The sequence below is a fragment of the Phaeobacter sp. JH204B genome (genome assembly GCF_048055755.1).
Classification (GTDB): Bacteria; Pseudomonadota; Alphaproteobacteria; order Rhodobacterales; family Rhodobacteraceae; genus Phaeobacter; species Phaeobacter bryozoorum.
Map to the genome: position 1 here is coordinate 1 of NZ_JAYMXF010000008.1, position 57150 is coordinate 57150.

Here is a 57150-nt window from a genome sequence, read left to right on the forward strand (position 1 = left end):
AGGTCGGGATTCGAAACCTTAAACCTGTACCCGTTACAATTCGGGCGATGCCCTTAGTGGGCGAGACCGGCGGTGCCCCAGACGTAGACCGCCACGAAGAGGAACAGCCAGACCACGTCAACGAAGTGCCAGTACCAGGCGGCGGCTTCAAAACCCACGTGCTGCTCGGGGGTGAAATCCCCCTTCATCGCGCGGATGAGGCAGACGGTCAGGAAGATGGTGCCGATGATCACGTGGAAACCGTGGAAACCGGTCGCCATAAAGAAGTTCGAGTAGAACTCATCGCCGCCGAACTGCCAGCCTTCGTGCAGCAGGTGAGCATATTCATAGCCCTGCAGGAAGGTGAAGAAGATGCCCAGAACGATGCCGATGGCCAGACCCTGGATCAGCGCCTTGCGGTCGTTGTTGTGAACCAGCGCGTGGTGCGCCCAGGTCACCGCACAGCCCGACAGCAGCAGCACCAGCGTGTTGATCAGCGGCAGGTGGAAAGCATCGACCGGGTAGATCTCGGGCGCTGCATAGGCGGTGCCGACATAGGTCTCCATCGGGTAGATCGCATGTTTGAAGAACGACCAGAACCAGGCGAAGAAGAACATCACTTCGGACATCACAAAGAGGATGAAGCCATAGCGCAGGCCGATCCGCACCACTGGGGTGTGATCCCCCTGGCGCGCCTCGGCGACAACCTCTGCCCACCAGGCATAGGCGCTGTAGACCACCATGACAAAGCCGCCCCAGAACGCATAGGCGGTGATCCCGTGCATCCACAGAACCGCACCGAACAGCATGATGAACGTGCCAAGCGAGCTGAGCAGAGGCCAGATCGACGGCGGAAGAATATGATAGTCGTGATTTTTAGCGTGCGCCATTTAAGTGTCCCTCACCAAAGCGGCCTAGTTCGTGTTTGTGCCTGCCCCGGCTGTATCACCGGTTTCAAGGGCGGCATACCCTTCTGGCAGATCGATTTCATAGAATGTGTACGACAGCGTGATCGTATGCACGTATTTTCCGTCACGATCCTCGACAATTTCGGGATCGACAAAGAAGGTCACGGGCATTTCGACCCGCTCCCCCGGTTGCAACACCTGCTCCTCAAAGCAGAAGCAGGCAATTTTCTCAAAGAAGGCACCAGCCGAATAAGGCGTCACATTATAGGATGCCTGACCCGCGACCGGGCGGTCGGTGGGGTTGTAGGCCTCGTAGAAAGCCAGCCCTGTCTCGCCGATCTTGATCTTCATCTCACGCTCAACCGGGGTGAATTCCCACGGCATGTTGCGTTCCTTGGAGGCGTCAAAGCGTACGGTGATGGTCTGATCCAGAACGGTATCCGACCCCTTCTCGGCAACGCCCGTCACACCGCCAAAGCCGGTCACCCGGCAAAACCAGTCATAGAACGGCACCGATGCCCAGGCGAGGCCGCCCATCAGGACAACAACACCAACCAGCTGTACGACGGTTTTCTGTGGTCCCTGCAATGCCATCAGCCCTGCCCCTCACTCTGCTCTGCGGCGGAGGTGTTCGGGAATTTGAACCCCGCCGATGTGACCTTGACGATGGTCAGCGCCAGCACCAGCACCACAAAAGACCCCAGCAGAACGCCGACACCGATATTGCGTCCCTTACGTCTCTGGTGCAGCTCATGTTCTTTGCGCAGGCTCATATTACCAGCCTCCCAATCCGTAGGGTTTCAGAACCGCCTCGGCCAGGATCGCGCCAAAATGCAGGAACAGGTAGAGCAGCGACAGCTTGAAGAAACTGCGCTCCACCTTGAAGTTGTCGGCCTCGCTGTCGTCTTCATCGCGGCGCGAGATTTTCCAAGCGCCATGCAGGAACAGTGCGTTCAGCACCAGCGCCACCACCAGATAGATCGGGCCACCAACGCCGGAGAAGGCGGTGCCAACAGCCAGCAGGGCCAGCAGGGCGGTGTAGATCAGAATATGTTTGCGGGTCGACCGGCGGCCATGGGTCACGGTCAGCATCGGCACGCCCGCATCGTCATAATCCGAGCGCATGAACAGCGCCAGCGCCCAGAAATGCGGCGGCGTCCACATGAAGGTCAGAGCAAACATCAGCCAGGGTTCAACGGCCATGCTGCCGGTCGCCGCAATCCAGCCGATCACCGGCGGGAAGGCCCCCGCGGCACCGCCGATGACGATATTCTGCGGCGTCGCCCGTTTCAGCCACATGGTGTAGATCACCACATAGAAGAAGATGGTGAATGCGAGGAACGCCCCGGCAAACACGTTGGTCGCCAGCGCCAGCATGATCACCGACAGGCCCGACAGCGCCAGCCCCAGCGCCAGTGCCTCGCCCGGTTCGACCTTGCCTGCGGGGATCGGACGGCTCTTGGTGCGTTTCATCACCTGGTCGATATCGGCGTCCCACCACATGTTCAGCGCGCCGGAGGCACCGCCACCGATGGCGATGAACAGGATGGCGCTGAAACCAATAACAGGGTGCACCCCGACCGGCGCGGCCAGCAGACCCACCAGCGCCGTGAACACCACCAGAGACATGACACGCGGTTTGAGCAGGGCAAAATAATCCCCGAACTCCGCGTCCCCCTGCTGGACGGTGCTGGCGTTGATGCTTGCGTCAGTCATGGTGCTCTCTTTTGATCGTGAACAATCTTTGCCAAAGCGGGCGCGCGACGTGGCGCGGCCCGATCCGATTTCACGTGATAGCTAGGCGGCGCCCGCCCGACGGCAAGCGCCTGTCGTGTCGCTCAGTTGGAGGCGACCTGATAGGACTGGGGCAGACCGGCGTATTCTTCGATCGCGCCTTCCAGCCAGGCGTCATAAGCCTCCTGGCTCACCACTTTCACGGTGATCGGCATATAGGCGTGGTCCTTGCCGCAGAGTTCGGAGCACTGACCAAAGTAGATGCCTTCCTTGTCAGCCTTGAACCACAGTTCGGCCAGACGACCCGGAACCGCATCCTGCTTCACACCAAAGGCCGGGATGGTCCAGGAGTGGATCACGTCCGCGCCGGTCACCTGCATCACGACGGTCTTGCCAACGGGAACAACAAGGGCGGTGTCGGTGGCCAGCAGATACTCGTCTTCGGCATAGCCGTTGGCAGCCAGATCTTCCTTGGCCAGCATGAAGCTTTCAAAGCCGAACTCGTGGTCGACATATTCATAGCCCCAGTACCACTGGTAGCCGGTCACCTTGATGGTGATGTCACCCTCGGGGATTTCCTGCTGGCGGAACAGTTCCGGCAGCGAGAAGGACCCGATGAAGACGAGGATCAGGATCGGCACAACGGTCCAGGCGATTTCAATCGGGGTGTTATGGGTGAACTGTGACGCATTCGGGTTGGCGCGACGGTTAAAGCGCAAGATCGCATAGAGCAGCAGCCCGCCGACGAATACACAAACAGCGGTGATGATCACCAGAATCATGTAATCCAGAGAATGGATGCCTTCGGCAAGCTCGGTCGCCGCGGGCTGGAAGCCGAGGCCGCCGTCAACCGGCTTGCCAATGGTTTCCAGACCGTCTTGCGCGATAGCTGGAAGGCTCGAGAGGCCCGAAAAAAGGCCTGAAAGCATCAAAGCGTTCTTCATGTCATGTCCTGATCAGTTGATCGGTTGATCGAGTTATTCCTGCGCCGACGTCCTATGTCGGAAGTTTGATTCCACAAAACGCGCCGGACCCGTTGTCTTTGACGCTGCTAAAAATCATATTCCATCGTGCAGTTAAAGAGGAATGCTCGCGTCAAAGCGTCGCTTTCTTGATTTAGATCAAAAAAACCGAGGTCAAACCATGGATACCGCAGCCTTCCGCCCGTTTGAAACCACCCTGCCCGAGGACGAGGCCCTGGGGGTGCTGCGTCAGGCACTCGCGGGGGCCGATGATGGCGAGATTTTCGTCGAACGGCGCAAGTCGGAGGCGCTGGTGTTCGACGATGGGCGGCTGCGCAACGCCAGCTATGACGCTGCCGAGGGGTTCGGACTGCGCGCCGTCAATGGCGAGGTGGCCGGTTATGCCCATTCCACCGATGTCTCGATCTCCGGTCTGAAGCGCGCGGCCGAGACCGCGCGGCTCGCCGTGGGCGATGGCGGCGGCACCATGGCCCCGCCGCCGGTGCGCACCAACACCAGACTTTATACTGAGGATGATCCGATTGGCGCTATGCCCTTTGCCGTAAAGGTAGAGACGCTGCGCGAGATCGACGCCTTTGCCCGCGATCAGGACTCGCGCGTGGTGCAGGTCTCTGCCGCGCTGGCGGCTTCGCTTCAGGAGGTGGAGATCCTGCGCGCCGATGGCACCCGGGTGCGGGACGTGCGCCCAATGACCCGGCTCAATGTCTCGGTGATCGTGGAACAGGACGGTCGACGCGAAAGCGGCTCCGCCGGTGGCGGTGGCCGCGTCGGGCTGGATGGTCTGGTCGCGCCCGCAGACTGGCAGGCCAAGGTCCGCGAGGCGCTGCGTATTGCCTGCGTGAACCTTGAGGCGGTGCCCGCCCCGGCCGGGGAAATGGATGTGGTGCTTGGCCCCGGCTGGCCCGGTATTCTCCTGCATGAGGCCATCGGCCATGGGCTGGAAGGCGATTTCAACCGCAAGGGCTCTTCGGCCTTCGCAGGTCTGATGGGCCAGCAGATCGCGGCAAAGGGTGTGACCGTGCTGGATGACGGCACCATCCCGGACCGACGCGGCTCCATCACCATTGATGACGAAGGCACCCCCAGCCAGAAAACCACCCTGATCGAGGACGGCAAGCTGGTCGGCTTTATGCAGGACCGACAGAACGCCCGGCTGATGGGGGTGGAGAGCACCGGCAACGGGCGCCGTCAGAGCTATGCCCATGCGCCGATGCCACGGATGACCAACACCTATATGCTGGGCGGCGATGCCAACCCGGACGATCTGGTGGCCTCCATCAAGGATGGCATCTGGGCAGTCGGCTTTGGCGGCGGTCAGGTGGACATCACCAATGGCAAATTCGTCTTCTCCTGCACCGAGGCCTACCGGGTGAAGGACGGCAAGGTCGGCGCACCGGTGAAGGGGGCAACCCTGATCGGCGATGGCGCCACGGCCCTGAACAAGATCCGCGCGCTTGGCAATGACATGGCGCTGGACCCCGGCATGGGCAATTGCGGCAAGCAGGGGCAATGGGTGCCGGTCGGCGTGGGGCAACCCACGGTCCTGATGGGCGGGCTGACCGTTGGCGGTTCCGCCACCTGACCTCATCCCCCCATACGCATCAGACCTAAGATCAGAATCGCCGCCGTGTCGCTAACCAACCGACTCGGCGGCATTTTTCGTTGATTTTACGATTTGCAGCGGTCTCACAGCGGCCCTGCAAGGCCCCCCGCAGCACGGTCAAACGCCCAAAGGTTGCGAAATTTTACTTGCAGTAGAACGTGTTAGAATTGAGTTTTTTAAAAATATTGCCTTTAATTCTCTATGTTCATCACCTGTTAACCACTCAAGAGCTAATCATAGTCTTGCAACAAGGCGGAGCGCAGGATGACCGAAGAAGCACATTCTTCCACTCACCCCCCACTCCCACCCACCACGGAAGATATTCGGATTTCCTGGCTCCGCCTGTTGCGCTCAAGACGTGTTGGCGCGGTGACGTTTCACCGTCTCCTCGCGAAATATGGGTCAGCGCAGAACGCGCTATCCGCGTTGCCTGAAATGGCACGCGCCGCTGGCATTAAAGGGTATGAAACATGCTCTGTCGATGCGGCACTCGCCGAAATCAAGGCCGCAGAAGCCGCCAATGCGCGGCTTTTGTGCTTTGGTGAGGCCGATTATCCCTCACATCTGGCCGCGCTGCGCGACGCCCCGCCACTGCTCTGGGCTGTTGGCGATCCGGCCCTGCTGCACCAACCCACCATCGCCATCGTCGGCGCCCGCAACGCCTCCTCCCTGGGGGTACGCATGGCCCGCGCGCTGGCACGGGACCTGGGCGAAGCGGGCTATTGCATCATCTCCGGGCTGGCCCGCGGGATCGACACCGCCGCGCATATGGCGGCCCTGCGCACCGGCACCTGCGCGGTGATGGCAGGTGGTGTTGATGTCATCTACCCGACCGAAAACACCCGCCTCGCCGGGGATATTGCCGAACAGGGGCTGATGATCTCCGAACACCCGCCGGGCATGTCACCGAAAGCCCGGCATTTTCCGGCCCGCAACCGCATTATCGCGGGGGCGGCACAGGCCGTGGTGGTTGTCGAGGGGGCCGCCAAATCCGGCTCTTTGATCACCGCGCGCGATGCGCTGGATCTGGGCCGTGACGTGCTGGCCGTGCCCGGCCATCCGTTTGATGCCCGCGCGGCTGGCTGCAACATGCTGATCCGCGACGGCGCCCAGCTGGTGCGCAACGCGCAGGACGTGATCGAGGCGCTGCCGCCAATGGATCTGTCGCACCGTGTGGTGGCGGAACTGTCGGATCGCCCGGTGCCACCGCCGGAGGCTGCCGCCAGTGCCCGCCTCACCGAACTGCCGCCACCACCGAAGGAGCGGCGCAATCTGCGCGACACCGCAGCGCTGCACCAACAGATCCTCGACCGGCTCGGCCCCGCCCCGACGGCGGAGGATCAACTGGTCCGCGATCTGGCGATCCCCTCGCGTGATTTGGCACCGGCGCTCACCGATCTGGAGCTGTCCGGCGCCGTGGCCCGCGCGGCGGGCGGAATGCTGGTTCGCAGTGATTTCGATGCGACGTCAGACAGCACGGCCACGCCCAAGCCCCAGCGCTGATTGACGCATCAGCCCCCGGTCATTCGATGCCGGATTGACAATCTCCCCTTGCACCCCACATGTTGCCCCGCCATAGAGCGCCCGCAGCCCGTCCCATAGAGGTTTTCGAATTTATGCCCGTTGTTGTTGTAGAATCCCCAGCTAAAGCCAAGACAATCAACAAGTATCTTGGCTCAGACTACACGGTTCTGGCCTCCTACGGACATGTGCGCGACCTGCCTGCAAAGAATGGATCGGTCGAACCGGACGATGATTTTGCGATGACCTGGGAGGTTGGCGCCGACAGCCGCAAACACATCAAGGCCATCGCCGACGCGCTGAAAGACGACAATGCCTTGATCCTCGCGACCGACCCCGATCGCGAAGGCGAGGCGATCAGCTGGCACCTGCAGGAAGCGCTGACCAAGCGCCGCTCGATCAAGAAGGACACCGCCGTCAGCCGCGTCACCTTCAATGCGATCACCAAGGAAGCCGTCGCCGAGGCGATGAAGAACCCCCGTCAGGTGGATATGCCGCTGGTCGAGGCCTATCTGGCGCGGCGCGCGCTGGACTATCTTGTCGGCTTCAACCTGTCGCCGGTGCTATGGCGCAAGCTGCCCGGTGCCCGCTCTGCCGGGCGCGTGCAGTCGGTCTGCCTGCGCCTGATCGTTGAGCGCGAGCTGGAAATCGAAGCCTTCAACCCGCAGGAATACTGGTCGGTAAAGGCGAGCCTTGCAACGCCGCGCGGCCAGGAATTCGAAGCCCGTCTGACGGTTCTGGGCGGCGACAAGCTGGACAAATACAGCCTGGCCAATTCCACCGCCGCCGAACTCGCCGTTCAGGCAGTTGCCACCCGCGACATGGTGGTGCAGTCGGTCGAGGCTAAACCCGCCTCCCGCAACCCCTCCGCGCCTTTCATGACCTCGACCCTGCAACAGGAAGCCAGCCGCAAATTCGGCATGGGCGCCAAGCAGTGCATGAATGCAGCACAGCGCCTCTATGAGGCAGGCTACATTACATATATGCGAACCGACGGCATCGACATGGCGCCCGAGGCCGTGCAGGAGGCCCGCGCCGAAATCGCCAAACGCTACGGCGCCGAATATGTGCCGTCATCGCCGCGCATCTACAAGAACAAGGCCAAGAACGCGCAGGAAGCGCATGAATGTATCCGCCCCACCGAGATGGGCCGCGATGCCAAGAGCCTGAAGGTCTCCGAAGATGATCAGCGCAAGCTTTATGACCTGATCTGGAAGCGGACCCTCGCCTGCCAGATGGAAGGCGCACGTCTCGAACGGACCACGGTTGATATCGGCTCCAAGGACGCGCAGGTGGTGCTGCGTGCCACCGGTCAGGTGATGCTGTTTGACGGGTTCCTGCGGGTCTATGAAGAGGGCCGCGACGATGTCGTGGACGAAGACGACAAGCGCCTGCCCCAGATCATGCAGGGCGAGGCGCTGAAGTTCGCGCCCACGCTGGGGCCACAGGCGGAAAAGGCCGATACCGGTGCCGCCATCCTCTCCGACAGCAAATCCGTGCTGGGCCTGCAACACCACACCCAGCCACCGCCGCGCTTCACCGAGGCGACATTGGTCAAACGCATGGAAGAGCTGGGGATCGGGCGCCCCTCCACCTATGCGTCTGTCATCACCACGATTCAGGACCGCGAATATGTCCGCAAGGACAAGAACCGCCTGTTCCCCGAAGACAAGGGCCGGATTGTCACCATCTTCCTGCTGAATTTCTTCCGCACCTATGTCGGCTATGAATTCACCGCCAATCTGGAAGGCGAGCTGGATTACGTCAGCGCCGGCCAGCGCGATTACAAGGATATTCTGGGCAAGTTCTGGCGCGATTTCTCGGCAGCCATTGCCGAAACCTCAGATCTGCGCATCACCGAGGTGCTGGATGTGCTGGACGCAGCACTTGCGCCGCAGCTTTATCCCCCGCGTGAGGATGGCGGCGATCCGCGTATCTGCCCCAAATGCGGCGCGGGCCAGCTGCACCTCAAGACCTCGCGCACCGGCGGCTTTGTCGGCTGCGGCAATTATCCCGAATGCAACTACACCCGCCCGATCTCCGGCGAGGGTGCCGAAGGCTATGAGCGGATCCTGGGCGAAGACAACGGTGATGAGATCCACCTGAAATCCGGCCGCTTCGGGCCTTATGTGCAGCGCGGCGAGGCGACGCCCGAGAACAAGAAGCCGCCGCGTTCGTCGCTGCCCAAACAGGGGCGCGACTTCCTGCCCGGCTGGGGCCCGAATGAGATTGGGCTGGAACAGGCGGTGACCCTGCTGACCCTGCCCCGCGAGGTTGGCCAACATCCCGAAGGCGGCGTGATTCAGGCCAATCTGGGCCGCTTTGGCCCCTATATCGCGCATCAGAAACCGGATGAGGACAAGCCGGTCTATGTCAATCTCAAGGAGACACTCGATGTGTTTGAGATCGGCATGAACCGCGCGGTTGAAATGCTGGCGGAAAAGCGCGCCAACCCCGGTCGCGGCCGTCGCGCCGCAGCCAAGGCGCTGAAGGAGCTTGGCGAGCACCCGGAAAGCGGCGGCGCCATCAGCATCATGGACGGGCGCTACGGGCCATATATCAAATGGGAGAAGGTCAATGCGACCCTCCCGAAGGATGTCGAGCCCAAGGATGTGATGGTCGAGATGGCGTTGCAGCTGATCAGCGAGAAGGCCGGCAAATCCGGTGCCAAGAAAAAGGCTCCGGCCAAGAAAGCGGCGGCAAAGAAGACCACCGCGAAGAAAACCACGACCCAAAAGACCACCAAGAAGAAAGCCGCCGAAGCCAGCAGCGACAAAGGCTGATCCTTTCCGCCGGTGCCGGGATCCTGTGGCAGCCGCCCGACCATTGTTGCGGCGGCCATCAGCGCCCCCGGTCGGCCCGGTCTGGCGCCGAGGCCCGATCGCAGCTGCTCCCGCCCGGTCAGCCCCGTCTGACGACGGACCTCGACCCGTTGGGCATAGCGCCGCTGGCGCGGCGCCCGGGGTTATATAGCCGCAGGCGTCGGCAGCGCCGGGCGGCCCGTGGCGCGGGCCGCTCCGTAGAAATACCTGTCTTTCTCCGTATCGTTGACTCTGCCTGCGGCGGAGGTCAGAACTTTGCCAACCTGGCTGATGATCAAGGGAGATGGATATGAAGAAGGTTTATTCCAACGCTGCCGAAGCGCTGGACGGTGTTCTGCACGATGGCATGTTCATCGCCGCAGGCGGGTTCGGGCTCTGCGGTATTCCGGAACTGCTGTTGCAGGCGATCAAGGATGCGGGCACCAAGGATCTGACCTTTGCCTCCAACAACGCCGGCGTCGATGATTTCGGCATTGGCATCCTGTTGCAGACCCGACAGGTGAAAAAGATGATCTCCTCCTACGTGGGGGAAAACGCCGAATTCATGCGCCAGTATCTCAGCGGCGAGCTGGAGCTGGAGTTCAACCCGCAAGGCACGCTGGCCGAACGTATGCGCGCCGGCGGCGCGGGCATCCCCGGTTTCTTCACCAAGACCGGCGTCGGCACCGTGATTGCCGAGGGCAAGCTGGAAAAGCAGTTCCCCACCGGCCCCGATGGCGCGATGGAGGATTACATCATGGAGGAAGGCATCTTTGCCGACCTCGCCATCGTCAAGGCCTGGAAAGCGGACGAGACCGGCAATCTGGTGTTCCGCAAGACCGCCCGCAACTTCAACGCGCCCGCCGCCACCTGCGGCAAGATCTGCGTGGCCGAGGTTGAGGAAATCGTCCCCACCGGCAGCCTAGACCCGGATTCGATCCACCTGCCCGGCATCTATGTGCACCGCATCATTCAGGGCGATCACGAGAAACGCATCGAACAGCGCACCACGCGCCCGGCAGCAAAGTAAGGAGACCGCGACATGGCATGGGACCGCAATCAAATGGCCGCCCGCGCGGCACAGGAGCTGCAGGACGGCTGGTATGTGAACCTCGGCATCGGCATTCCGACGCTGGTCAGCAACCACATCCCCGAAGGCGTCAACGTGACGCTGCAATCGGAAAACGGCATGTTGGGCATGGGCCCCTTCCCGGTTGAGGGCGAGGAGGACGCCGACCTGATCAACGCCGGCAAGCAGACCATCACCGAACTGCCGCAGACCGCCTATTTCGACTCGGCACAGAGCTTTGCGATGATCCGTGGCGGCAAAATCGCCATGGCGATCCTTGGTGCGATGGAAGTGGCCGAAAACGGCGATCTGGCGAACTGGATGATCCCCGGCAAGCTGGTGAAAGGCATGGGCGGCGCGATGGATCTGGTCGCAGGCGTCGGCCGTGTGGTGGTGGTGATGGACCACACCAACAAACATGGCGACAGCAAGGTTCTGAAAGCATGTACCCTGCCGCTGACCGGCAAGGGCGTGGTCGACCGCATCATCACCAATCTCGGCGTGCTGGATGTGGTCGAGGGCGGTCTGAAGATCGTCGAGACCGCCGAGGGCGTCAGCGAGGAAGAGCTGCGCGCCGCCACCGAGGCGACCATCGTCAACTGATCGCCGCAAGGCTGGTTCCAAAGCATATAGAATGAGACGGCCCGTCAGTTCCGCTGGCGGGCCGTCTGCTTTCAGACGCCGGCTGGCGCTTCTGTGGTGCCCGCCTCCGGGCGTTCGCGCGGCCGCAGCGACGACCACAGCGGCAGCTCCACAGGGTTCAGCAGCTCATACATATGAACTCGCGTGTCATGCCAGTTGACGCTCATCTCGCGGCCATCTTCAAACACCATGACACAATAGGCCTCCCCCTGCGGATCGCAGCTGTCCCGCCCCAGCAGGGTGACGGTGACCGGATCGACCAGATGACGTTTGAACAGGACCTGCGCCTTGACGGTCTTGCCCGACAGATGCAGCGCCCCGGCAAGTAGTGCCACTGCCACCAGAATATGCCCAAAGCCGGACAGATGTCCGAGCGGATTGGCCTGCGCCAACCCCGGACCAAAGGCGACAAAGACCAGCCGCCCGAAAAAACCGACAAATGCGATGGTGCCGAACATCATGATATTACCCGTCACCACATGCGAGCCCGCGGCCAAAGCCGTCGGATCAATCCCTAAATCCAATGCCTGTCTCCGAAATAACTCAAGGTAGAATACGGGCGCGATAAATCAGCCAATTCGGGCAGAATAATGATCCCATCGGCAAAGCGCGAATATTTTTCGATAAATTGATCCTGACCTGCGCAGAGTTTGGCGGGATCGGATCCGGCTAGTTCATCCGGCGAAAGACACAGCCGTCGGTGATCAGCTCCGGCGGCGTCATGCAAAGCCCCCGCGCCACCTGAAAGGCCGCCAGCACCTTGGGCACGTAATCGCGCGTCTCGGCATAGGGCGGCACCCCGGCATGGCTGCGCACAGCGCCCTCGCCCGCGTTATATCCCGCCAGAACCAGAATTGGATCGCGGTTGAATTCGCCCATCAGCCAGTTCAGGTATTTCACTCCGCCCGCGATATTCTCTGCGCTGTCCAGCGCGTCGCCAACGCCGAAACGTGCGGCGGTGTCCGGCATCAGCTGCATCAGCCCCTGCGCGCCGGCGCGGCTGACCGCGTCGGACCGGCCTGCCGATTCCACCGCGATCACCGCCAGGACCAGCGCGGGCGACACATCCGTGCCGACACTGGCCGTCAGGATCTGCACTCCCCGCGCGCTGGCAATGTCCTGCATCAACTGCAACCGGGGGGCGGCAACCGGGGTGTCGCCATCCAGCGCCCGTAGCGCCTTGGCCAGCCGCCCCGGCCCGCTGTCCTCCAGCTTGTCTGAGATGTCCTGCCAGAAACCGGTGTAGCGCCCGTTGTCCGCAGCAGCAGCCGGAACCGCGCCGCCACTGGCAGGCGCCGCAATCGGTGCGGCAGGCGGATCAATCTGGATGGTAATCCGCTGCTTGGTTCCCGGTTTCGGCGGGCGCACGCGTTTGGCCTCAAACTCAGGAAAGGGCGCCGGGGTCACCTTGCCCGACTCCTGCGACCGGGCAGGCGTCGCGCTGCCAGCCCAGAGCACCGCCAGAATCACCAGCGCCGCTACATTGCCACAGATGACTGCGCTGCCCGCGACTGGCAGGCCCGACAACTGGCTCACGCCCTGCCGCTTAGCCGCAATAAGACGGACCAGACGGCGGCGAATGGACTGAAGAAGACTCATGGGGCTGCTCTGCCTCTCCTTTTTCGCAGATGAGACTCGCCGAAGCCCCGGCAAAAATCCAGTTTCGCGCCTCAGATTCTGGCAGTTTTGCCATATTTACCAAGATCTGCCGCCTCGAAGCCACGGGTATTGACAAGGGGTAAAATTAATAAGCGTGAAAATTCAATGTCTTACCCGAATACTCGGCAAAAAGTTAAAGTAGGGCAAATGAGTCCGCGTTTCAGCCCAAATCCTGCCACGCTCCGCTGGCTATATAGCTTCACACCAAGTCGAACAGAGCCGAGCAGGAGAGAGCAGGCTCACAACGGACGGCAAGGTCGAAACACACTTTTAGATCCTTTGGAGGGACGTACCATGATCAAATTCATCAAAAACTTCCGTAAAGACGACTCTGGCGCCGTGACCGTTGACTGGGTTGTTCTGACCGCCGCGGTGGCCGCTCTGGCAGGTGTTGTTTACACCTCGATCGAAAACGGCGCGTCGAACCTGACCTCGGCAACCGGCTCCTACCTGGGCACCAAAGGTCCGTCCGACTCCTAAGTCGCTTATGACCTGACGAGTTCGAGGGCCGCGCCTTTTGCCTAAGGCGCGGCCCTTTGCCCAAGGAACCTTCGGCTTACGAGGTCCATTATGAACAGGTTCAAGCATTTCATTGCCAAAGACGACGGCGCAGTCACCGTTGACTGGGTGGTTCTGACCGCTGCGATTGTCGGATTGGTCGTTCTGATCGCCGCCTCCATGGAGGATGGCGCATTGGGGCTGGCCGATCTGCTGGCCGCCTATATGACCAACTGGTCGTTCAGCTGATCCGGTAGTGGCCGAGGCAGCTCGGCAGCCAGACAGAGATTTAAGGTGCGCCAGGCGCGCAACAGGACAGAACGTCCGCCTTAGGCAACGGTTTGACCGACCCAGGCGCCGGTATTGCGTCTGCAATGCCGGCCGCAACTGATGAGAGGTACCACCATGCGTGCAGTATTCGGACTTGTCCTCATTGTCGGAGTCGCCCTCGCCGGGGGGGCTGTGATGATGGCCAAGAACTATATCAGCGCTTACCAGAACGAACTCGCCCGTGAGCGCGCCTCGCGGGGGGAAAACATCCCATTGGTCGATATCTTTGTCGCCAATGACCAGCTGAAATACGGCGAGCGACTGACCAAGGAACATATCCGCTCCGTTCGCTGGCCCGAAAACGCGATTCCCGAAGGCGCCTTCCTGACCATGGATGCGCTGTTCCCGCCGCAATACCCCGATGATCATCGCGTGGTGCTGCGCCGCATGGAAAAGGACGAGGCGATTCTGGCCGTCAAAGTCACCAAACCCGGTGAGGACGCAGGCATCACCTCGCGCCTGTCCAAAGGGATGCGCGCCTTTGCCATCCGCGTCGATGTCTCCTCCGGCGTGTCCGGCTTCCTGCGTCCCGGTGACCGTGTCGATGTCTACTGGACCGGATCGCTCAATGATCAGGCCGGTGGCCGCAATGGTGAATTCACCCGTCTGATCCAGACCAATATCGAACTGATTGCCGTGGATCAGACTGCAGGTGGCGATCTGGATGGTGCCGTGATTGCCCGCACCGTCACAGCCGCTGTCCGCCCCGAGCAGGTTGCGGCCCTCGCCCAGGCCCAGTCCACCGGCCGTCTGTCGCTCTCCCTTGTGGGGGCTGGTGACGACACGGTTGCATCGGTGATCGAGGTTGATCAGCGCAGCCTGCTGGGGCTCAGCGCCATCGAAGCGCCGCAGCAGGCCGAGCAGGAAAAAGTCTGCACCATCCGCACCCGTCGCGGCGCCGAGGTGGTAGAGATCCCGATTCCCTGCACCAACTGATCAGCACCGCGCCTTTCCTGCAAAGGTTTCAGATAGATAACAGATCGAACGTCGCCCCCTCCGGGGCGGCGTTTTTATGTGATTGTTGCTGTCACCCCACAGGTCAGCCACGGTCGCTGCATCCCGGAAGCCTTTGATTCTTGCAAAAATTCGCCGATACGCGCAGAGTGTCCCAAACACTGGGCAATAAGACCCTGTATTGAGGCGTGATCGGAAAGGCAGGTCACATGGCTTTTAGACGGTATGTAGCGGCGGCCCTCACCGGGCTCGCGCTGGTGTGTTTCCCGGTTGCGGATGCGGCCTGGGGCAATGGCCTGCGCGTGGTCAAAAAGGGCACGGCGGCCAATCTTGAGGTGCCGATGAACCGGGCGGTCGTGGTCGAAAGCGATGTGCCCTTCTCCGAGCTCAGCATCGCCAATCCCAGCATCGCCGATATCTCCTCGCTTTCGGATCGCACAATCTACGTGCTGGGCAAGGCGCCGGGTCTAACCACGCTGACCCTGCTCGATGCCTCCGGTCGTCTGATCACCAATGTCGACGTCCGCGTTGCCGCGGATGTCAGCGAATTCAAGGAGCGGCTGCGGCAGATCCTGCCCGGCGAGCGGATCGAGGTCCGTACCGCCAATGACGGTATTGTCCTGTCCGGCGTTGTCTCCAGCTCGTCGCGATTGCAGCGGGCGCTTGATCTGGCCGAACGCTACGCCCCGGAACGGGTCAGCAACCTGATGTCGGTGGGCGGTGTCCAGCAGGTCATGCTGAAGGTCCGTTTTGCCGAGATGCAGCGCACCGTCTCGAAGTCGCTCAGCGCCTCGCTTGGCGTGAAGGGCGGCAACAGCGTCGGCGTCAACGGCGGCACCAGCACACTCAACACCCAGGGCGCGCTGACCAACAGCCTGTCCGGCAATATCCCTGCGGGCAACGACAACACCGGTGCCTTTGTCTTTGGCTTCAACGCCGGGGCCTTTCAGGTGAACCTGCTGCTGGAGGCGCTGGAACAGAAAGGTGTCGTGCGCACCCTGGCTGAGCCGAACCTGTCGGCCCTGTCCGGGCAGGAAGCCAAATTCCTCGCCGGGGGGGAATACCCCATTCCCGTCGCACAGGAAGACGGCATTATTACGATTGAATTCAAACCCTTCGGGATCGAGCTGAACTTCGTTCCTCGGGTGGTGGACGCCGATGTCATCAACCTTGAAATGAAGGCCGCCGTCTCCGCTATTGATCCCACCAACTCGATTGAGCTGAACGGGCTGAATATTGCCGCCTTCTCGCGGCGCGAAACCTCCACCACGGTGGAGCTGCGCGACGGCGAGAGCTTTGCGATTGCCGGCCTGATCCGTGATGAGTTCCGCGACAACTCTTCGCAGCTGCCATGGATTGGCGACGTGCCGGTCCTCGGCTCGCTGTTCCGCAGCGCCAACTACCAGCGCGCGCAGACTGAACTGGTGATCATTGTCAGCGCCCATCTGGTTACGCCGACACGGGGCGAGGCGCTGAGCCTGCCCACCGATCGGATCCGCCCACCCAGCGAAAGCGAGCTGTTCCTGATGGGCCGCGTGGCCAAGGGACAAAAAGGCCCCGCCAGCGAGGTCGCCAAGCAGGACTTCAACGGCTCTTACGGCTATGTGATGGATTGAGCAGAGGAACATGGGGCAGATGATCAGATATGCAGCACTCCTTGGCCTGTCCCTGACAGTGGCCGCCTGCGGATATGAAGCGGGCGAACCGCTGGACCGCTCGGTCTTTGGCAATGCGACCAATTCCAACGCCGCCGTGATGGCCGGAGAGCGGGACTTTGCGATCCAGCTCGCCACCAGGTTTGCCGAGGAGGTGCCAAATACGATCACCTTTGCCTTTGACAGCGCGCAGCTGGATGGCAACGCCCGCGCCGTGCTGGATCAGCAGGCCCATTGGATCAGACAGTTCCCGGAGGTGCGATTCCGTGTCTTCGGCCATACCGACGCCGTCGGCTCTGCCAGCTACAACAAGGCCCTGGGCCTGCGCCGCGCCCGTGCCGCCGTCGCCTATCTCGTCTCGCGGGGCATCAGCCGCAGCCGCTTGGAGGCAGTTGTGTCCTTTGGCGAAACGCAGCCTCTGATCCCCACCTCCGACCGCGAACGCCGCAACCGTCGCACCGTGACCGAGGTCAGCGGTTTCCTGAAGCGCCATCCCACTGTTCTGGATGGAAAATATGCGCAGATCATCTACCGCGAATATGTCGAAAGCGCGGTGCCACGCACCTCTCTGACCAGCGAACGGTCGATCAGGACCACCCTGGAATAAGCGCAGGACGACAGGGTTGACCGCGGTTAACCCTGTTCAGGCTTCATTAGGAATTCCCCACAAATGGGCCGCCTTGGCCCCAATCTCGCCCAGATCTTCACCGACATTGTTCTCAAGAGGTAATGTGCGTCCAAATGCCGGACGTGCGTGCTAGCGTGCTCTGGCCAACATGGTGCGACACGCCCCGAGAGAAGGATTACGGTGATGAGCAGCGGTATGCCGCAGACAGAAGCGAACGCGATTGTTGCCTGCACGATCAGCCGCGACGTGCAGAACTTTGACCTGCTGATCGAAGACATGGAAGCCACCATGGGCGAAGCCTGGGGCGATCTCGGCTTTACCGAGGCGCTGGCCTTCTTCAACCAGAGCGAAGCCGAAGCGCTGGAGTTTGTGGCGCTGGCGCTGGACAGCGCCGACGAAGACAATCTGCAATTGATGGGCACCATCATCACCGAGGCAAAGTCCCGCAATATCAAGGTGATCCTGATTGCCGAGGACGTGACCCCCGCCGCGCTGCACAGCCTGCTGCGCCAGGGGGCCGATGAATTCATCCCCTACCCGCTGCCCGAGGGAGAGCTGCAGGCCGCCATCGAACGGCTGCGCCTGGCCGAGGCCGAACGCACCGCCCAACCGCAGCACGCTCTGAAAACCGGCAGCCAGCGCGACGGCGCGGTCATCGTCTGCCACGGTCTGGCCGGCGGCAGCGGTTCAACCACGCTGGCGGTGAACCTCGCCTGGGAGCTGGCGCAGCTTTCCACATCGGAGACCCCGCGCGTCTGCCTTCTGGATTTTGACCTGCAATACGGGTCCGTCGCAACCTATCTCGACCTGCCGCGCCGCGAGGTGGTGATGGAGATGCTGAGCGATACCGAGAATCTCGACGAAGACATCTTTGGCCAGGCGCTGGTCACCTATGAGGACAAACTACAGGTGCTGACGGCGCCGGTGGATATGATCCCGCTGGAATTCATCACCCCCGAAGATATCGAGCGGGTGGTAACGCTGGCGCGCAGCCATTTTGATTTTGTCGTCATCGACATGCCCCACACGCTGGTGCAATGGTCTGAAACCGTTCTCAATATGGCGCATGTCTATTTCTCCATGGTCGAGCTGGACATGCGGTCGGCGCAGAATGCGCTGCGCCTGAAACGCGCTCTGCAATCGGAGGAGCTGCCGTTTGAAAAGCTGCGCTTCGCATTGAACCGCGCACCGAAGTTCACCGACCTCAGCGGCAAGAGCCGCGTCAAGCGTATGGCGGAATCCTTGGGTATTTCCATCGACCTGCAGCTGCCCGACGGCGGCAAACAGGTTGCGCAGGCCTGCGACCACGGCACCCCGCTGGCCAGCTCGGCCGCCAAGAACCCGCTACGCAAGGAAGTTCTGAAACTGGCCCAATCGCTGCATGACCTCGGTCAAAGCGACGCTGCGGCGGCCTGAACCCAGATTTAACCAGGGGCGTTCCTTTCATGTTCTCGAAGTATAAAAAACAATCCGCCACCCCCCGCGCTGCGGCGCAGCCGGCGCCCGTGGCCACGCCCGCCCCGCAAAAAGCCGCCCCGGCCGTCTCCATGCGCCGACCAATGGTCGGCACTCCCGCCGAGGCCGCCCCGGCGGACAAGGAACGCAAGCGCAAGGAGCGGATGGGTGAGATCAAGATCCAGCTCCACCGCGAGCTGCTGGACAACCTGAACCTCGCAGCACTGGAACGCGCCAGCGAGGCGGAACTGCGCGCCGAGATTTCCTCCATCGCCACCGAAATCCTTGAGGAAAAAGGCATCGTTCTCAACCGTGAGGACCGCCAGACCCTGACCAAGGAGCTCTATGACGAGGTCACCGGCCTTGGCCCGCTGGAAACCCTGCTTCAGGATGATACGGTCAACGATATCCTTGTGAACGGCCCGCATCAGGTTTTTGTCGAACGCGACGGCAAGCTGCAGATGTCGGATGTCACATTCAAGGATGAAAAGCACCTGATGCGGATCATCGACAAGATCGTCTCCGCCGTGGGTCGCCGTGTCGATGAAAGCAACCCTTACGTGGACGCCCGTCTTGCCGACGGCTCGCGCTTTAACGCCATGGTGCCGCCCGTCGCGGTCGATGGCTCGCTGGTGTCGATCCGTAAATTCAAAAAGGACAAGCTGGGCATTGACGATCTGGTCGGCTTCGGCGCCTTCACCGAAGAGATGGCTGCCTATCTTCAGGCCGCTGTCTCCACGCGCCTGAATGTCATCGTTTCGGGCGGGACCGGCTCTGGTAAGACCACCACGCTCAATGCGCTGTCGTCCTTCATCGACAATGCCGAACGCATCCTGACCATCGAGGATACGGCGGAACTTCAGCTGCAACAGACCCATGTGGGCCGGATGGAAAGCCGCCCGCCCAACGTCGAGGGTCGCGGCGAGGTTTCCCCCCGCGACTGTCTCAAGAACGCCCTGCGGATGCGCCCGGACCGGATCATCGTGGGCGAGACCCGCGGCGAGGAGGTCATCGACATGCTGCAGGCGATGAACACCGGCCACGACGGGTCCATGACCACGATCCACGCCAACTCCGCCCGCGACGGCATCTCGCGCCTGGAAAACATGATCGCCATGGCCGGCATCGAAATGCCGATCAAGGCGGTACGCAGCCAGATCGCATCGGCGGTCAACATCATCGTCCAGGCCTCGCGCCTTCAGGATGGGTCGCGCCGCATGACCTCGATCACCGAAATCACCGGCATGGAGGGCGATGTGATCTCGATGCAGGAAATCTTCCGCTTCCAGCGCGTCGGTCTGACACCCGACAACAAGATCATCGGCCATTTCACCGCCACCGGCGTGCGCAGCCACTACTCCGAGCGCTTCCGCCTCTGGGGCTATGACCTGCCCGCGTCGATCTATGAACCCACCGTGATGGAGGCCCGCTGATGCAACTGAGTGCAGAACCGATCATCTACGGCCTGATCTTCATCGGCGTTTTGGTGCTGGTCGAAGGTCTCTACCTGGTGACATTCGGCAAATCCATCAGCCTCAACAGCCGCGTGAACCGCCGTCTGGAAATGATGGACAAGGGCGGCAACCGCGAACAGGTGCTGGAACAGCTGCGCAAGGAAATGCGCCAGCATATGAGCGCCAAGTCGATCCCGCTCTATTCCCTTCTGGCTGAACGCGCTCAGAAGGCGGCCATCGCCTTCTCACCGCGCCAGCTGATCATGATCATGGGCGGCGTCGCGGCCATCGCCTTTGTCGGTCTCAGCGTCGGCACCAGCGCCGAACTGCCGCTGCGCCTGCTGGCCTCGGTAATCATCGGCGTCGGCGCCGTGTTCTTCTGGGTCAACAAAAAAGCCGCCAAACGCATGGCGATGATCGAAGAACAGTTGCCCGATGCGGTCGAACTGATGGTGCGCTCCCTGCGCGTCGGACATCCGTTTTCCTCTGCCGTGCAGATCGTCGCCAATGAGGTCGAAGACCCGCTGGCCACGGAATTTGGCGTGATCGCCGACGAAAGCGCCTATGGCCGCGATGTCGGCGAGGCGCTGAAGGAAATGGCCGAACGTCTGGACATGCAGGACATGCGCTTCCTTGCCGTGGCCGTCACCATCCAGCAGCAATCCGGTGGTAACCTCGCCGAGGTGCTGGCCGGTCTGGCCAAGGTGATCCGCGCCCGCTTCCGCCTGTTCCGCCGCGTGAAGGCCATCACCGCCGAGGCGCAGTGGTCCGGCAAATTCCTCTCCGGCTTTCCGCTGTTCTGTCTGGGCGGCATCCTGGCTAAGGATCCGGGCTATTACGACAGCGTGATCGACCATCCCTGGTTCATTCCCGCCTGCTTTGTTGTCGGCGCCATGCTGACCGTCAACCTCTTCGTCATGCGGATGCTGACGAACATCAAGGTGTGAGGCAATAATCATGACATCCCTGAGCGATATCAACGACCTGCTGACCTCCCATCTTGGCCCCTTCGGCCCGCTTCTGGTGGTCGGGCTGATCGGCCTCTTCATGATCCTGCTGGCGATTCCGCTGCTGCTGAACCAGCCCGAGGATCCGCTGAAGAAACTGCAAAAAAGCATGTCGGCCAGCACCCAGACCAAACCGAAAAAGGAACGTCTGCGGCAGGCCGATCGCAACGAGCAGCTGCAGAAATTCGCCTCCTTTCTGGAGCCGCAGGACGCCGCCGAACTCTCCAAGATGGAGCTGAAGCTGCGCCAGGCCGGCTATCAGTCCAAGGACTCGGTCCGCTTTTTCCACTTTGCACAGTTCGCCCTTGGCCTCATCGGTCTCGCCGCGGGTCTGTTCTATGTCTACGTGCTGAATGCGGACATGGAATATGACAGCCAGCAGATGGTGATCCGCATCATCGGCCCCGGTGCCGCCGCCTATATGCTCCCGAAATACTGGATCACCCGCCGCATCGAGGAGCGCAAACAGGAGATCACCTCGGGCTTTCCTGACGCGCTGGACATGATGCTGGTCTGCGTCGAGGCAGGTCAGTCGCTGGATCAGGCGATTGTGCGCGTGGCCAAGGAGCTGCATGCCTCCTACCCGGCGCTGGCCGAGGAATTCGAGGTGGTCGCCCAGGAGATGAAGGCCGGCAAGGACAAGGATAAGGTCATGCGCGACATGGGCACCCGCTGCGGCGTGCAGGATGTGTCCTCCTTTGTGACCGTGATGATCCAATCCGCCACCTTCGGCACCTCGATTGCGGAGGCACTGCGGGTCTATGCCAGCGAAATGCGGGACAAGCGCGTCATGCGCGCCGAAGAGGCCGCAAACAAGTTGCCAACCAAAATGACCCTTGCCACAATGACTCTGACGGTGCCGCCGCTGCTGATCATTCTGGTCGGACCCTCGGCACAGGGCATCGCCAATCTGGGCAATATGAGCAAATAACACATGATGACATTGGGTTGGGCCATCCCCTCCCGTCTCTATCGACTGATCCCCGCCACCCTCGCGCTTGCGTTGGTGGCGGCTTGCATGTCGCCGGGCGGAAAACCGGATCCAAAGGATCCCCTTGGCGCGCCCGCCCTGCCCGGCGTTGATCCCCGTGGCACCGCCGAAAGCGGGCTTATTGTCGGGCACCGTCTGATGGCCGCCGCCGAGTATGAGCTGGCGCTGGATGCCTTTACCCGCGCCGCATTGGAAGAGGGTCTCAGCGCCGAGGTGCTCTCTGGCCTCGGGACCGCAAATCTGGGGCTGGGCCGTCTGGGTCAGGCCGAAACCCAGCTGCGCCGCGCGGTCGCAAAGGATCCCAACTGGCCTGCGGCGATGAACAATCTCGGCGTGGTGCTGATGGAGCGGCAGAAATACCCGGAGGCCGAACAGACCCTGCGCCGCGCCTTTGCCCTTGATAATGGCGAAAGTGACGCAATCCGTGAAAATTTCCGCCTTGCCCTCGCAAAACTTGATCAGAACACGCATAGTGATCCGCAACAAAAAGGCTATGCACTGGTGCAACGCGGAGGGGGCAGCTACCTGATTCGCACGTCCCAGTGACGCAAGGCCTAGAGGCAGAGCAGCACAGAGGACGCAAAAAATGCGCCAGCAGATTTTCGTATCCGCATGTCTGGTCGGTGGGCTTGTCCTGTCGGCCTGCGCCAAGGACGACACCGAAGCCGTGGACCGCGCCTTTCAGGAGGTGAATGTGGTCGACGAGAGCAATCTCAACGATGTGATGCTGACGGTTGCCGATCCGAACGAAGCCGTCACCTATTTTCAGCGCACCGTCAAATCCGCACCCGACCGGATCGACCTCAACCGCGGGCTGGCTATCTCGCTGATCCGCGCCAAGCGCAACACCGAAGCGGTCGCCGCCTGGAAAAAAGTCGTCTCGCTGCCCGAGGCCACCGATGAGGACCGTATCGAACTGGCAGACGCGCTGATCCGCACCAGCAACTGGGACGAGGCCAAGGCCACTCTCGACAAGGTGCCGCCCACCCATGAGACCTACAAACGCTACCGGCTGGAGGCGATGGTCGCCGACTCGGAACAGGACTGGAAACGCTCCGACAGCTTTTACCAGACCGCCGTCGGCCTCACGACACAGCCCGCCCGCGTGATGAACAACTGGGGCTATTCGAAACTGACCCGTGGCGATTACGCCGAGGCCGAGCGCCTGTTCGGCGATGCCATCCGCCAGGATCAGTCGCTGTTCACCGCCAAGAACAATCTGGTGCTGGCCCGTGGCGCGCAGCGCAACTACACGCTGCCGGTGATCCCGATGGATCAGGTCGAACGCGCCCAGCTGCTGCACACGCTGGCGCTATCGGCTGTAAAACAGGGCGACGTGCAGACCGGCGAAAGCCTGCTGCGGCAGGCGATCTCGACCCATCCGCAGCATTTCGACGCGGCGGCGCGCGCACTTGCTGCGCTGGAAAACGGCTAAGACCGGAGCCCCCACCCCATGTTGATCTCGGCCCATGTCGCCCTGTGGTTCCTGCCCTTTGTGGTGCCGCTCTGCTGTGTGGTCGCGCTCAATGACCTGCGCCATATGAGGATCCCGAACTGGACCGTGGATCTTCTCGGCGCAATTTTTGTCATTGTTGGCCCCTTCCTGATGAGCTGGACGGACTATGGCTGGCAGTTGCTGCATCTGCCCATCGGCATCGGCCTTGGCTTCCTGTGCTACAGCGCGGGCATGGTCGGCGCAGGGGACGCCAAATTCGCCGGTGCCGCCGCGCCCTTTGTGGTCTTTGGCGATCTCTCGGTGGTGGTGATGATCTTCTCGGCCATGCTGCTGGCCGGGTTCCTCACCCATCGTATCGCGAAATACACCCCCCTGCGCCGTCTTGCCCCGCATTGGAAGAGCTGGGAGGTCGGCAGCAAGTTTCCAATGGGCCTCTGCCTTGGTGGCACGCTGGTGTTTTATCTGGTGCTGGGCACCCAGCTGGGTCAGAGCGCCCCGGTCTGAGGCATCCCGGTCCAGATCGCCCCCGACTGACAATTTCCTAAAATGCCCCGCATGTGGTCGGCCCCTTCGCGGAAATGCACCAGCTTTGCCCCGCTTGTGCCACAGTGCTGAATAAACTCTTGTCTGAACAGTCAGGCGCCACCGGGCGCAACATTGAGCAATCGAGACAGGCAGGCCGCAGCATGAACATGCAGACATCCGCCGTAGTGGCACCCCCTACCCCGCGCGGGCTGGAGCAGATGCAGCTCCCGATGGTGATGATGCGGGATATCCTGCTCAAGACCATTTTCCGCAAGACCTGCGAAAACGTCAGCGAAATCGCCGCCGCCATCTGCCTGCCGATCCCGGTGACGCAGGAACTGGTCGATATCGCCCGCGAACAGAAGCTGCTGGAGGCAACCGGTACGCTCAACGCCAACAGCGGCAATGAAATGGGCTATCAGCTGACCGAGGCGGGCAAAGCCCGCGCGCTGGATGCGCTCAGCCAGTCGGAATATTACGGCGCCATGCCGGTGCCGCTGCACATCTACCGCGAACAGGTCAAACGCCAGTCAATCCGCAATATTCTGGTCACCCGCCAGCAACTGCTCGGTGCAATGGGCCATCTGGTCCTGCCCGACAGCCTGCTCGACCACCTCGGCCCCGCTGTCAGCGCCGGCCGCTCGATCCTGATGTATGGCCCGCCCGGCAACGGGAAATCCTCCATCTCCAACGGCATCCGCGACGCGCTGGGGGATCACGTCTACGTGCCGCGCGCGATTGAATATGCCGGTCAGGTGATCACGGTCTATGATCCCATCGTTCATACCGCCGTGCCGCTGCCCGAGGACGACCCCAACAGCCTGCGCCGCGCCCGCCGCTTTGACAGCCGCTATGTCTGCTGCGAACGGCCCACGGTGGTGACCGGGGGCGAGCTGTCCCTGTCGATGCTGGATCTGGTCTACAACCCAACCGCGCGCACCTATCAGGCGCCGCTGCAGCTGAAATCCACCGGCGGCATCTTCATCGTCGATGACCTGGGCCGCCAGGCGGAATCACCGCAGGCGCTGGTCAACCGCTGGATCGTGCCGCTGGAAGAGGGCCGCGATATCCTCTCCCTGCAATCGGGCGAGAAATTCGAGGTGCCCTTTGACACGCTGGTGATCTTCTCCACCAACTTCCACCCCAATGAGATCTTCGATCAGGCGGCGCTGCGGCGGATCTTTTTCAAGATCAAGATCGACGGGCCAAATCAGGAAAACTTCCTCAAGATCTTTGCCATGGTTGCCCAGAAGAAAGGCGTGCCCCTGGACGAGGCGGCGCTGGTGCATCTTCTGAAACGCAAATATCCGACCATCGACAATATCTACGCCAACTACCAGCCGGTGTTCCTGATCGACCAGATGAAGGCGATCTGCGATTTCGAAGGCATCCCCTATCAGATGTCTCCCGACCTCATCGACCGCGCCTGGGCCAATATGTTCGTCAAGGACGAACACATCGTCAAATGAGCCACCCCAAAGTTTTTTGATAAACTTTGGCCAGAACGTTTAGAAAAGTTCTGCCACCGCGCCTAGATAAGTCGGATGAGCAGTCTTCCCGATGTCATCACCGCCTGGTTCCACGACCGTGGCTGGACCATTCACCCGCACCAGCAGGAGATGCTGGCGCGCGCGGATGATCCGGCAACGCTGCTGATCGCCCCAACCGGCGGCGGCAAGACGATGGCGGGTTTCCTACCCACTCTTGCCGATCTTGCTACCGGCGAACACCGCGGGCTGCACACGCTCTACGTCTCGCCGCTGAAGGCGCTGGCGGCGGATATCAAACGCAACCTGCGCACCCCGGTCGAGGAGATGGGCCTGCCCATCCGCATCGACGACCGCACCGGTGACACGCCCGCCTCCCGCAAGCGCAGCCAGCGCGCCGACCCGCCGCATATCCTGCTCACCACACCTGAAAGCCTCGCCCTGCTCACCTCCTATGAGGACGCGCCGCGGATGTTTGCGGGACTGAAACGGGTGGTATTGGACGAGATCCACGCCCTCGCCGAGAGCAAGCGCGGCGACCAGCTGATGCTCGCCCTGACCCGGCTTCAGGCGATCTGTCCGGACATGCGCCGCGTCGGCCTTTCGGCCACCGTCGATGATCCCGCCGCCATCGCGCAGTATCTGGCCCGCCACCCGGATCCCTGCGATATCGTACTGGCCGATCCCGGCCCCGCCGCCGATATCCAGATGCTGCACACGGATGCAGCCCCGCCCTGGTCCGGGGGCGGCGCTGCCCATGCCATCCCCGCCGTGCTGGAGCAGATCAAGGCGCATAACACCACGCTGATCTTCCACAATACCCGCGCCCAGGCAGAGATCTTCTTTCACAACCTCTGGCTTGCCAATGATGACGCGCTGCCGATCGGCATTCACCATGGCTCACTCGACCGGGTGCAGCGGGACCGGGTCGAGGCAGCGATGGTGCGCGGAGAGCTGCGCGCAGTGGTCTGTACCGGCTCGCTTGATCTGGGCATCGACTGGGGGGACGTCGATCTGGTGATCCAGATCGGCGCGCCGAAGAACGTGAAACGGCTGGTCCAGCGCATCGGCCGCGCCAACCACCGCTACAATGCCCCCTCCAAGGCGCTTCTGGTGCCGGCCAACCGGTTTGAGGTGGTGGAATGCCGTGCCGCCCTTGAGGCGGTGGAGGCAGGCACGCTGGACGGCAGCCCGCGCACACCCGGCCCCCGCGACGTGCTCTGTCAGCACATCCTGATCCGCGCCTGCGCCGGTCCCTTCGCCGCCGATGACCTTTATGCCGAGGTCACGGGAGCCGGCGCCTATGCCAGCCTCAGCCGGGCTGAATTCGACGCCTGCCTCGATTTCTGTGCCACCGGCGGTTACGCCCTCCGGGTCTATGACCAGTGGCAACGGCTGCTGCAACGTCCCGACGGGATGTGGCAGCTGCGCGACCCCCGCGCCGCCCGCCGCATCCGCATGAACATTGGCACCATTCAGGACGCCGACCTCCTGAAGGTCCGGCTCAAACGCAGCCGCGGCGGCAAACCGCTTGGCGAGGTCGAAGAGAGCTTTGCCGCCACCCTCACCCCGGGCGACACCTTCCTCATCGGCGGCCAGATCGTGCGGTATGAATCGCTGCGCGAAATGACGGTCGAGGTCAGCCGCAATGCCAGCCGGAAACCGAAGGTCGCGGTCTTCTCCGGCACCAAATTTGCCACCTCGACCCAGCTCAGCACCCGCATCCTCGATATCCTGCAACGCGACAGCTGGCCCGATCTGCCACCGCACACCGCCGACTGGCTGGCGCTACAGCGCGAGGTCTCACAGATGCCCCGCCGGGGCCAGCTGCTGCTCGAAAGCTTTCCCTTCCGGGGCCGCGAACACCTCTGCATCTACGGGTTTGCCGGGCGCAATGCGATGCAGACCCTCGGTCTGTTGCTGACCAAACGGATGGAAGAGCTGTCGCTCGATCCGCTTGGCTTTGTCGCCACCGATTATGCCACGCTGATCTGGGGGCTCAGCCCGGTTGACGACCCCGCCCCGCTGTTCGATCCTGCCGAGCTGCGCGCGGGTCTGGACGGCTGGCTCGCGGGCAATGCGGTGATGAAACGCAGCTTCCGCGCGGTGGCCACCATCGCGGGGCTGATCGAACGCAACACCCCCGGCCAGCGCAAGAACGGACGACAGGCGACATTCTCCTCCGACATCCTCTACGACACGCTCCGTAAATATGATCCCGATCACCTGCTCTTGGACATCACCCGGCAGGAGGCGCTTGGCGGGCTGGTGGATTTCGGCCGCATCGAGGAACTGCTCAGCCGCATCAAGGGAAACATCACCCTCAACCGGCTGTCGCAGATCTCACCGCTGGCCGCGCCGCTGCTGCTGGAGGCAGGCAAGGTCCCGGTGAAAGGTGCCGCCCAGGAAAAGCTGCTGCAACGCGAAACCGAAGAGCTGATGCGCAGCGCCGGGCTGGCAGAGCTGGCTCCGCCCGGCGCGCCGTCACCCTGACGGCTGAATCTGCCATCTTGCACCGTCCCGCAAAACCGGCGATCAGAGCAGCCATGACCGGCTATGATCTCTCCCTCGCAGGCCAGCGCCTCACCGCGCTTGGTGCTGGTGCGCTCTGGTGGCAGGCGCAGGGGCTGCTCTGTGTCTCCGACCTGCATCTGGGCAAATCCGAACGCCAGCTCCGGCGCGGCGGCCCGGCCCTGCCCCCCTATGAAACCCGCGATACCCTTCAGCGTCTTGCCGCGGTGCTTGACCAGACCCGTCCCGAAACGGTCATCTGCCTCGGCGACAGCTTCGACGATGACGCGGCGGCAGCCGCCTTGTCAGATGCCGACCAAACCCGTCTCGACCAGCTGATCGCGGCTCATCGCTGGATCTGGATCACCGGCAATCACGACCCTGCCCCCAGCGGGCTGGCGGGCGACGCCTGTGACAGCCTGACCCTCGGCCCGCTGCTGTTTCGTCACATCGCCGACCCCACCTTCAAGAGCCACACCGGCGCTGAGACCCCGGGCGAAGCTGCCGCCGAGATATCCGGCCACTACCACCCAAAGGCGCGTCTGCGCGGCAGCGCCCGGCCTGCGTTTCTTGCCGATCACCAGCGCCTGATCCTGCCCGCCTTTGGCACCTATACCGGCGGTCTCTGCACCACCAACCCGGCGCTCTCGGATCTCATGGCGCCGCGGGCCCTCGCCATCCTCACCGGCCCGCGTCCGCTGCCCTGCCCGATGCCACGCTGACCCGCCGCGGCGGATCTGCGCGCAGCGTCACCTCCCCATCGCAGCACGCGCGGTCTATGCTGGCTGCACATGCGAAAGGGACAGCCATGATCGAACAGCGCATCCGCGACAGCTTTGCCAGACAGAGCATGATGCAGACATTGGGTGCCGAGGTTGCCAGCGTCGGCACCGGCACCGTCACCATCTCCGCGCCCATCCTGCCGGGCAGCCGCCAGCAGCACGGCGTCGCCCATGCGGCGCTCAGCTTTGCCATCGGAGACAGTGCCGCAGGCTATGCCGCTCTGACCCTGATGCCCGAGGACAGCGAGGTGATGACCGCCGAGATGAAGATCAATCTTCTCGCACCGGGTGCAGGCGATATGCTGCGCGCCACGGGCCAGGTCATCAAACCCGGCCGCCGTCTGATCATTGTCACCGCCGAGGTCCACGCCATCACCGGAGAGGAGGAAAAACTGATCGCCCTGTTGCAGGGCACCATGGTGCCAGTCGCGGCCTGATCCGCGCGCCCTGATCCGCGGGTTTTACCCACCTGTCACTTTTCCAAAAAATACTCCCGCCGGAGGCATCCGACGGGAGCAGCAGATCTCAGCCATCCGCAGATGGCAGGTCGGTTCTGATCAGGCGGTCAGCCCTTCCGGCTCCGCCAGACCATTGGCGCGGCAACAGGCGGTCACGGTATTGGCCAGCAGGCAGGCGATGGTCATCGGGCCGACGCCACCGGGCACCGGGGTGATTGCGCCGGCGCGCGCGGCCGCACTCTCAAAATGCACATCGCCCACCAGACGGGTCTTGCCCTCGCCTTTTTCCGGTGCGTCGATCCGGTTGATGCCCACGTCGATGACGGTGGCGCCTTCCTTAATCCAGTCGCCAGGCACCATTTCAGGACGACCCACAGCAGCGACAACAATATCGGCGCGGCGGACAACATCCGGCAGATCCTTGGTGCGGCTATGTGCGATGGTCACGGTGCAGCTGTCGCCCAGCAACAGCTGCGCCATCGGCTTGCCAACGATATTGGAGCGGCCAATGACAACCGCGTCCATGCCCGACAGCGAGCCATGATAGTCGCGCAGCATCATCAGACAGCCAAGCGGCGTGCAGGGCACCATGCTTTTCTGACCAGTGCCCAGCAGGCCCACGTTGGAAATGTGGAACCCGTCCACGTCCTTTTCTGGCGCGATGGAGTTGATGATCAGGTCTTCGTTCAAATGACCCGGCAGCGGCAGCTGCACGAGGATGCCATGCACCGAGGGATCCTTGTTCAGCTGATCGACCACCGCCAGCAGGTCCTCTTCGGAGGTGTCGGCCTCCAGCTTGTGCTCAAAGGAGTTCATGCCCGCTTCAACGGTCTGCTTGCCCTTGGAGCGCACATAGACCTGGCTTGCCGGATCTTCACCCACCAGAACCACCGCCAGACCGGGGGTGATGTCATGCTCTTCCTTCAACCGGGCCACGTGGCCTGCCACCTTCTCGCGTACGGTGGCGGCAAAGGCCTTGCCGTCGATGATATTCGCTGCCATTGCTTCTGTCCTCTTGCTGCGCGCCGCTCCGGGCCGCGTTACTCCTCGCGAATGATCTGTGCCTCGCGGGCAATCGACCATTCCACAAGCTGGCGCCACAGGCGCTCGACCAGATCGGGATCAAGCCCTGCCGTGCTGGCCGTCATCCGGGCATTCCCGACCACTTCTTCGACACGGGCCGGTATGCGCGCGGGCCAGTTATTGGCCGCCTTCAGCTCGATCGCACGGTCGATATAGCCCGCCCGCTCGGCCAACAGGGCAATCAGCTCCCGGTCCAGCCTGTCGATCTGCTGCCGCAGCGCCGGCATGTCGGCACAGTCCTGCGGCGGGTGTCGTTCGCTCATCTTTAAACTCCTGCGGCCCGAGGGGATCCTCGGGCCGCAGATTGCCTATTTCAGGCCTTAGAACAAGCCTTCGATCTGGCCTGCGTCATTCAGGCGGATCGTTTCCGATGCCGGTTTGCGGGGCAGACCCGGCATGGTCATGATCTCGCCGCAGACCACGACGATGAAACCGGCCCCCGCCGACAGGCGAACTTCGCGCACGGGAACCGAATGGCCGGTCGGCGCGCCGCGCAGGTTCGGATCGGTGGAGAAGGAATACTGCGTTTTCGCCATGCAGACCGGCAGGTTGCCATAGCCAGCCGCTTCCCATTCCTTCAGCTGGTTGCGGATCTTCTGATCTGCCAGCACCTCGTCGGCGCGGTAGATGCGCTTGGCGATGGTTTCGATCTTCTCGAACAGCGGCATCTCGTCGGGGTAGATCGGCGAGAAGTTGGCTTTGCCGGAGTCGGCCAGCTCAACCACTTTATGGGCCAGATCGGCGGAGCCTTCGGAGCCCAGCTCCCAGTGGCGCGACAGCACCGCTTCGACGCCATGGGTGGCGCAGTAATCCTTGACCGCCTGCACTTCGGTCTCGGTGTCGGTGACAAAGTGGTTGATCGCAACCACCACCGGCACGCCAAAGGATTTGACGTTCTCGATATGACGGCCGAGGTTGGCACAGCCCTTGTTGACCGCTTCGACGTTTTCCGCGCCGAGGTCAGCCTTGGCCACGCCACCGTTCATCTTCATCGCGCGCACGGTCGCAACCAGCACCACAGCCGAGGGTGCGATGCCTGCCTTGCGGCATTTGATGTTCATGAACTTCTCAGCGCCAAGATCCGCACCAAAGCCTGCTTCGGTGACAACATAGTCAGCCACTTTCAGCGCGGTCTTGGTTGCGATCACGGAGTTACAGCCGTGGGCGATATTCGCGAAGGGACCACCGTGGACAAACGCCGGGTTGTTTTCCAGGGTCTGCACCAGGTTCGGCTGCATCGCGTCCTTCAAGAGAACAGTCATCGCGCCTTCTGCCTTGATGTCGCGGCAGTAAACCGGGGTCTTGTCGCGGCGGTAGGCCACGATGATGTCGCCCAGACGCTTTTCCAGGTCCTTCAGGTCGTTGGCGAGGCAGAGGATCGCCATGACTTCGGAGGCCACAGTGATGTCAAAACCGGTTTCGCGCGGGAAGCCGTTGGAGACGCCACCAAGGGAGGCGGTGATCTGGCGCAGGGCGCGGTCGTTCATGTCGACCACACGACGCCATGCAACACGGCGGATGTCGATATCGCACTCATTGCCCCAGTAGATGTGATTGTCGATCATCGCCGACAGCAGCGAGTGGGCCGAGGTGATGGCGTGGAAGTCACCGGTGAAGTGGAGGTTCATCTCCTCCATCGGAACAACCTGCGCGTAACCGCCACCTGCGGCGCCGCCCTTCATACCGAAGTTCGGGCCCAGCGAGGCCTCGCGGATACAGATCATCGCGTTCTTGCCGATGCGGTTCAGACCGTCACCCAGACCAACGGTAGTGGTGGTCTTGCCTTCGCCCGCAGGCGTCGGGTTGATCGCGGTCACCAGGATCAGCTTGCCGTCTTCCTTGCCCTGAACCGAATTGATGAAATCCTGGCTCACCTTGGCCTTGTCGTGGCCGTAGGGCAGCAGATCATCGCTGGAGATGCCGATCTTGGCGCCAATTTCCTGGATCGGACGCTTCTGCGCCTCGCGGGCGATTTCGATGTCACTCTTGTAGCTCATGGCCGGTTTCCTGAATTGTGATGTCGCGAGTTACATGGGCACAGCCGTGCCGGTTTCCCGCAAGACTTAGCCCTTCTGCGACATTCCATGCGCGTGATTTCCGACATGATCAGGCATTGAAACGGCGTTCGCTCCCCCTAGGGCATCCAAAGATTGCCAATCGTGCCGCGTCAACGCCTATCGGCAACCAGCGGCGCAGACATGCCCCGACTCAGGGTGCCCAGGAAGGCTGGTCCGGCACAAACAGGCGCAGGCTTTCGCCCTGCCTCAGCACGCCGGGCCGCTCGACCCAGGCCACCACACCGCGTCTGCCGGTGGCTGCCGGCTTGAACTTCGGACCAAAGCCCGCGTGGTCCTTCTCGATCTCCTTGGCCGGGAAAATGCAGGGCCGGTTCTCAAGATCGACCGTCAGCGTCACCCCATCCGGCCCCTGCAAGCGACTGGAGGGTGGCAGATGGCTAAGGTCGGGAATCCCGCGCACCACCAGCGTCGCTCCAAGGTGGACGGGATCAATCCGCTCCATCCCCATATCGGCGGCGATCAGCGCCAGCTCTTCCTCCGACAGGATGCTGATCTGGCGCAGGTTGCGGATTTCCGTGCCCTCGGGATGCAGATTGCGCACCCGCACACAGGAGGCGCGCAAGGCGCCCGCGTGGCGCTCGCCTTCGATGCCGTCAAACCCCAGCGTCAGCGCGTCCCGCGGCTCGGACCGCAGCCCACCGGTGGCAGCCGGAACATAGCCGATCCAGGTCACTTGTCCGTGAAACTCCGTTTCGCGCATCACTGGCATGGGGCATCTCCATCAGGCTCATTTCATTCAGGAATTTCCGCCACCATAGGGGCGGCATCCGGTTCTGGCCAGCCCCGCCGCTGGGCTTTTCGCGCGCAGTTCAGACATCAAAAAACCCGGCCACCCTCAGGGTGACCGGGTCTGATATTACACGGCGTTCAGCGCCCCGCCGTCAGGACGACGGTTCCGGTGCCATGCCATCATCCGACGCAGGCTTCTTCGGCTTGGCCTTGGGGATCGCGGTGACCGAGGCGCTACCGGTATCGGTGTCATCATCCTCGTCCTCGCCTGCCTGCGGCGGCTCGCCATTCATAACGCGTTTGATCTCGTCACCGGTGAGGGTTTCAAATTCCAGCAGCCCCTGCGCCAGACGTTCCCATTCCTCGTTCTTGTCCTTGAGGATCTGCAACGCCTGTTCATAGCCCTGCTGGATAAAGCGCTTCACCTCATCCTCGATCAGCTCCTTGGTGTTGGCCGAGACCGAGAAGCCCGCCGTATTGCCGGAATAGCCTTCGTGCGCTTCGGCATAGTCGATATTGCCGACCTTGTCCGACATGCCCCAGCGCAGCACCATGGCACGCGCCAGCTGGCTGGCCTGCTGGATGTCGCCGGCCGGACCGTTGGAGACATGATCTTCGCCGTATTTGATGACTTCCGCCGCCTTGCCCGCCATGGTCATCGCCAGCTTCTGCTGACATTCGTCACGGTGATAATTCAGACGGTCCATTTCCGGCAGCGACACAACCATACCCAGCGCACCGCCGCGCGGAATGATCGTCGCCTTATAGACCGGATCGCACAGCGGCAGCGCCATGCCGACAACCGCGTGACCGGCCTCGTGGTAGGCGGTCTTTTCCTTCTGATCCTGGGTCAGCACCATCGAGCGGCGCTCAGCCCCCATCATCACCTTGTCCTTGGCCGATTCGAAATCTTCCATGGTGACAAAACGGCGGCCAACACGGGCGGCCATCAATGCGGCCTCATTGACGAGGTTGGCCAGATCCGCACCGGAGAACCCCGGCGTACCACGCGCGATGATGCGCAGATCAACGTCAGGGCCAAGCGGCGTCTTGCGGGCATGAACGCCCAGGATCTTTTCGCGGCCCTTGATGTCGGGGTTGCCGACGGTCACGTTCCGGTCAAAACGGCCCGGACGCAGCAGCGCCGGGTCCAGCACGTCCTTGCGGTTGGTGGCGGCCAGAATGATGACGCCTTCATTGGCCTCAAAACCGTCCATCTCCACCAAGAGCTGGTTCAGCGTCTGTTCACGCTCATCATTGCCGCCGCCATAGCCGGCGCCACGATGGCGACCGACGGCGTCGATTTCGTCGATGAACACGATACAGGGCGCGTTTTTCTTGGCCTGTTCGAACATGTCGCGCACACGGGAGGCACCGACACCGACAAACATCTCGACAAAGTCGGAACCGGAGATGGTGAAGAACGGCACGCCCGCCTCGCCTGCAATCGCACGCGCCAGCAGCGTCTTACCGGTACCCGGAGGGCCCACCAGCAGGGCGCCTTTGGGGATCTTGCCGCCGAGGCGCGAGAATTTCTGCGGGTTGCGCAGGAATTCGACGATCTCTTCCAGCTCTTCCTTGGCCTCGTCGATGCCAGCCACGTCGTCAAAGGTGACGCGGCCATGCTTCTCGGTCAGCATCTTCGCCTTCGACTTGCCAAAGCCCATGGCGCCGCCTTTGCCGCCGCCCTGCATCCGGTTCATGAAATAGATCCAGACACCGATCAGCAGCAGGAAGGGCAGCAGGGTCAGCAGGAACGACTGGAACCCGGACTGCTGCTGCTTCTCGGCGCGGACCGGAATGTTGTTGTCGATCAACAGGGCGGTCACCTCGGCATCGCCGGGTTTGATGGTCATGAAATTCTGCCCGTCCGACGTGGTATAGCGAACCTGTTCACCATCCAGCGTCACGGTGCTGACATTGCCGTTTTCAACCGCGCTGACAAAATCAGAAAAAGTCTTCTCTCGGCTCTGCATCGTGCTGCCCGAACCACTGAACAAGTTGAACAGCGCCAAGACGAGCACAAACAGAACAACCCAAAAGGCGATATTGCGTACGTTGCCCAAGGAAAGTCTCCCAAAATGCGAGGCGCACCTGGCAGGCCGCCTTCGTTGCCTCTAAAATAGGGATACTTCAGTGAGGTTCAATGCGATAAAAGAGCTGTGAAGAACTCTTCGCTGTTCTGAACCAGTTCTGCGGACCATCCGTTGCCAAATTCTGCCAATGGGGCGGCAACCAGCTCACCCCCCCGCCACACGGCCGGCGTGGCATGAAGCACCTCGCCCGGAACCTCGGCACTGCGCCAGTCGGGACAGTGCTGCAGGCCGTCAGAGCCCAGGGCGCGCACCTCATGGTCCTTCACCTCGCCGCCAAAAACCCGCCAGCGCCCGTCCCAGAGCCGACCGGGCCGGGTCATCTCATCGGCCACCGGGTTATATTCGCGGCAGACCCAAGTGCGCTGTTTGCGGGTGATCATCCGGCAGCCCCCCAATGTGAAGGATCCGCCACGACGCACCGCCTCGCGGGCCTGCACCATCGGCTCACGCCGTGGCGGATGCACCGCCCCGCTGACCCATTGCACGGATCGCACCAGCAGCCGGTGGGCAATTTCGTCCGGCAGCGTGCGAAACTGGCGCTGGTCGATGACAATCGCGCCATCGCGCACCTCGGCCATGTCGCGGGCGGCCAGGAACGTATACCAGTCCAGGGCTTCGCGGGCGGCGCCCATATTGCGGGCAACGGCGGCCAGCCGCTGCACGGTCAGCCCCAGCGGCGCCAGCGCATCCATCGCCTGACGCACCCGCACCCGCTCGAAACGCAGATCCTCGTTGCTGGGGTCCTCAACCCACTGCCCTCCCCGCTCCCGCAGGTAGCCGCGCAGCTCTTCGCGCGTCACCTCCAGAAGCGGCCGCAGCAGGGTGATCCCCTCGATCGCGCGGCTGCGCGGCATCGCAGCCAGACCGGACACCCCCGACGACCGCCCCAGCCGCATCAGCAGCGTTTCGGCCTGATCATCGGCCGTATGCCCCAATGCAACCACCGGGATGTCATTCAACTGCGCCCATGCGGTCAGTAGCGTATAGCGCGCGTTGCGGGCCTGCTCCTGAAGATTGCCCGCCTGCTGCGCAGAAGGCCGGTCAACCCATTGCAGGATATCATGCGCCAGACCCAATTTGGCAGCCACATCCGCCACCATCTGCGCCTCTTCCCCCGAGCTCGCGCGCAGCCCGTGATCAACAGTTGCGACACAAATTTCCACACCCAGATCGGCAAAACACTCATGCAGCGCATACATCAGCGCCATCGAGTCGCCGCCGCCTGACACCGCAACGCCCAGCCGTTCGGGCAAGGCAGACCGGAACTGCTCCTGCACAATGGCGAGGATATCCCGGTCCCTGCGCATCAATTGCAGGCCAGTTTTGCGCGTTCCGCCTCCGCTGCGGCGGTTTCGGCTGCACCGGGAAAGCGGCTGCCGACCTCTGCCAGGGTCACGCAGGCCTGACTGGTCTGACCCAGCCGCCCCAGTGCGGCGCCCAGTTCGTACAATGCCTTCGGCGCGGTCTCTCCTGAGGAGTTGCCGGAGAATGACGCCAGATAGGCCCGCGCCGCCTCGCGGGTGTCACCCAGCCCGTCCAGCGCCTTGCCGCGATTGTATTCCACCGCTGCGGCCAGCGGGCTGCCGGGATAAGCCAGGGTGAAGGCCGCGAATTTCTCCGCAGCCTCCTGATAGGCGCCGCTGTCCAGCGCGGCCTTGGCGGCGTCGAAATCCGTCTGCTCGCCCACCGCCAGCTCCGACGTCGTATCGACCGAAGCGCCCGGCGGCGTGGCGGGCAGCGCAGGTGCCCCGGCTGCGGGCAGCTCACCGCCGCCCAGCGTGCTGGTTTCCCCCAGTTTCGAGACATCGCCGCCTTCCAGTTCCACCAAACGGAACTCCAGGTCACCAATCCGGTTGGTGCCATCCTGCACCACCTGATCGACCCGGTAGGAGAGCTGTTCGGTCTGCGCGGTCAGCCGCTGCAGCTCCGCCTCGATGGCGCTGACGCGGTCCAGCACACTGTCGCCCGCGACATTGGTCTGCGGGCTGCCGGTGGTCGACATTTCCCGCTTCAGCCGCTGGATTTCGACGTGCAGCACGGTGAGTTCCTGCCGGATATCGGCAAGGGTCTGTTGGTCCTGCGCCCGGACGGCAAGCGGCGGCACAGCCAGGGTCAGCGCAAGGGCGGCAATCGCAAGAGGACGCAGTCGCATGGTCACTTACCCCGTCAGGCCACCCGCCAGCACGGTGACCGCGCGACGGTTCTTGGTGTAGCAGGCCTCGTTCGAGCAGATCTCCAGCGGGCGCTCCTTGCCAAAGCTGACAACCTGCAGACGACCGCCCGCAACCCCTTGGGAAATCAGGTATTCGCGGGCAGCATTGGCCCGGCGCGCACCCAGTGCAAGGTTATATTCGCGGGTGCCCTGCTCATCGGCGTGGCCTTCGATTGTGACCACATAATCCGGGTTGGCCGTCAGCCAGCGCGCCTGCCCCTGCAGAACGCTCTGGGCGGCAGGTGACAGGGTCGATTGGTCAACCGCAAACAGCACCCGGTCGCCGACCGTCTGCTGGAAGTAGGCCGGGCTGCTGGGATCCAGCTGCCCCGCAGCGCCCGCCCCGGCCCCTGCACCAGGCCCACCGGCCCCGGCTGCATCATCCCAGGGGTTGCCCGTACAGGCGCTCAGCCCCAACGCCGCTGCCACCAGCACTGCTTTTGTCAAACCGCTCATGATATCCGCCTCGTCCCATTTCCAATTGTTGCACCAGATTTACCACAGGCCCGATGCCGCTGCCACTTTGGTCTTTGTTAACAGGGCGCGCGCCGGACCATTATGGCAGGCGCGCGACACTTCAGTTCTGCAAGGGCGACCACGCCGGATCCGACGCGCCATCGGGGGTGCGGACCGGTTTCAGGTTGCGCCCCGATACATCCACCGAATAGAGCAGCGCCCGGCCACTGGCCCCTTGGGTTTCACGGGTAAACATGATCACCCGGCCATTCGGGGACCAGGTCGGCCCCTCATCTAGGAAGGAGGCCGTCAGCAGGCGTTCCTCGCTGCCATCGGTCCGCATCACGCCGATATGGAACCGGCCCTTGTTCTGCTTGGTAAAGGCGATCATGTCACCGCGCGGCGACCACACCGGAGTGCCGTAGCGCCCCGCGCCAAAACTGATCCGCCGGGCCTCGCCGCCGGTTGCCGCCATCACATAGAGCTGCGGCGCGCCGGAACGGTCGCTTTCAAAGACGATCTGGCTGCCATCGGGGGAAAACGACGGGGCGGTTTCGATCGACGGCGCACTGGTCAGCCGGGTCCGGGTGCCGGTGTCGATATCCATGGTGAAGATATCGGTATTGCCGCCCTGCGACTGCGAGTAGACCACGGTGCGCCCATCCGGCGCAAAGCGCGGCGCAAAGCTCATGATGCCATTGTCCGCCGACAGCACCCGACGCTGCACGCTGCCCACATCCAGCACATGGATCTGCGGAAAGCCGCTCTCGTAGCTGGTGTAGAGCACCCGGTCGCCGGTGGGTGAGAACCGCGGCGCCAGCACGATGGAGGCGCTGTTGGTCAGATATTGCACATTGGCGCCATCGTAATCCATCACCGCCAGCCGCTTGCGCCGGTCGTCCTTTGGCCCGCTTTCGGAAACAAACACCACCCGGCTGTCGAAATACCCGCTTTCGCCGGTGATGCGGCTGTAGATCACATCCGCCACCTTATGGGCCATGCGCCGCCAGCCGTCGGTGGTGCCGGAAAACTGCAGACCGGTGCCCAGCTCCTTTTCGGCAAAGACGTCATAGCCCCGGAACCGCACCGTCAGCCGGTTGCCGTTCACGCTGAGGGCGCCGGTGATCAGCGCCTGTGCATTCACCGCTTTCCAGTCGGCATAGCCGATCGCCGCATCGAAATCGGTGACCTTGGCAATATGGGCCGAGGCCGGGACTTCACGAAACAGGCCGGTGCCGCTCAGATCCGCGGCAATCACCCGCGAAATCTCACGCGCCAGTTCGGCGGCGGCAGGGGTTTCCGGCACAAAGCCGGGCACCGCATAGGGCAAGGGTTCGATCACCCCGTCGGTGATTTCGATCCTCAGCGGGCCATCCTGTGCCTGCGCAGGCAAAACCGGTGCCATCACCGCCGCCCCCAGCAGGGTCGCGCCCATCACGAGCGTTGCCAGATATGTCCTCATTTGATCCGCATCCTTTCGGGATTGAAGGTCATTTCGATATTACGCCATTGCGCATATTTGTCAGACGGAAGTTGGAAACCACGCGCACCGCAGCGCAGAATCGCCCGCCGCGCCGCGCCAAAGGCCTGATTGGCCGCAGCCCCCGATCCGCCGGTGCTGGAGAGCATCCGAATACTGCCCTCCTCGGGCCGACCGTCCGGTGTCAGCGCGACCGAGACCACCACGGTGCTGCGCAGCGCCTCCGATGACAGCGAGCCGACGTTCCAGCATTGCTGCACGGCCACCCGCAGCGCATCCTTTTCGCCACTGGTCAGCGGCGGGCCCGAGGGTTCCGGCGCTGCCACCTCACCACCACCGGCCAGGGCAGCGGCCAGCGCATCCTCCACCGCATCAGAGCGATCCGGCACGGGGTCAGGCTCGACCGGCTCAGTCGTGGCAGGTTCCGGTTCGGGCTGTGCGACTGGCTCCGGCCGCGTCGGCTGCGCTGGCCGGGTCCGGGGCCGCAGTGACTGCGCAGGTGCAGCGCTGGCCACCTGTTCGGTCTGCGCCTCGACCTCCTCGGTCACGATCCGGTCGTTGGCCGCCGCCTCTGCCGTGGCCTGCTGGGACTCCTGGGCAGGCTCGGAACCAACCTCATCGGAGACCTCTGGCTGGGCCACATCATCAATCCGGGTGTCCGGCTCCGGTGGTGCCACCGGGGTCGGGGCGACGCGGTCCAACGGGCGCAGCTGCGGGCGCTCGGCCAGCTGCGGTGTCACCGTGGTCGTGTCCGGCACGTCGGGCGGCGCGGGCGCGGCCACCGGCGGTGTCGGCTCAACCGGCTGCGGCTCAGGGCGCTCGGCCAGTTCGGTGTCAGGCTCGGGCGGGGTCACCGGCTCAGGCTGGCTGATCTGCGGTTCGGGCTCCGGCGCCGGCGGTGGCGTGACCTGCGGTGCGGGTTCCGGCTCGGGCTGGGTCAGATCGCCGGCGGTATCGGCCACCACTGGCGCGGCGCGCTGCTGGCTCAGCCGGGCGAATTCCTCGGTCGAGATGATCGACACATCCTGCACCGCCATCGGCAGCGGCTCGGACGGGAACCAGGCGCCGAAAACGACCCAGCCCGCCAGCAGCGCATGGCCTGCAACAGAGATCTTGGTTCCGGTCTGCACACCCGTGCCCCGCCTATTGCCCGCTGTCTTCGACAGCCCGCCCATCAAGGGTTGGACCACCCACATCGGTCACCAGACCAACGCTGGAAAACCCACCGGCATTCAGCGCCCCCATCACCTGCATCACCGCCTCATAGGGGATAGCCCCATCCGCACGCAGGAACACCTGATCGGAGGTCCGCTCCGCCGCGATGGCGCGCAGTTTGGCGATCAGCTCATCCGGGGCCACGGCAGTGGTCTGGATCTGGATCTCGCCGCTGGCGGTCATGGTCACGGTCAGCGGCTCTTCCTCATCGCCGGGCAGCGCGCCTGCGGCGGTCTTTGGCAGCTCCACCGGAACGCCCACCGTCATCAGCGGGGCCGCCACCATAAAGATGATCAGCAGCACCAGCATCACATCGACAAAGGGCGTGACGTTGATTTCCGCCATCGGCCGCGCACGGCTGCGCCGCCGTCCCCGGCGGCGCCCGTTGGCGGCATTGGGTTGAACCGAGGCGCCCATGGATCAGGAATCCAGCTGGCGGCTGAGGATGGTGGAAAACTCATCGGCAAAGGCTTCGTAGCTGCCGATGATCCGGTCGCTGTCCGCGCTCAGCTTGTTGTAGAAAATCACCGCAGGAATCGCAGCCAGCAGCCCCAGACCCGTCGCCATCAGCGCCTCGGCAATGCCCGGCGCCACAACGGCGAGGTTGGTGTTCTGCTGTTCCGCAATCTCGATAAAGGCAGTCATGATGCCCCAGACGGTGCCGAACAGCCCGACAAACGGTGCGGTGGACCCAACAGTGGCCAGGATCGACAGACCACTCTGCACATGTTCGCTTTCCTTGGCGATCGCCACATCCATCGACCGCTCGATCCGTGCCTGCGCACCCGCAATCAGCGCCCCGTCGGTGCGATGACTGCGCCGCCATTCGGTCATCCCGGCGGCAAAGATCCGCTGCGACTGCCCCTTGGGCTGCGGGCCGATCTGGTCAAACAGACCATCCAGCGGCTCACCGGACCAGAAGGCACGGTCGAACTCCGCCGCCTCCCGACGGGCCAGACGATAGTTGATCAGTTTCTGCAGGATGATCGCCCAGGACCAAACGGAGGCGACAACCAGCATCAGCATCACCAATTTGACCGTCAGGGTCGCCCGCGCGAATAGCCCCCACATGGAGAAATCAATCTCCTGCGCCAACGCCAGAGTTTCTGCTTCCATGGACCTGCTCTATGTTTTTGGCCGTTTTCCAGCCGTTTTCCGGCTTTCATTTGGCAAAAGGCTATCGCAGTTCAAGGTCAAAAGCCAATGAAACAGCCGTGACAGCAGGAATTGTTACAGCAATGCGCGAATCTCTGCCGGCAGGCGGATCGGCGCGCCGGTCCCGGCATTGACGCAAACCACCGTAACGATGGCGCGAAACAGCTCCGTCTCGCCGCGAAACACCCGCTGCGACATGGTGAGCCGCGCAGGGGTGACCTTCTGCACCTCGGTCTCGATCCGCAGCTCTTCGTCGAATTTGGCAGGGGCGAGGTAATCCGCCTCAATCCGGCGCACCACCCAGATCAGCCCCGCCTCGCGCATGGCGTTCTGATCATTGCCAAGGTTGCGCACCCAGTCGCTGCGCGCCCGTTCGATAAACCGCAGGTAATTGGCGTGATAGACAATCCCGCCCATATCGGTGTCTTCGTAATATACCCGAACCGGAAAGCGATGGATCATTCTGCCGGGCCTCCTGCCCCGTTTTGCGCTGGCGCGCGGCTCAGTGGCTGGCCTGACCAGAGGCGTCGGCCGAGGGCTCAATCGGTGCCTGCAGCCGGGCAAAGAGCCGCAGCGCATGGGCGCTGTCGGATGCCGCAAGCGGCATCATCCGATCATAGGCCGCCGCAATCACCCCGGCGATATCCGGGCGCAGAATGGTGGCGCCCGTCTCCGGCAGCACCGCCAGCGGCGAGGTCTTGGCAAAAGCGCTGTCGCCCCACATCAGGATCGCCTGCACCGCCTGCGTCAGGGCGAGCGTTTCGGCAGGCAGCTTTGCCATCGCGCCGCCCATGCGCAGAAAAACGAAACAGGCCTGAATGGCCCCCTGATCGTCAAAGCGGAAGGCGCGGTACTGGCTGGCATCCGCCGCCTTCAGCCGCTCAAGCAGCGGATCAAGCCCCGGGATCAGACGGTCCAGATCCGGCACCCCCATCAGCTCGTCCCAGTCGCGAAAGAAAAACACCATGAGGTTGGAGCCCAGCTCGGGATCGGTCTCCGCCATCTGATGCCCGGCAAGGGTCACCACCGCCTCGATCGCGCCCTTGACGGTCGCCAGCGTGCTGTCCTCCACGCCAAAGACGATCGGCGCAATCGGCCGCCCCCAACGGGCAAAGGCATAAGAGCCATCGGCACGGGTAAACAGGGCTTCGATCTCGGCTGGGGTCATCATGCGGCTCTCTAGTCGGACTGCGGTCTTGAATGGGCTTAATGCCCGCTCACGGGATCAACGGCAAGGGTTGCGACCGGGTATCACTGTGCATCTTCTGGCCCACAATATCCCCGCCGGAGGCAGCGCCGCGTCTGGCGCGGCGCTTCATTCAGGCCTTGTCACTTAGGTCAGCAGGCGTGACCAAATGTTTCGCACGCGAAACATACGCTAAAATTGAGTCCAATTCTTCAAACCCATTTTAACACTTTCAGACTGTTTTGACGCCAATCCGCGACAGGACTGACGCGCCTGCGCGGCAGATGAGCCGCTATAGCAACAGGTCGCCCTGCCCCCGTGGCGGCGTCAGCCCAAGGTGGGTCCAGGCCTTATGCGCCAGCATCCGGCCCCGCGGCGTGCGCTGGATCAGACCCTGCTGCAACAGATAGGGCTCGATCACCTCCTCCAGCGCATCACGGCTTTCGCTCAGGGCCGCCGACATGGTCTCGATCCCGACCGGACCACCGCCATAATTCTCGGCAATCATCCGCAGATAGCGGCGATCGGCGCCATCCAGACCCAGCTGATCCACCCCCAGGCGCGTCAGCGCGCCATCGGCCAGATCCCGGGTGATGGTGCCATCGCCCTCGACAACCGCGAAGTCCACGACGCGGCGCAGGAGCCGGCCGGCGATCCTGGGGGTGCCGCGGGCGCGCCGCGCGATCTCACGGGCGCCGTCGTCATCTGCGGGGGCGCCCAGCTTGCGGGCGTTGCGGCTGACGATCTCAAAGAGCTCGTCGATGGTGTAGAATTGCAACCGGGTTGGAATGCCAAACCGGTCCCTGAGTGGCGTGGTCAACAGGCCCATGCGGGTGGTGGCGCCAACCAGGGTAAAGGGCTGAAGCTCAATACGCACGGTGCGCGCCGCCGGGCCTTCGCCGATCACCAGATCCAGCTCGAAATCCTCCATCGCGGGGTAGAGCACCTCCTCCACCGCCGGGTTCAGCCGGTGGATTTCGTCGATGAACAGCACGTCGCGGGATTCCAGATTGGTCAGGATCGCTGCCAGATCCCCCGCCTTGGCCAGAACCGGCCCGGAGGTCATGCGGAAGTTGACGCCCAGTTCGCGGGCGACGATCTGCGCCAGGGTGGTCTTGCCCAAACCGGGGGGGCCATGGAACAGCGTATGGTCCATCGCCTCGCCGCGGCGGCGCGCACTTTCGATAAACACACGCAGATTGGCGCGGGCTTCGGCCTGACCGATGAATTCGCCCAGCCCCTGCGGGCGCAGGGCGCGGTCGTTTTCGGCGGCGCTGTCTTCGGGCAGGGGCGCGGGACGCAGGGTGGGATCGGCGTCAATCATTCTGATGACTCCAATCTGGTTTCTTGAAACCCTACTCCGGTCGGCAGGCCGGACAATGCCCGTCCACCCGCAGACGGGCACTGTCCTATTTTTTTCAATACGCTCACACCATCACCCTTTCGGTGCCAGCAGCCGCAGGGCGGCGCGGATCAGCTCGGCCTCATTGGCGTCTGGATAGGTGGCGGCCGCCTCGGCCACGGCGGCGGCGGCATCGGAGGGACCATAGCCCAGATTGCCAAGCGCAGAGAGCGCCCCCGCAGAAGCAGCTGCGGCACCGGAGGGGGCCTTGGGTGGCGCTTTGCGTAGTTTCCTGGCCGTGCTCACCGGCTCGGCGGGTTCGACCACATCCAGCCCCGGCCCATCCATGGCGTCGACGACGGTGCCACCCATCGCCATGACACCCGGCGCCTTGTCTTTGAGATCCAGCACAATGCGCTGCGCGGTCTTGGGGCCGACCCCTTTGGCGGCCTTCACCGCCGCCCAATCCCCCAGCGCGATCGCGCGGCTGACCCCATCGGGGCCAAGCGCGCCGAGAATGGCCAGCGAGACTTTCGCCCCCACCCCCTGCACCGAGGTCAGCAGGCGATGCCATTCCTTTTCAACCAGCGAAGGGAAGCCATAGAGCTGCATCAGGTCCTCACGCACCACCATATCGGTATAGAGCGCGACCGCCTCGCCGACGCCCGGCAGCGCGGCCATGGTGCGGTCGGAGCAATAGACGATATAGCCGACGCCGCGCACATCAATCAGCACGTGATCGCTGCTGCGGTACTCCAGACGCCCGGTGAGTTTTCCGATCACGCGCGCTTCTCCTTCAGCTGGCGTTGTTGCGTGCCCCCATAAAACGCATGACAGATGGCAATGGCCAGAGCATCCGCTGCATCGGCATTCTTGGGCAGGCAGCCGGGCAGTTGCAGTTTCACCATATGCAGGATCTGTTCCTTGGCCGCATGACCCACGCCGACCACGGTTTTCTTCACCCGGTTGGGGGCATATTCACCCACCGGAAGACCGGCCTGCGCCAGCGTCATCAGGGCGACGCCCCGCGCCTGCCCCAGTTTCAGCGTGCCGGCACCATCCTTGTTCACGAAGGTCTGTTCGATGGCGGCCTGATCGGGGCGGTAGGCCGCGATCACCTCGATGACCTGATTGTGGAGCGACAGCAGCCGTTCGCCCAGATCATCGCCATCGGAGGTGCAGACGCCGTTGGCGATATGGCTGAGACGAGTGCCGCGTGATTCGATCACCCCCCAACCGAGGTTTCGCAACCCCGGATCAATGCCCAATATTCGCATGTCTGCCCTATCCCTGCCCGGTGTGGAGGTCTGATTTTGCTCAGGATTAGCACAAAAGGCGAACATGTCCAATTGCTTTACAGGCCTGTGCGATGTGCCCTGCGGGGATGCCGCGCGGCACCTGTGGCGCAAAAACACGTGAATCCTGTTCCGAAAACGACCCTCTCCGGCGGGGAAACCGACATTCCTTTCCAAGAGGTAAAAACTCGGCCTTTTCCCTTGTTTTTATGGATCATAAGCCATGCAAAAAGCGCATATGACACATGCAATTTCAGCGATTGTCAGCCGTCATGCAGATGACTAAGTGCCGTCCATCGCCACAGGGCGAAGAGTTCAATTCAACCTCCGAAAGGACGAGGACATGGCTGCATTTGACACCACCCGCACCACCTATGGCACCAGCAGCCTGTTTGGCCGCTTCAGCGCCATGATCACCGGCCTTCTGGGCGCGGCTATCGACTGGAACGACGCGCGCGCCACCCGCCAGACCCTGGGTCAGCTGAGCGACCGCGAACTGGCCGATATCGGCCTGTCCCGCGCGGATATCGATCGCGTTGCCGAGGGCAAGCCGGTCTTCTGAGGTTGGCACCTCGGTCTGGATCATCCAGAGCCTATCATCCGAGAGACATGAAAAACGCCGCCTCCTGATGGAGTGCGGCGTTTTCTGGTTGCTTTGGTCTGCACGTCGATGCCGAGGCGTAACCCTGCTGCGTCGGACATGACCGCGCGGCCGGATTGTGTCGGATGCCCCCCAGCGCCCGACACATGGCCCGCCAGCCTGTCCCTCTACCGCAGCACAGGTCCGATCTTCTCGGCCAGGAACTGTGACACTGGATCCCGCTGCATGACAAATGCACCGGCTTTTTCCAGCCCCGTTCCCGCCCGCAGCTGGTCGACACGATAGTCGTAGCTGCCAAATCCCAGCGCTGCCATCAAGAAGCCCTTGAACAGCAGAAACGCCGCGACAAACAGGATCAATGATCGGCCGGAGATCCGCGACTGCACCCGTCGCGGCGCCACCACGATCAACCCATCCGCGCGCACTTTGGCAGTATAGCCGCGCGCCATGGCCCCGTGTTTGCGTTCCAGCCGGTCAAGCCGAGCATAGAAATTGTTACTGTGTTCACCCATAACCAAAACCCTGCAATGGCTCCCACCATCCACATATTAATGTTTAGGTAGGGAATGGGACCATTTTGGGGCGGGTCATTAAAATGCTCAACAAACTTGAACGATTCAGCCCTTTTTCTGCAAAAGCAGCGTCGTCCAGTCACCAATCTCGGTGCGTTCCACAAGATTGATGCCGTTCTGTGCATAAACGCCCTGCACCTCATCGGCCTGTTCGTTCAGCAAACCGGAGAGAATCGCATAGCCACCGTCGCGCAGATGGCCGGCCACATCCGGGGCCAATGCAACCAGAGGGCCTTTCAGGATATTGGCGAAGATGAGATCGTAAGGGGCCGCCTCGGCCAGTGCCGGGGCGTCGAAACCGGCGGCTTCAAGACATTGCACACGGCCTTCCATGTCATTGGCCTTCAGATTGGCCTCGGCAACGTCCACGGCGACCTGATCAATGTCGCTGGCCAGGATCTGCCCATCCCAGACGCGCGCCGCAGCCATCGCCAGCACCGCCGTGCCACAGCCGATATCGGCGACTTTCCCGGCGACGAAGCCGTCGTCGATCAGCTTGTCCAGCGCCTTCAGGCAGCCAAGGGTGGTGCCGTGATGGCCAGTGCCAAAGGCCATCGCCGCCTCAATCAGAAGCGGAATGCGATCAGCGGGCAGCTTGTCGGTATCATGGCTGCCGTAGACGAAGAAACGGCCCGCTTCCACCGGCGCCAGTTCGCGCCGCACATGGGCGACCCAATCGGTCTCGGGCAGTTCAGAGATCACAAAAGGCTGGGCATCGAACATGGTCGCCAGCAGCGCCAGACCAGCCTCATCCGGGGTCTCGGTGAAATAGCCGCCGACCTCCCACAGGCCGGAGCCGTCCTCAACCTCGAACACGCCCAGACCGGTGGGTTCCGGGATCAGGCGCTCCATCGCCTCGCCAAGCGCTTCGGCGGGGGCTTTTCCAGTCAGGGTGGTGAGGGCGGTGAAGGTGGGCATGGCGGTCTCCGGGCAATGGTTGCACAGCGCCTAGGCCCGTCGGCGGCGCAGGTCAAGAGCCGTGACCCTGCCCGCCCCGCTTTGGGACCGGGGCGCGGGCCGCGCGTATCATTCTGCCGGGGCGGTGCCCTGCCACTTGGCAAAGATCGTCTCATTGCCGGGTTCGGGATGGCGCGGGATCAGCAGCGACAGCATCAGCGAGATCATCGCCATCCCAGCCGCCAGCGCAAAGACCGCAGCAGGAGACACCACCCATAGCAACCCCAGCGTCACCGGCAGCACCACCGCGGCGATATGGTTGATGGTAAAGGCCACCGCAGCGGTCGGCGCAATATCTGACGGGTCGGCGATCTTCTGGAAATAGGTCTTCAGCGCCAGCCCAAACAGGATATGGTCTAAAACGTAAAGCACCCCCGCCAGAACCACGCCCCAGCTGAACCAGTAGAGCCCGCCATAGGCGGCAAAGACCAGCGCCAGCCCGGTGTATTCAAAAATCAGCGTGCGGCGCTCGCCGAAGCGGGCGACAGCGCGCCCCAGCAGCGGTGCCGCAATCATATTGACCACCAGGTTGATCAGATAGAGGCTGGTCAGCTCATGCACGGCAAAGCCGAATTTCTCCACCATCATGAAGCCGGCAAAAACCACAAAGATCTGCCGCCGCGCCCCGGCCATGAACTGCAACGCATAGTAGAGCCAGTAGCGGCGGCGCAGGATCAGGCGTTTGGTCTGCGGATGCGGCGCGTCGAACTGCGGATAGGCCAGCAGGCAGAACAGCGCCATCGCGGTGGTGGTGCCCCCCGCCAGCAGGAAGACGATATTATAGGTCAGGCCCAGCGGCTCCCACAGCAGGGCAATCAGGCTGTAGACCACCAGCGTTGCCGCGGATCCCGCCGCCACCAGCCAGCCCAGGATCTGTGGCGCCCGCAGCTTGGGCAGCCATTGCAACTGTAGCGACTGATTCACCGTCTCATAGTAATGAAACCCGATCGAGCTGAGCAGCGTGATGGTCAGCAGCCCGCCAAGGCTGGGAAACCACGCCGTGACGGCGGTCGCCAGCCCCAGCATCATCAACGAGACCAGCCCCAGCACCTGTTCGCGCACAAAAAGGATCACTGCGATCACCCCGATGGCGAGAAACCCCGGAATCTCGCGCACCGTATGCAGCAGGCCGATGTCAGCCCCGTCGAAATTCGCGGCCTCGATCACAAAGTTGTTGAGCAGCGCGCTCCAGGTGTTGAAGGCAATCGGCATGGTCAGCGCCATCACAAACAGCAAGGTCGTGGGGCGGCGCCAGAGCGGCAGGGACGCCGCAGCTTCGGTGGGGACAGGTTTGAACATGCCCACGGCTCTACGCCGATCGGCTGCCGCTGGCGAGAAAAAAAGCCGCCCGCACATCTGATCTGCATCAATGCACGAGTGTATCGGAAATCATATTCACAAAGCGGAATTTTATAAAAGGTGGCTGCGGGTGGACGGATTTATCGGATTTGTCGAATGGGTTGGCGAACCCGGCGCGGCGGCCCTGCTCGGGGCTTTGACCGGTGGCATCTTTGGCGTGGCGGCGCAGCGCTCACGGTTCTGCCTGCGGGCCGCCACCGTGGAATTTGCCCGGGGCCGGATGGGAGACCGGGTAGCGGTCTGGCTGCTGACGTTTTCGACCGCGCTGGTCTGGGTGCAGGCCGGTCGGCTGCTGGGCTGGATCAATACCGATGAGGCGCGGATGATGGCGGTGCCGGGCAGCTGGTCCGGCGCCATCATCGGCGGGCTGACCTTTGGCATCGGCATGGTGCTGGCGCGGGGCTGTTCGGGTCGGCTGCTGGTGCTGGCCGCGAGCGGAAACCTGCGCTCGGTGGTGTCGGGGCTGATCTTTGCCGTGACCGCCCAGATGAGCCTTTCCGGGCATCTGGCGCCCCTGAGGGATTATCTAGCCGGGCTCTGGATCACCTCTGGCGGGCGCAATCTGGATCTGCTGACCGCAGCCGGTCTGCCGGAGTGGTCCGGGCTGGTCATCGGCCTGCTAACGGCACTCCTTGCGCTGGGTTTGTCCGCACAGAACCGCATCGGCGCGGGTCGGCTGATCTTTGCCTCTGGCGTCGGCTTTGCGGTGGCGCTTGGCTGGGCGCTGACCTCGGCGCTGGCACAGGTGGCCTTTGATCCGGTGCAGATCGAAAGCGCGACCTTCACCGGCCCCTCGGCACGGATGCTGATGTTTTTCCTCGATCGCGCCTCGGTTCTGGAGTTCGATATCGGGCTGGTTGCAGGGGTCTTTGGCGGCGCGATGCTGGCGGCTGCCGTTGGTGGAGAGATGCGCCTGCAGGCGTTTGACGACGCTGCCACGATGCGCCGGGCGATGATTGGCGCGGCCCTAATGGGCTTTGGCGGCATGTTGGCGGGTGGCTGCGCCATCGGTGCGGGTGTCACCGGCGGATCGATCTTTGCGGGCACCGCCTGGCTTGCGCTGTTTTCCATGTGGGTCGGGGCGGTGCTGACCGATGTGCTGACCGATCAGCGGCGGATGTCGGCGCTGGCCTGACCACATGCGAGGCGCTGCCTCGCGCTCCGGGATATTTGACGCCAGAAGATGACAAGCCGCAGATATCTTCTGGCCGGAAATATCCCGGGGGAGGCCGCAGGCCGGGGGCAGCGCCCCCATCGGATTCCTCAGAAGAAATTCTGCGGGTCGATATCGACGGAGAGACGCAGATCCGCCTTGAGACGTATCGGACCAATCCAGCGGGCGATTGCATCCTGTAGCAGCGTCCCCTTGTCGGCCTTCACAAGCAGGCGCACCCGGTGGCGGCCACGGATCCGCGCTATGGGCGCCGGTGCCGGACCAAAAACCTGCGCGCCGATCTGGCGCAGTGGCATGTCATTGCGCGCCAGTGTCAGGCCAAGATCCATCACCGCAGGCAGATCCGGCCCCGACAGGATGATGCCCGCCATCCGCCCATAAGGCGGTACGCCTGCGGCGTGACGTTCGGCGGCTTCGGCCTTCCAGAAAGCTTCCTCATCGCCGGAGAGGATCGCGCGGATGACCGGGTGTTCGGGCTGGAAGGTCTGCATCAGCGCCTCGCCCGGCCTGTCGGCGCGCCCGGCCCGCCCTGCGACCTGCCGCATCAGCTGGAACGTTCGCTCCGCCGCGCGCAGATCCGACCCTTGCAGGCCAAGATCCGCGTCAATCACGCCGACCAGTGTGAGCAGGGGAAAGTTATGCCCCTTGGCCACCAGTTGGGTGCCGAGGATGATATCGGCCTCCCCTGCGGCGATCTCCTCGATCCGTTGCTTCAGGGCGCGGGCGGAGGCAAAGAGATCGGAGGACAGGACCGCGATCCGGGCCTCTGGGAACAGCGCGGCGGTTTCTTCGCCCAGCCGCTCGATACCGGGGCCGACGGGGGCCATTTTGCCCTCGACCTGACAGGTCGGGCAGGCGTCCGGTACGGGTTTGGTCTCGCCGCATTGGTGGCACATCAGCCGCTTCATGAAACGGTGTTCAACCATGCGGGAATCGCAGTGGTCGCAGGTCACATGGCCGCCGCAGGCGCGGCAGATGGTGACCGGTGCAAAGCCACGGCGGTTGAGGAACAGGAGCGATTGTTCGCCGCGTTCCATGCGGGCTGTCATTGCCTGTTTCAGTGTTGGTGAGATCCAGGTCGAGGCGGGCAGTTTTTCCGCCCTCATGTCGATCGCGCGCATCTCTGGCAGCACCGAGGCGCCAAAACGAGAGGTGAGATCCAGACGGCTGTATTTGCCTGCCTCGGCATTGGCCCAGGTCTCCAGCGAGGGCGTGGCCGACGCGAGCACCACCTGCGCCGAACACATGGCCGCGCGCAGCACCGCCATGTCGCGGGCATTATAACAGACACCTTCGTCCTGTTTGTAAGAGGTGTCATGTTCCTCATCCACAATGATGAGGCCGAGGTTCTGATAGGGCAGAAACAGCGCCGAGCGCGCACCGATCACCAGCTGCGCCTTGCCCTGCCCGACCATGCGCCAGACCCGGCGACGTTCGGTCATCGTCGCGCCCGAGTGCCATTCGGCGGGCGTCGCACCAAAGCGCTGCTCGACCCGTTTCAGAAATTCTGCCGTCAGGGCGATTTCCGGCAAGAGCACCAGCGCCTGGCGCCCTGCGCGCAAGGTTGCGGCGACCGCCTCCAGATAAACCTCGGTCTTGCCGGAGCCGGTGACGCCCTTCAGCAGCGTGGTGCCGTAGCGGCCACTGGCGACCCCCTCGCCAAGTGTGGCGGCGGCGGCGGCCTGATCGTCGGTCAGGGTCTTGCCGGGCAGGTCCGGGTCGAGGCGCGGATAGGGCAGATCACGCGGCGCGTCCTCTTCGCGCAGGGCGCCCTGTTTCACCAGCCCCTTGACCACCGAGGTTGTGACCCCGGCAAGATCCGCGAGTTCCTTCGCCGTGAAGGCCAGGCCGCCGTATTCCGCCACCGCCGAGAGCACCCGTTCGCGGGCATCGGTCATGCGGTCGGGCATCTGGCCGGTGGGGCGCAGCACCTTGCGCATGGAAACGGGATCCGAGAGGCCCGGTGCGCGGGTCGCAAGCCGCAGCATCGCGGGCAGCGGCGTCAGCGTGTAATCGGCGGATTTCGCGAGGAATTGGCGCATTTCATCGCGCATCGGGGCCACATCCAGCACCCTGTTCACCGGGCGCAGCTTGGCCGAATCGAAATCGCCCGCCCCCGGCCCCCAGATCACCCCGAGCACACGGCGCGGGCCGAGCGGCACCTCGACATAGGCGCCGAGATGGCAGCCGCCCTCGGGCGCGCGATAGTCAAGGACGCGGTCCAGCGGCTGTGTCGTCAGGACGCCAACCCGGTCGCCTTGGTGAAAAAATGCCTGCTCCTGCACGCGTTTCTGCCTCTTCTGCCCATCCGCCGGGGCCGGGTGTTTCCCCGCCCTGCTGGTTCTGCCCCGGCCTTGGTGCCTGAGCCCGGGCCTGCTGCTCAGCTCGATCCGGGCGTTACGGGGGGTTTTTAAAGCCCGCCCCATCAGGTAAAGGCTAGCGCAATCAAGGCCAACCCATCCAGAGGACCCTAGCCGATGAAATTCTTCGTAGACACCGCTGAAATCGACGCCATTGCCGAGCTGAATGATCTGGGCATGGTGGATGGTGTGACCACCAACCCCTCGCTGATCAAGAAATCCGGTCGTGACATCATCGAAGTGACCAAGGAAATCTGTGATCTGGTCGATGGTCCGGTCTCTGCCGAGGTGACCGCAACAGATGCCGAGACCATGATCGCCGAAGGCCGCAAGCTGGTTGAGATCGCCGAAAACATCGCTGTGAAAGTGCCGCTGACCTGGGACGGTCTGAAGGCCTGCAAAACCCTGACCGACGATGGCCATATGGTGAATGTGACCCTGTGCTTCTCGGCCAATCAGGCGCTGCTGGCGGCCAAGGCTGGCGCGACCTTCATCTCGCCCTTCATCGGCCGTCTGGACGATATCAACCTCGATGGCATGGATCTGATCGCGGATATCCGCACCATCTATGACAACTACGGCTTTGAGACCGAGATCCTCGCGGCCTCCATCCGCAGCGCCAACCACGTGCTGGAAAGCGCGCGCATCGGCGCCGATGTGATCACCGCACCGCCCGCCGTGATCAAGGGCATGATCAACCATCCGCTGACTGACAAGGGTCTGGATGCCTTCCTCGCCGATATCAAGGCTGCGAACATCAAGATCCTGTAAGGCCGGGGACCGTCGATAGACGGCCACGACACGTTAGAGACAGCAAGGGGCGGCCTGACGGGCGGCCCCTTTTTCTTTGTGCCGCTGGCCTGTGCGGGCGATCGCAGGGCGACCGGTATCTGAGGCGTTCCATCGGCAGGGTTTTGCAAAGGGTGTCCAAAATTTTGCCACCCCTGGGTGAAACCCGTGTTATAACACCGGCAAAACCCATCAGAGGTCAAAAAGAGCAGAGCATGAGCACGACGGCAGAACTGGAAGACACCCTGCGCCAGGCGATCCTGGCCAAACCCGACGCCCTGTTGGAGGACCAAAGCGTGATGAGCGCGCTGGTCAGCGCCAATGAGCGCGCGATGGGGTCCAATATCGTGGACCTGCGCGGCATTGCAATGGAGCGGATGGAGGCCCGGCTGGACCGGCTGGAGGACACCCATCGGTCGGTGATTGCGGCGGCTTATGAGAACCTTGCCGGGACCAATCAGATCCACCGTGCCGTCCTGCGCCTGCTGGATCCGACGGATTTTGAAAGCTACCTCGGCAATCTTGGCGGTGAGCTGGCGGAAATCCTGCGGGTGGATTCGATCACCCTGGTGCTGGAATCGCCGCAGCCGGAACAGGATGCCGCCGTGCAGCGCATGGATCAGGTTCTGAAAGTGGTCGAGCCGGGGTTTGTCGAACAGTATATCAACCCGCAGCGGAGCGGGCCGGACCGTCAGGTCACGCTGCGCCAGATGCAATCCGGCAATCCCCGCACCCATGGGGCAAAGGCCGAGTTCATCCGCTCGGAGGCCTGTCTGAAACTGGAACTGGGCGCAGGCCGCCTGCCCGGCCTGCTGGTGCTGGGAGCCGAGGATCCGCACCAGTTCACCCCGCAGCATGGTACTGACCTGCTGGCGTTTTTTGCCGGCGTTTTTGAGCGCTCGATGCGCCACTGGCTGTCGTGACGCCAGCGGCCACAGTGCTGATCTCTCCGGCCTGCCGCGATGCGCTGGAACACTGGCTGGCCGGTCTGGCGGCGCTACAGGGGGCGGCGGCGAATACCATCACCGCCTATCGCGGCGATGTGGTCGAATTCCTCGCCTTCATGACACAGCATTTTGGTGGCCCGCAGGGGCTGGGGGCGCTGGCGGAGATTTCCACCGGCGACATGCGCGCCTGGATGGCGGCCACCCGCGCCACCGGGACCGGGGCACGGTCACTGGCGCGCAAGCTCTCGGCGGTCAAGAGTTTCTACACCTGGCTGGCTGAACGGCAGGGGTTTGAACCGACCGCCGTGCTGTCCGCCCGCAGTCCGAAATTCCAGAAGAAACTGCCCCGCCCGCTGGCGCAGGAGGCCGCCCGCGCGGTGATCGAGACCGTGGAACATCAATCCACCACCGATTGGGTCGCCGCCCGCGATGTGGCGGTGGTGACGCTGCTTTATGGCTGCGGGCTGCGGATTTCGGAGGCGCTGGGTCTGACAGGTGCAGACGCGCCGCTGCCTGCGGTGCTGCGGATCACCGGCAAGGGCGGCAAGGAGCGGATCGTGCCGGTATTGCCCGTGGCGCGGGATGCGGTGGATCGCTATCTGCGACTTTGCCCGCATCCGCAGGAGCGCGCGGGACCGCTGTTTCGCGGGGTACGCGGCGGCGCGCTGAACGCACGTATCATCCGCAGCGCCATGGCACAGGCCCGCGCGCAGCTGGGTCTGCCTGCCAGCGCCACGCCACATGCGCTGCGCCACAGCTTTGCCACCCATCTGCTGGAGGCCGGTGGCGATCTGCGTGCGATTCAGGAACTGCTGGGCCATGCCTCGCTGTCGACAACACAGGCCTATACGGCCGTGGATACGGCACATTTGATGGATGTCTACAACCGCGCCCACCCCAAAGCGTAAGACCTGCGCAAAAGGTGCATCTGCGTAAGCAGCCTTAACTCCGCGGTAACGGCCATGGGAGAAATTACTGGCGTCAAATCCAGAAGGATCCCCAGTGATGAGTATCGTATCCCAAAGCCATACCTCCGAAAGCGCACCGCTTGGCGCGCCGTATAATCCCGCAAACCGCAGTGCCGCCCATGCCACGACCTCCGATATCGGTGATGTGGATTTCAGCCAGTTCTATGAACAGCTGCTGGCGGATCTGGACAGCGATGGCGACCGCCAGATCTCCGATCAGGAATGGGCCGCCTACCGCGCCGGGAAAGCCGCCCGTGGCGAATATGTCGCCAGCCCCGGACCATCGGAGGCCAGTGCCTACCCGCAGCTGGTGGACAGCCGCAACCTGACCGAGACGCTGTTTCGCAAGGCGCTGATGGAAAACCCGGACCACGAGTGACGCCAATTGCGGTGCCGCGACAGCAGGACGCCAGCCAGCGATGGACGCCGAACCGATCCGTGGCAGCAGGTGGCACCGAGGACACCAAAGGCCTGAATTTCCGCCTATGGATGCAGCGTTTTCCCATTGACCACTTGCGAGATAACGGGAAATTCGCCATCAGGGGCAGATGACACCTCAGTTTCGCGCCCTCTCCGTTCACCTGCTCACCGCCACCGGTGCGGTGTTTGCAATCCTCGCCATGCTGGCTGCGGCTGATGCCAAGTGGAGCCTGATGTTTGTCTGGCTCGTCGTGGCCTTTGCCGTGGATGGTATTGATGGGCCGCTGGCCCGCCACTATGAGGTGAAACGCTATGCGCCGGAGTTTGACGGCGTGCTGCTCGATCTGATCATCGACTATCTCACCTATGTGTTCATTCCGGCCTTTGCCCTGTTCAAATCCGGCCTGATGGCAGGCTGGACCGGCTGGATGGCGCTGATCGTGATCACCTTTGCCAGTGCCTTGTATTTTGCCGACACCCGGATGAAGACCAAGGACAACTCCTTTTCCGGTTTTCCGGGATGCTGGAACATGCTGGTGCTGGTCATCTTTGCGCTGGAGCCGAGCCATTGGACCAGCCTGGTTCTGGTCACCCTCCTGGCGATTGCCATGTTCCTGCCGCTGAAGTTCATTCACCCGGTCCGCACCGAACGCTGGCGCAAGGTGTCGCTGCCGGTGGCGCTGGCCTGGACCTTCTTTGCCGGTTGGGCCGCCTGGGTGGATTTCCACCCGCAGAGCTGGGCACATTGGGGGCTGGTGCTGACTTCGATCTATCTGATCTTTGTCGGTATCGCCCAGCAGATCGTGCCGGAGCGCGAGGCCTGAGCCTCAGCCGCTGACGGGGGCATGCCGCCCTACGATATTTGCAAAAAATGACCGCTGTGGTCAGATCAGCAGGCCGGCCGCGCCTTCGTGGCGCAGCAGGGCCACCTTTGTTTCCACACCGCCCGCACCGGAAAACCCGCCCAGCCCGCCCGCGCCCAGAACCCGGTGGCAGGGGATGATCACCGGGATCGGATTGGCTCCGCAGGCATTGCCCACCGGCTGCGCGGCGGCGCCAAGCTCCCGCGCGATTTCACCATAGGTGCGGGTCTCCCCCAGCGGAATCGCCGACATGGCAGCACAGACCCGGCGCTGAAAATCGCTGCCCGCCACCGCCAGCGGCAGGTCGAATTCCGTCAGTTCATGGGCAAAATAGGCGCGCAGCTGGGCAAGCGCCCGCTCCGTCAGCGCCGAAGCCGACGCTCCGGCGGGCGCCGTTGACCAGTCCAGCCGGACAATGGCCCCGTCCCGCTCGGTCACACAAAGCCAGCCGACCGGCGTGTCGAGACCGGCCTGAGCGATATGCTGTGTCGCGGTTGCAGAGAGCTGCCCGGTCACGATGATCCCTTATTGCTGCGGCGGCACGCCTCAACGTCGCTGGCCGCCCGGATCGCAGCACCAGGGGCTGCTGATCCCATCCGCCGACTCTCTGCGCGATGGCCACCGCCGTCAAGGCAATGCCCGATCCGGGGCCGTCAGGATCCTAACCTTTTGGATAGGAACCTATGCCTTCGGCGCTGTCGGCTACCCACAGGAGCGCATGCA

General features: G+C 63.0%; 58 protein-coding genes (1 of these 58 only partly in view). 29 read left to right on the forward strand and 29 right to left on the reverse strand.

The features are described 5' to 3' along the window. Positions 1-53: 53 nt before the first annotated feature. From VXL81_RS03500 to coxB, 5 genes are all read right to left on the reverse strand, one after another. On the reverse strand, positions 54-869 hold the full coding sequence (locus VXL81_RS03500) for a cytochrome c oxidase subunit 3 (protein WP_340544658.1): 816 nt from the start codon (positions 867-869) through the stop codon (positions 54-56). Positions 870-893: 24 nt separating this feature from the next. Then, on the reverse strand, positions 894-1481 hold the full coding sequence (locus tag VXL81_RS03505) for a cytochrome c oxidase assembly protein (RefSeq protein ID WP_340544656.1): 588 nt from the start codon (positions 1479-1481) through the stop codon (positions 894-896). Continuing rightward, entirely contained in the window at positions 1481-1660 is a 180-nt protein-coding gene (locus tag VXL81_RS03510) for a hypothetical protein (protein WP_014873724.1), read from the reverse strand. Before VXL81_RS03510 ends, VXL81_RS03505 begins: the two co-directional genes overlap by 1 nt. A gap of 1 nt (position 1661) precedes the next feature. Further along, positions 1662-2603 carry a heme o synthase gene (gene cyoE, locus VXL81_RS03515; protein ID WP_340544654.1) on the reverse strand — a complete coding sequence of 314 codons (942 nt, stop codon included), beginning with the start codon at positions 2601-2603 and terminating at the stop codon, positions 1662-1664. 122 nt (positions 2604-2725) lie between these two features. Continuing rightward, positions 2726-3565, reverse strand: coding sequence for a cytochrome c oxidase subunit II (coxB, locus tag VXL81_RS03520; protein WP_416552948.1), 840 nt, complete (start codon positions 3563-3565; stop codon positions 2726-2728). Between the two features lie 199 nt (positions 3566-3764). On the opposite strand from coxB, the gene tldD reads away from it, so the two are divergent. The 5 genes from tldD (at position 3765) to VXL81_RS03545 (ending at position 11201) form a co-directional block, all read left to right on the forward strand. Then, positions 3765-5186: a metalloprotease TldD gene (gene tldD / locus VXL81_RS03525; RefSeq protein WP_340544652.1), complete on the forward strand. Its 1422-nt coding sequence runs from the start codon at positions 3765-3767 to the stop codon at positions 5184-5186. Between the two features lie 285 nt (positions 5187-5471). Further along, a complete protein-coding gene (gene dprA / locus VXL81_RS03530; RefSeq protein ID WP_416540597.1) occupies positions 5472-6710 on the forward strand; it encodes a DNA-processing protein DprA in 1239 nt (412 codons plus the stop codon). A gap of 113 nt (positions 6711-6823) precedes the next feature. Continuing rightward, positions 6824-9511, forward strand: coding sequence for a type I DNA topoisomerase (gene topA / locus VXL81_RS03535; protein ID WP_416552950.1), 2688 nt, complete (start codon positions 6824-6826; stop codon positions 9509-9511). Between the two features lie 328 nt (positions 9512-9839). Then, entirely contained in the window at positions 9840-10559 is a 720-nt protein-coding gene (locus tag VXL81_RS03540; RefSeq protein ID WP_340544649.1) for a CoA transferase subunit A, read from the forward strand. A 12-nt stretch (positions 10560-10571) separates the two neighbouring features. Continuing rightward, the gene (locus tag VXL81_RS03545; protein ID WP_340544648.1) at positions 10572-11201 is read left to right on the forward strand and encodes a 3-oxoacid CoA-transferase subunit B; all 630 of its coding nucleotides are present in this window, start codon (positions 10572-10574) and stop codon (positions 11199-11201) included. Between the two features lie 71 nt (positions 11202-11272). Here VXL81_RS03545 and VXL81_RS03550 read toward each other — a convergent pair whose 3' ends face one another. Further along, positions 11273-11764, reverse strand: coding sequence for a hypothetical protein (locus VXL81_RS03550; RefSeq protein WP_416552952.1), 492 nt, complete (start codon positions 11762-11764; stop codon positions 11273-11275). Positions 11765-11909: 145 nt separating this feature from the next. Continuing rightward, positions 11910-12839 carry a lytic transglycosylase domain-containing protein gene (locus VXL81_RS03555; protein ID WP_416552954.1) on the reverse strand — a complete coding sequence of 310 codons (930 nt, stop codon included), beginning with the start codon at positions 12837-12839 and terminating at the stop codon, positions 11910-11912. Between the two features lie 354 nt (positions 12840-13193). Here VXL81_RS03555 and VXL81_RS03560 point away from each other — a divergent pair, with 354 nt between their 5' ends. From VXL81_RS03560 to VXL81_RS03635, 16 genes are all read left to right on the forward strand, one after another. Beyond that, a complete protein-coding gene (locus VXL81_RS03560) occupies positions 13194-13379 on the forward strand; it encodes a hypothetical protein (protein ID WP_014873714.1) in 186 nt (61 codons plus the stop codon). A 90-nt stretch (positions 13380-13469) separates the two neighbouring features. Further along, on the forward strand, positions 13470-13646 hold the full coding sequence (locus tag VXL81_RS03565; protein WP_340544635.1) for a hypothetical protein: 177 nt from the start codon (positions 13470-13472) through the stop codon (positions 13644-13646). Positions 13647-13802: 156 nt separating this feature from the next. After that, positions 13803-14663 carry a Flp pilus assembly protein CpaB gene (cpaB, locus tag VXL81_RS03570; RefSeq protein ID WP_340544634.1) on the forward strand — a complete coding sequence of 287 codons (861 nt, stop codon included), beginning with the start codon at positions 13803-13805 and terminating at the stop codon, positions 14661-14663. A gap of 227 nt (positions 14664-14890) precedes the next feature. Continuing rightward, positions 14891-16297, forward strand: coding sequence for a type II and III secretion system protein family protein (locus VXL81_RS03575; protein ID WP_340544633.1), 1407 nt, complete (start codon positions 14891-14893; stop codon positions 16295-16297). Positions 16298-16316: 19 nt separating this feature from the next. Then, positions 16317-16943: an OmpA family protein gene (locus tag VXL81_RS03580; RefSeq protein WP_340544632.1), complete on the forward strand. Its 627-nt coding sequence runs from the start codon at positions 16317-16319 to the stop codon at positions 16941-16943. Positions 16944-17147: 204 nt separating this feature from the next. Further along, positions 17148-18380 carry an AAA family ATPase gene (locus tag VXL81_RS03585; protein ID WP_340544631.1) on the forward strand — a complete coding sequence of 411 codons (1233 nt, stop codon included), beginning with the start codon at positions 17148-17150 and terminating at the stop codon, positions 18378-18380. A 29-nt stretch (positions 18381-18409) separates the two neighbouring features. Beyond that, a complete protein-coding gene (locus VXL81_RS03590) occupies positions 18410-19852 on the forward strand; it encodes a CpaF family protein (RefSeq protein ID WP_340544630.1) in 1443 nt (480 codons plus the stop codon). Then, entirely contained in the window at positions 19852-20820 is a 969-nt protein-coding gene (locus VXL81_RS03595) for a type II secretion system F family protein (protein WP_340544629.1), read from the forward strand. The genes VXL81_RS03590 and VXL81_RS03595 overlap by 1 nt, the downstream gene beginning before the upstream one ends. A 10-nt stretch (positions 20821-20830) precedes the next feature. Then, a complete protein-coding gene (locus tag VXL81_RS03600; protein ID WP_340544628.1) occupies positions 20831-21811 on the forward strand; it encodes a type II secretion system F family protein in 981 nt (326 codons plus the stop codon). A gap of 3 nt (positions 21812-21814) precedes the next feature. Then, on the forward strand, positions 21815-22417 hold the full coding sequence (locus VXL81_RS03605; protein ID WP_416534695.1) for a tetratricopeptide repeat protein: 603 nt from the start codon (positions 21815-21817) through the stop codon (positions 22415-22417). 40 nt (positions 22418-22457) lie between these two features. After that, the gene (locus tag VXL81_RS03610) at positions 22458-23306 is read left to right on the forward strand and encodes a tetratricopeptide repeat protein (protein WP_340544625.1); all 849 of its coding nucleotides are present in this window, start codon (positions 22458-22460) and stop codon (positions 23304-23306) included. An 18-nt stretch (positions 23307-23324) separates the two neighbouring features. After that, positions 23325-23831 carry an A24 family peptidase gene (locus VXL81_RS03615; protein ID WP_416552956.1) on the forward strand — a complete coding sequence of 169 codons (507 nt, stop codon included), beginning with the start codon at positions 23325-23327 and terminating at the stop codon, positions 23829-23831. 182 nt (positions 23832-24013) lie between these two features. Continuing rightward, positions 24014-25321, forward strand: a complete 1308-nt coding sequence (locus tag VXL81_RS03620) for an ATPase (RefSeq protein WP_340544623.1) — start codon at positions 24014-24016, stop codon at positions 25319-25321. Between the two features lie 75 nt (positions 25322-25396). After that, positions 25397-27832, forward strand: a complete 2436-nt coding sequence (locus tag VXL81_RS03625; RefSeq protein ID WP_416552958.1) for a ligase-associated DNA damage response DEXH box helicase — start codon at positions 25397-25399, stop codon at positions 27830-27832. Positions 27833-27885: 53 nt separating this feature from the next. Then, on the forward strand, positions 27886-28572 hold the full coding sequence (pdeM, locus tag VXL81_RS03630; RefSeq protein ID WP_340544620.1) for a ligase-associated DNA damage response endonuclease PdeM: 687 nt from the start codon (positions 27886-27888) through the stop codon (positions 28570-28572). An 86-nt stretch (positions 28573-28658) separates the two neighbouring features. After that, the gene (locus tag VXL81_RS03635) at positions 28659-29069 is read left to right on the forward strand and encodes a PaaI family thioesterase (RefSeq protein ID WP_340544618.1); all 411 of its coding nucleotides are present in this window, start codon (positions 28659-28661) and stop codon (positions 29067-29069) included. 120 nt (positions 29070-29189) lie between these two features. Here VXL81_RS03635 and folD read toward each other — a convergent pair whose 3' ends face one another. The 17 genes from folD to ruvC form a co-directional block, all read right to left on the reverse strand. Beyond that, the gene (gene folD / locus VXL81_RS03640; RefSeq protein ID WP_416534698.1) at positions 29190-30092 is read right to left on the reverse strand and encodes a bifunctional methylenetetrahydrofolate dehydrogenase/methenyltetrahydrofolate cyclohydrolase FolD; all 903 of its coding nucleotides are present in this window, start codon (positions 30090-30092) and stop codon (positions 29190-29192) included. Between the two features lie 38 nt (positions 30093-30130). After that, positions 30131-30436 carry a chorismate mutase gene (locus tag VXL81_RS03645; RefSeq protein ID WP_340544616.1) on the reverse strand — a complete coding sequence of 102 codons (306 nt, stop codon included), beginning with the start codon at positions 30434-30436 and terminating at the stop codon, positions 30131-30133. A gap of 57 nt (positions 30437-30493) precedes the next feature. Next, on the reverse strand, positions 30494-32170 hold the full coding sequence (locus VXL81_RS03650) for a formate--tetrahydrofolate ligase (protein ID WP_340544615.1): 1677 nt from the start codon (positions 32168-32170) through the stop codon (positions 30494-30496). Between the two features lie 211 nt (positions 32171-32381). After that, positions 32382-32960, reverse strand: coding sequence for an MOSC domain-containing protein (locus VXL81_RS03655; protein WP_416552960.1), 579 nt, complete (start codon positions 32958-32960; stop codon positions 32382-32384). Positions 32961-33132: 172 nt separating this feature from the next. After that, positions 33133-35046, reverse strand: coding sequence for an ATP-dependent zinc metalloprotease FtsH (gene ftsH / locus VXL81_RS03660; protein ID WP_340544613.1), 1914 nt, complete (start codon positions 35044-35046; stop codon positions 33133-33135). Positions 35047-35123: 77 nt separating this feature from the next. Continuing rightward, positions 35124-36383: a tRNA lysidine(34) synthetase TilS gene (gene tilS / locus VXL81_RS03665; protein WP_416552962.1), complete on the reverse strand. Its 1260-nt coding sequence runs from the start codon at positions 36381-36383 to the stop codon at positions 35124-35126. Further along, positions 36383-37228, reverse strand: coding sequence for a tol-pal system protein YbgF (gene ybgF / locus VXL81_RS03670; RefSeq protein ID WP_416552964.1), 846 nt, complete (start codon positions 37226-37228; stop codon positions 36383-36385). Before ybgF ends, tilS begins: the two co-directional genes overlap by 1 nt. Before the next feature lie 6 nt (positions 37229-37234). Then, positions 37235-37744 (reverse strand): peptidoglycan-associated lipoprotein Pal, encoded by a 510-nt coding sequence (gene pal, locus VXL81_RS03675; protein ID WP_340544610.1) that lies wholly within the window; start codon positions 37742-37744, stop codon positions 37235-37237. Between the two features lie 121 nt (positions 37745-37865). Then, positions 37866-39206, reverse strand: a complete 1341-nt coding sequence (tolB, locus tag VXL81_RS03680) for a Tol-Pal system beta propeller repeat protein TolB (protein ID WP_340544609.1) — start codon at positions 39204-39206, stop codon at positions 37866-37868. Then, the gene (locus VXL81_RS03685; protein WP_416552966.1) at positions 39203-40354 is read right to left on the reverse strand and encodes an energy transducer TonB; all 1152 of its coding nucleotides are present in this window, start codon (positions 40352-40354) and stop codon (positions 39203-39205) included. Before VXL81_RS03685 ends, tolB begins: the two co-directional genes overlap by 4 nt. A 13-nt stretch (positions 40355-40367) precedes the next feature. Then, positions 40368-40856, reverse strand: coding sequence for a protein TolR (gene tolR / locus VXL81_RS03690; protein ID WP_260114293.1), 489 nt, complete (start codon positions 40854-40856; stop codon positions 40368-40370). A gap of 3 nt (positions 40857-40859) precedes the next feature. Further along, positions 40860-41555: a protein TolQ gene (tolQ, locus tag VXL81_RS03695; RefSeq protein WP_027247939.1), complete on the reverse strand. Its 696-nt coding sequence runs from the start codon at positions 41553-41555 to the stop codon at positions 40860-40862. Between the two features lie 114 nt (positions 41556-41669). Continuing rightward, positions 41670-42056, reverse strand: a complete 387-nt coding sequence (gene ybgC, locus VXL81_RS03700; RefSeq protein WP_340544603.1) for a tol-pal system-associated acyl-CoA thioesterase — start codon at positions 42054-42056, stop codon at positions 41670-41672. Between the two features lie 40 nt (positions 42057-42096). Continuing rightward, on the reverse strand, positions 42097-42765 hold the full coding sequence (locus tag VXL81_RS03705) for a hypothetical protein (RefSeq protein ID WP_340544602.1): 669 nt from the start codon (positions 42763-42765) through the stop codon (positions 42097-42099). A gap of 307 nt (positions 42766-43072) precedes the next feature. Further along, positions 43073-44104 carry a Holliday junction branch migration DNA helicase RuvB gene (gene ruvB, locus VXL81_RS03710; RefSeq protein WP_416540605.1) on the reverse strand — a complete coding sequence of 344 codons (1032 nt, stop codon included), beginning with the start codon at positions 44102-44104 and terminating at the stop codon, positions 43073-43075. A gap of 111 nt (positions 44105-44215) precedes the next feature. Then, positions 44216-44905, reverse strand: a complete 690-nt coding sequence (ruvA, locus tag VXL81_RS03715) for a Holliday junction branch migration protein RuvA (protein WP_416544223.1) — start codon at positions 44903-44905, stop codon at positions 44216-44218. Then, positions 44902-45399, reverse strand: a complete 498-nt coding sequence (gene ruvC / locus VXL81_RS03720; protein ID WP_340544597.1) for a crossover junction endodeoxyribonuclease RuvC — start codon at positions 45397-45399, stop codon at positions 44902-44904. The genes ruvA and ruvC overlap by 4 nt, the downstream gene beginning before the upstream one ends. A gap of 361 nt (positions 45400-45760) precedes the next feature. Between ruvC and VXL81_RS03725 the strand changes: the two genes are divergently transcribed. Then, positions 45761-45979, forward strand: coding sequence for a DUF1127 domain-containing protein (locus VXL81_RS03725; protein ID WP_340544595.1), 219 nt, complete (start codon positions 45761-45763; stop codon positions 45977-45979). A 206-nt stretch (positions 45980-46185) separates the two neighbouring features. Here VXL81_RS03725 and VXL81_RS03730 read toward each other — a convergent pair whose 3' ends face one another. The 3 genes from VXL81_RS03730 to VXL81_RS03740 form a co-directional block, all read right to left on the reverse strand. Next, the gene (locus VXL81_RS03730) at positions 46186-46530 is read right to left on the reverse strand and encodes a hypothetical protein (protein WP_260086218.1); all 345 of its coding nucleotides are present in this window, start codon (positions 46528-46530) and stop codon (positions 46186-46188) included. A 105-nt stretch (positions 46531-46635) separates the two neighbouring features. Next, on the reverse strand, positions 46636-47508 hold the full coding sequence (locus VXL81_RS03735; RefSeq protein WP_416552968.1) for a 50S ribosomal protein L11 methyltransferase: 873 nt from the start codon (positions 47506-47508) through the stop codon (positions 46636-46638). Between the two features lie 108 nt (positions 47509-47616). Continuing rightward, positions 47617-48846, reverse strand: a complete 1230-nt coding sequence (locus VXL81_RS03740; RefSeq protein WP_416552970.1) for an MFS transporter — start codon at positions 48844-48846, stop codon at positions 47617-47619. A 130-nt stretch (positions 48847-48976) separates the two neighbouring features. On the opposite strand from VXL81_RS03740, the gene VXL81_RS03745 reads away from it, so the two are divergent. Then, on the forward strand, positions 48977-50041 hold the full coding sequence (locus VXL81_RS03745; RefSeq protein ID WP_416552972.1) for a YeeE/YedE family protein: 1065 nt from the start codon (positions 48977-48979) through the stop codon (positions 50039-50041). Positions 50042-50169: 128 nt separating this feature from the next. Here the strand turns inward: VXL81_RS03745 and VXL81_RS03750 are convergent, their stop codons facing one another. Beyond that, entirely contained in the window at positions 50170-52365 is a 2196-nt protein-coding gene (locus VXL81_RS03750) for a primosomal protein N' (protein WP_416552974.1), read from the reverse strand. Between the two features lie 192 nt (positions 52366-52557). Between VXL81_RS03750 and fsa the strand changes: the two genes are divergently transcribed. The 5 genes from fsa to VXL81_RS03775 all read left to right on the forward strand — a co-directional run bounded on the left by fsa (position 52558) and on the right by VXL81_RS03775 (position 56388). Further along, positions 52558-53211, forward strand: a complete 654-nt coding sequence (gene fsa, locus VXL81_RS03755; protein ID WP_072505527.1) for a fructose-6-phosphate aldolase — start codon at positions 52558-52560, stop codon at positions 53209-53211. A gap of 233 nt (positions 53212-53444) precedes the next feature. Continuing rightward, a complete protein-coding gene (locus VXL81_RS03760; protein ID WP_340544586.1) occupies positions 53445-54152 on the forward strand; it encodes a DUF484 family protein in 708 nt (235 codons plus the stop codon). Next, positions 54149-55084 (forward strand): tyrosine recombinase XerC, encoded by a 936-nt coding sequence (locus tag VXL81_RS03765; protein ID WP_416537307.1) that lies wholly within the window; start codon positions 54149-54151, stop codon positions 55082-55084. Before VXL81_RS03760 ends, VXL81_RS03765 begins: the two co-directional genes overlap by 4 nt. A gap of 97 nt (positions 55085-55181) precedes the next feature. Then, on the forward strand, positions 55182-55523 hold the full coding sequence (locus VXL81_RS03770; RefSeq protein ID WP_416540611.1) for a hypothetical protein: 342 nt from the start codon (positions 55182-55184) through the stop codon (positions 55521-55523). 169 nt (positions 55524-55692) lie between these two features. Then, a complete protein-coding gene (locus VXL81_RS03775) occupies positions 55693-56388 on the forward strand; it encodes a CDP-alcohol phosphatidyltransferase family protein (protein WP_340544582.1) in 696 nt (231 codons plus the stop codon). A 60-nt stretch (positions 56389-56448) separates the two neighbouring features. Here VXL81_RS03775 and VXL81_RS03780 read toward each other — a convergent pair whose 3' ends face one another. Beyond that, entirely contained in the window at positions 56449-56943 is a 495-nt protein-coding gene (locus VXL81_RS03780; RefSeq protein ID WP_416534711.1) for a methylated-DNA--[protein]-cysteine S-methyltransferase, read from the reverse strand. 202 nt (positions 56944-57145) lie between these two features. Here VXL81_RS03780 and VXL81_RS03785 point away from each other — a divergent pair, with 202 nt between their 5' ends. Further along, positions 57146-57150: the start of a hypothetical protein gene (locus VXL81_RS03785; RefSeq protein WP_374015375.1), read on the forward strand. 391 nt of this gene lie beyond the right edge of the window; only the first 5 of its 396 coding nucleotides appear in the window; it begins with the start codon at positions 57146-57148; the stop codon falls past the right edge of the window.

Bases quoted from the DNA above. Each gene is read 5' to 3' on its own strand.
- VXL81_RS03500 (WP_340544658.1), bottom strand. From the start codon at position 869: ATGGCGCACGCTAAAAATCACGACTATCATATTCTTCCGCCGTCGATC.
- VXL81_RS03505 (WP_340544656.1), bottom strand. From the start codon at position 1,481: ATGGCATTGCAGGGACCACAGAAAACCGTCGTACAGCTGGTTGGTGTT.
- VXL81_RS03510 (WP_014873724.1), bottom strand. From the start codon at position 1,660: ATGAGCCTGCGCAAAGAACATGAGCTGCACCAGAGACGTAAGGGACGC.
- cyoE (WP_340544654.1), bottom strand. From the start codon at position 2,603: ATGACTGACGCAAGCATCAACGCCAGCACCGTCCAGCAGGGGGACGCG.
- coxB (WP_416552948.1), bottom strand. From the start codon at position 3,565: ATGAAGAACGCTTTGATGCTTTCAGGCCTTTTTTCGGGCCTCTCGAGC.
- tldD (WP_340544652.1), top strand. From the start codon at position 3,765: ATGGATACCGCAGCCTTCCGCCCGTTTGAAACCACCCTGCCCGAGGAC.
- dprA (WP_416540597.1), top strand. From the start codon at position 5,472: ATGACCGAAGAAGCACATTCTTCCACTCACCCCCCACTCCCACCCACC.
- topA (WP_416552950.1), top strand. From the start codon at position 6,824: ATGCCCGTTGTTGTTGTAGAATCCCCAGCTAAAGCCAAGACAATCAAC.
- VXL81_RS03540 (WP_340544649.1), top strand. From the start codon at position 9,840: ATGAAGAAGGTTTATTCCAACGCTGCCGAAGCGCTGGACGGTGTTCTG.
- VXL81_RS03545 (WP_340544648.1), top strand. From the start codon at position 10,572: ATGGCATGGGACCGCAATCAAATGGCCGCCCGCGCGGCACAGGAGCTG.
- VXL81_RS03555 (WP_416552954.1), bottom strand. From the start codon at position 12,839: ATGAGTCTTCTTCAGTCCATTCGCCGCCGTCTGGTCCGTCTTATTGCG.
- VXL81_RS03560 (WP_014873714.1), top strand. From the start codon at position 13,194: ATGATCAAATTCATCAAAAACTTCCGTAAAGACGACTCTGGCGCCGTG.
- VXL81_RS03565 (WP_340544635.1), top strand. From the start codon at position 13,470: ATGAACAGGTTCAAGCATTTCATTGCCAAAGACGACGGCGCAGTCACC.
- cpaB (WP_340544634.1), top strand. From the start codon at position 13,803: ATGCGTGCAGTATTCGGACTTGTCCTCATTGTCGGAGTCGCCCTCGCC.
- VXL81_RS03575 (WP_340544633.1), top strand. From the start codon at position 14,891: ATGGCTTTTAGACGGTATGTAGCGGCGGCCCTCACCGGGCTCGCGCTG.
- VXL81_RS03580 (WP_340544632.1), top strand. From the start codon at position 16,317: ATGATCAGATATGCAGCACTCCTTGGCCTGTCCCTGACAGTGGCCGCC.
- VXL81_RS03585 (WP_340544631.1), top strand. From the start codon at position 17,148: ATGAGCAGCGGTATGCCGCAGACAGAAGCGAACGCGATTGTTGCCTGC.
- VXL81_RS03590 (WP_340544630.1), top strand. From the start codon at position 18,410: ATGTTCTCGAAGTATAAAAAACAATCCGCCACCCCCCGCGCTGCGGCG.
- VXL81_RS03595 (WP_340544629.1), top strand. From the start codon at position 19,852: ATGCAACTGAGTGCAGAACCGATCATCTACGGCCTGATCTTCATCGGC.
- VXL81_RS03600 (WP_340544628.1), top strand. From the start codon at position 20,831: ATGACATCCCTGAGCGATATCAACGACCTGCTGACCTCCCATCTTGGC.
- VXL81_RS03605 (WP_416534695.1), top strand. From the start codon at position 21,815: ATGATGACATTGGGTTGGGCCATCCCCTCCCGTCTCTATCGACTGATC.
- VXL81_RS03610 (WP_340544625.1), top strand. From the start codon at position 22,458: ATGCGCCAGCAGATTTTCGTATCCGCATGTCTGGTCGGTGGGCTTGTC.
- VXL81_RS03615 (WP_416552956.1), top strand. From the start codon at position 23,325: ATGTTGATCTCGGCCCATGTCGCCCTGTGGTTCCTGCCCTTTGTGGTG.
- VXL81_RS03620 (WP_340544623.1), top strand. From the start codon at position 24,014: ATGAACATGCAGACATCCGCCGTAGTGGCACCCCCTACCCCGCGCGGG.
- VXL81_RS03625 (WP_416552958.1), top strand. From the start codon at position 25,397: ATGAGCAGTCTTCCCGATGTCATCACCGCCTGGTTCCACGACCGTGGC.
- pdeM (WP_340544620.1), top strand. From the start codon at position 27,886: ATGACCGGCTATGATCTCTCCCTCGCAGGCCAGCGCCTCACCGCGCTT.
- VXL81_RS03635 (WP_340544618.1), top strand. From the start codon at position 28,659: ATGATCGAACAGCGCATCCGCGACAGCTTTGCCAGACAGAGCATGATG.
- folD (WP_416534698.1), bottom strand. From the start codon at position 30,092: ATGGCAGCGAATATCATCGACGGCAAGGCCTTTGCCGCCACCGTACGC.
- VXL81_RS03645 (WP_340544616.1), bottom strand. From the start codon at position 30,436: ATGAGCGAACGACACCCGCCGCAGGACTGTGCCGACATGCCGGCGCTG.
- VXL81_RS03650 (WP_340544615.1), bottom strand. From the start codon at position 32,170: ATGAGCTACAAGAGTGACATCGAAATCGCCCGCGAGGCGCAGAAGCGT.
- VXL81_RS03655 (WP_416552960.1), bottom strand. From the start codon at position 32,960: ATGCCAGTGATGCGCGAAACGGAGTTTCACGGACAAGTGACCTGGATC.
- tilS (WP_416552962.1), bottom strand. From the start codon at position 36,383: ATGCGCAGGGACCGGGATATCCTCGCCATTGTGCAGGAGCAGTTCCGG.
- ybgF (WP_416552964.1), bottom strand. From the start codon at position 37,228: ATGCGACTGCGTCCTCTTGCGATTGCCGCCCTTGCGCTGACCCTGGCT.
- pal (WP_340544610.1), bottom strand. From the start codon at position 37,744: ATGAGCGGTTTGACAAAAGCAGTGCTGGTGGCAGCGGCGTTGGGGCTG.
- tolB (WP_340544609.1), bottom strand. From the start codon at position 39,206: ATGAGGACATATCTGGCAACGCTCGTGATGGGCGCGACCCTGCTGGGG.
- tolR (WP_260114293.1), bottom strand. From the start codon at position 40,856: ATGGGCGCCTCGGTTCAACCCAATGCCGCCAACGGGCGCCGCCGGGGA.
- tolQ (WP_027247939.1), bottom strand. From the start codon at position 41,555: ATGGAAGCAGAAACTCTGGCGTTGGCGCAGGAGATTGATTTCTCCATG.
- ybgC (WP_340544603.1), bottom strand. From the start codon at position 42,056: ATGATCCATCGCTTTCCGGTTCGGGTATATTACGAAGACACCGATATG.
- VXL81_RS03705 (WP_340544602.1), bottom strand. From the start codon at position 42,765: ATGATGACCCCAGCCGAGATCGAAGCCCTGTTTACCCGTGCCGATGGC.
- ruvB (WP_416540605.1), bottom strand. From the start codon at position 44,104: ATGATTGACGCCGATCCCACCCTGCGTCCCGCGCCCCTGCCCGAAGAC.
- ruvC (WP_340544597.1), bottom strand. From the start codon at position 45,399: ATGCGAATATTGGGCATTGATCCGGGGTTGCGAAACCTCGGTTGGGGG.
- VXL81_RS03725 (WP_340544595.1), top strand. From the start codon at position 45,761: ATGGCTGCATTTGACACCACCCGCACCACCTATGGCACCAGCAGCCTG.
- VXL81_RS03730 (WP_260086218.1), bottom strand. From the start codon at position 46,530: ATGGGTGAACACAGTAACAATTTCTATGCTCGGCTTGACCGGCTGGAA.
- VXL81_RS03735 (WP_416552968.1), bottom strand. From the start codon at position 47,508: ATGCCCACCTTCACCGCCCTCACCACCCTGACTGGAAAAGCCCCCGCC.
- VXL81_RS03740 (WP_416552970.1), bottom strand. From the start codon at position 48,846: ATGTTCAAACCTGTCCCCACCGAAGCTGCGGCGTCCCTGCCGCTCTGG.
- fsa (WP_072505527.1), top strand. From the start codon at position 52,558: ATGAAATTCTTCGTAGACACCGCTGAAATCGACGCCATTGCCGAGCTG.
- VXL81_RS03760 (WP_340544586.1), top strand. From the start codon at position 53,445: ATGAGCACGACGGCAGAACTGGAAGACACCCTGCGCCAGGCGATCCTG.
- VXL81_RS03770 (WP_416540611.1), top strand. From the start codon at position 55,182: ATGAGTATCGTATCCCAAAGCCATACCTCCGAAAGCGCACCGCTTGGC.
- VXL81_RS03775 (WP_340544582.1), top strand. From the start codon at position 55,693: ATGACACCTCAGTTTCGCGCCCTCTCCGTTCACCTGCTCACCGCCACC.